Origin of the sequence: Methylobacter sp., assembly GCF_030680395.1 — a bacterium.
Classification (GTDB): Bacteria; Pseudomonadota; Gammaproteobacteria; order Methylococcales; family Methylomonadaceae; genus Methylobacter_A.
In genome coordinates, this window is the sequence record NZ_JAUXVR010000037.1 from 1 (window position 1) to 46,006 (window position 46,006).

At 47.8% G+C, this 46,006-nt stretch carries 44 protein-coding genes; 11 read left to right on the forward strand and 33 right to left on the reverse strand.

Translation table 11 applies throughout. The annotated features are described in order from the left end of the window. The 8 genes from Q8L79_RS15050 to Q8L79_RS15085 all read left to right on the forward strand — a co-directional run. A partial coding sequence (locus Q8L79_RS15050; RefSeq protein ID WP_305272737.1) for a hypothetical protein occupies positions 1 to 339 on the forward strand: 339 nt, incomplete at its 5' end. Further along, entirely contained in the window at positions 340 to 1,299 is a 960-nt protein-coding gene (gene cobS / locus Q8L79_RS15055) for an adenosylcobinamide-GDP ribazoletransferase (RefSeq protein WP_305272740.1), read from the forward strand. Then, on the forward strand, positions 1,284 to 1,847 hold the full coding sequence (cobC, locus tag Q8L79_RS15060; RefSeq protein ID WP_305272742.1) for an alpha-ribazole phosphatase: 564 nt from the start codon (positions 1,284 to 1,286) through the stop codon (positions 1,845 to 1,847). The genes cobS and cobC overlap by 16 nt, the downstream gene beginning before the upstream one ends. 55 nt (positions 1,848 to 1,902) lie before the next feature. Continuing rightward, positions 1,903 to 2,922 (forward strand): aminotransferase class I/II-fold pyridoxal phosphate-dependent enzyme, encoded by a 1,020-nt coding sequence (locus Q8L79_RS15065; protein WP_305272745.1) that lies wholly within the window; start codon positions 1,903 to 1,905, stop codon positions 2,920 to 2,922. A 105-nt stretch (positions 2,923 to 3,027) separates the two neighbouring features. Next, a complete protein-coding gene (locus Q8L79_RS15070) occupies positions 3,028 to 4,428 on the forward strand; it encodes a cobyric acid synthase (protein WP_305272748.1) in 1,401 nt (466 codons plus the stop codon). Beyond that, positions 4,428 to 5,324, forward strand: a complete 897-nt coding sequence (gene cbiB / locus Q8L79_RS15075) for an adenosylcobinamide-phosphate synthase CbiB (RefSeq protein WP_305272752.1) — start codon at positions 4,428 to 4,430, stop codon at positions 5,322 to 5,324. The genes Q8L79_RS15070 and cbiB overlap by 1 nt, the downstream gene beginning before the upstream one ends. Then, positions 5,321 to 5,818 carry a bifunctional adenosylcobinamide kinase/adenosylcobinamide-phosphate guanylyltransferase gene (locus Q8L79_RS15080; RefSeq protein ID WP_305272754.1) on the forward strand — a complete coding sequence of 166 codons (498 nt, stop codon included), beginning with the start codon at positions 5,321 to 5,323 and terminating at the stop codon, positions 5,816 to 5,818. Before cbiB ends, Q8L79_RS15080 begins: the two co-directional genes overlap by 4 nt. 67 nt (positions 5,819 to 5,885) lie before the next feature. After that, entirely contained in the window at positions 5,886 to 6,875 is a 990-nt protein-coding gene (locus Q8L79_RS15085; protein ID WP_305272757.1) for a lytic murein transglycosylase, read from the forward strand. Positions 6,876 to 7,052: 177 nt separating this feature from the next. Here the strand turns inward: Q8L79_RS15085 and Q8L79_RS15090 are convergent, their stop codons facing one another. The 3 genes from Q8L79_RS15090 to Q8L79_RS15100 form a co-directional block, all read right to left on the reverse strand. Beyond that, on the reverse strand, positions 7,053 to 8,228 hold the full coding sequence (locus Q8L79_RS15090) for a YncE family protein (RefSeq protein WP_305272760.1): 1,176 nt from the start codon (positions 8,226 to 8,228) through the stop codon (positions 7,053 to 7,055). A 102-nt stretch (positions 8,229 to 8,330) separates the two neighbouring features. Beyond that, a complete protein-coding gene (locus Q8L79_RS15095) occupies positions 8,331 to 8,603 on the reverse strand; it encodes a DUF4242 domain-containing protein (RefSeq protein ID WP_305272762.1) in 273 nt (90 codons plus the stop codon). Between the two features lie 58 nt (positions 8,604 to 8,661). Next, the gene (locus tag Q8L79_RS15100; RefSeq protein WP_305272765.1) at positions 8,662 to 9,258 is read right to left on the reverse strand and encodes a TetR/AcrR family transcriptional regulator; all 597 of its coding nucleotides are present in this window, start codon (positions 9,256 to 9,258) and stop codon (positions 8,662 to 8,664) included. 235 nt (positions 9,259 to 9,493) lie between these two features. On the opposite strand from Q8L79_RS15100, the gene Q8L79_RS15105 reads away from it, so the two are divergent. Beyond that, complete coding sequence (locus tag Q8L79_RS15105) at positions 9,494 to 10,087, forward strand: hypothetical protein (RefSeq protein WP_305272767.1); 594 nt, start codon at positions 9,494 to 9,496, stop codon at positions 10,085 to 10,087. Continuing rightward, on the forward strand, positions 10,080 to 11,297 hold the full coding sequence (locus tag Q8L79_RS15110) for a (Fe-S)-binding protein (protein WP_305272770.1): 1,218 nt from the start codon (positions 10,080 to 10,082) through the stop codon (positions 11,295 to 11,297). The genes Q8L79_RS15105 and Q8L79_RS15110 overlap by 8 nt, the downstream gene beginning before the upstream one ends. A gap of 52 nt (positions 11,298 to 11,349) precedes the next feature. Here Q8L79_RS15110 and speD read toward each other — a convergent pair whose 3' ends face one another. After that, a complete protein-coding gene (speD, locus tag Q8L79_RS15115) occupies positions 11,350 to 12,156 on the reverse strand; it encodes an adenosylmethionine decarboxylase (RefSeq protein WP_305272773.1) in 807 nt (268 codons plus the stop codon). Between the two features lie 5 nt (positions 12,157 to 12,161). Then, positions 12,162 to 12,578 (reverse strand): OsmC family protein, encoded by a 417-nt coding sequence (locus tag Q8L79_RS15120; protein ID WP_305272775.1) that lies wholly within the window; start codon positions 12,576 to 12,578, stop codon positions 12,162 to 12,164. Between the two features lie 137 nt (positions 12,579 to 12,715). On the opposite strand from Q8L79_RS15120, the gene crp reads away from it, so the two are divergent. Then, the gene (crp, locus tag Q8L79_RS15125) at positions 12,716 to 13,372 is read left to right on the forward strand and encodes a cAMP-activated global transcriptional regulator CRP (RefSeq protein ID WP_305272778.1); all 657 of its coding nucleotides are present in this window, start codon (positions 12,716 to 12,718) and stop codon (positions 13,370 to 13,372) included. Between the two features lie 139 nt (positions 13,373 to 13,511). Here the strand turns inward: crp and Q8L79_RS15130 are convergent, their stop codons facing one another. The 28 genes from Q8L79_RS15130 to rfbC form a co-directional block, all read right to left on the reverse strand. Then, positions 13,512 to 14,393, reverse strand: a complete 882-nt coding sequence (locus Q8L79_RS15130; protein WP_305272781.1) for a DUF3014 domain-containing protein — start codon at positions 14,391 to 14,393, stop codon at positions 13,512 to 13,514. Between the two features lie 408 nt (positions 14,394 to 14,801). Continuing rightward, positions 14,802 to 16,613: a translational GTPase TypA gene (gene typA / locus Q8L79_RS15135; protein WP_305272784.1), complete on the reverse strand. Its 1,812-nt coding sequence runs from the start codon at positions 16,611 to 16,613 to the stop codon at positions 14,802 to 14,804. A gap of 183 nt (positions 16,614 to 16,796) precedes the next feature. Continuing rightward, a complete protein-coding gene (locus tag Q8L79_RS15140) occupies positions 16,797 to 17,189 on the reverse strand; it encodes a rhodanese-like domain-containing protein (RefSeq protein ID WP_305272788.1) in 393 nt (130 codons plus the stop codon). Between the two features lie 491 nt (positions 17,190 to 17,680). Continuing rightward, positions 17,681 to 18,595: a LysR family transcriptional regulator gene (locus Q8L79_RS15145; protein ID WP_305272791.1), complete on the reverse strand. Its 915-nt coding sequence runs from the start codon at positions 18,593 to 18,595 to the stop codon at positions 17,681 to 17,683. A 138-nt stretch (positions 18,596 to 18,733) separates the two neighbouring features. After that, positions 18,734 to 20,743, reverse strand: coding sequence for a nucleoside-diphosphate sugar epimerase/dehydratase (locus tag Q8L79_RS15150; RefSeq protein ID WP_305272794.1), 2,010 nt, complete (start codon positions 20,741 to 20,743; stop codon positions 18,734 to 18,736). A 105-nt stretch (positions 20,744 to 20,848) separates the two neighbouring features. Next, on the reverse strand, positions 20,849 to 21,868 hold the full coding sequence (locus tag Q8L79_RS15155; protein WP_305272797.1) for a glycosyltransferase family 4 protein: 1,020 nt from the start codon (positions 21,866 to 21,868) through the stop codon (positions 20,849 to 20,851). Between the two features lie 190 nt (positions 21,869 to 22,058). Then, positions 22,059 to 23,027 (reverse strand): SDR family oxidoreductase, encoded by a 969-nt coding sequence (locus Q8L79_RS15160; protein ID WP_305272799.1) that lies wholly within the window; start codon positions 23,025 to 23,027, stop codon positions 22,059 to 22,061. Between the two features lie 10 nt (positions 23,028 to 23,037). Beyond that, the gene (locus tag Q8L79_RS15165; protein WP_305272802.1) at positions 23,038 to 23,925 is read right to left on the reverse strand and encodes a glycosyltransferase family 2 protein; all 888 of its coding nucleotides are present in this window, start codon (positions 23,923 to 23,925) and stop codon (positions 23,038 to 23,040) included. Then, a complete protein-coding gene (locus tag Q8L79_RS15170) occupies positions 23,922 to 25,034 on the reverse strand; it encodes a glycosyltransferase (RefSeq protein WP_305272805.1) in 1,113 nt (370 codons plus the stop codon). The genes Q8L79_RS15165 and Q8L79_RS15170 overlap by 4 nt, the downstream gene beginning before the upstream one ends. Then, positions 25,027 to 26,181: a glycosyltransferase family 4 protein gene (locus Q8L79_RS15175; RefSeq protein ID WP_305272859.1), complete on the reverse strand. Its 1,155-nt coding sequence runs from the start codon at positions 26,179 to 26,181 to the stop codon at positions 25,027 to 25,029. The genes Q8L79_RS15170 and Q8L79_RS15175 overlap by 8 nt, the downstream gene beginning before the upstream one ends. Before the next feature lie 2 nt (positions 26,182 to 26,183). Further along, positions 26,184 to 27,374, reverse strand: a complete 1,191-nt coding sequence (locus Q8L79_RS15180) for a glycosyltransferase (protein WP_305272808.1) — start codon at positions 27,372 to 27,374, stop codon at positions 26,184 to 26,186. Positions 27,375 to 27,376: 2 nt separating this feature from the next. Then, positions 27,377 to 27,865 carry a transferase gene (locus tag Q8L79_RS15185; RefSeq protein WP_305272810.1) on the reverse strand — a complete coding sequence of 163 codons (489 nt, stop codon included), beginning with the start codon at positions 27,863 to 27,865 and terminating at the stop codon, positions 27,377 to 27,379. A gap of 532 nt (positions 27,866 to 28,397) precedes the next feature. Continuing rightward, on the reverse strand, positions 28,398 to 29,387 hold the full coding sequence (locus Q8L79_RS15190) for an NAD(P)-dependent oxidoreductase (RefSeq protein ID WP_305272814.1): 990 nt from the start codon (positions 29,385 to 29,387) through the stop codon (positions 28,398 to 28,400). After that, positions 29,377 to 30,273 (reverse strand): glycosyltransferase family 2 protein, encoded by an 897-nt coding sequence (locus Q8L79_RS15195; protein WP_305272817.1) that lies wholly within the window; start codon positions 30,271 to 30,273, stop codon positions 29,377 to 29,379. The genes Q8L79_RS15190 and Q8L79_RS15195 overlap by 11 nt, the downstream gene beginning before the upstream one ends. Positions 30,274 to 30,687: 414 nt before the next feature. Beyond that, positions 30,688 to 31,026 carry a sulfotransferase gene (locus Q8L79_RS15200; RefSeq protein WP_305272820.1) on the reverse strand — a complete coding sequence of 113 codons (339 nt, stop codon included), beginning with the start codon at positions 31,024 to 31,026 and terminating at the stop codon, positions 30,688 to 30,690. 128 nt (positions 31,027 to 31,154) lie between these two features. Next, a complete protein-coding gene (locus Q8L79_RS15205) occupies positions 31,155 to 32,093 on the reverse strand; it encodes a glycosyltransferase family 2 protein (RefSeq protein ID WP_305272823.1) in 939 nt (312 codons plus the stop codon). A 70-nt stretch (positions 32,094 to 32,163) separates the two neighbouring features. Then, positions 32,164 to 32,565 carry a GtrA family protein gene (locus Q8L79_RS15210; RefSeq protein WP_305272826.1) on the reverse strand — a complete coding sequence of 134 codons (402 nt, stop codon included), beginning with the start codon at positions 32,563 to 32,565 and terminating at the stop codon, positions 32,164 to 32,166. Further along, positions 32,562 to 33,851: an NAD(P)/FAD-dependent oxidoreductase gene (locus Q8L79_RS15215; RefSeq protein ID WP_305272829.1), complete on the reverse strand. Its 1,290-nt coding sequence runs from the start codon at positions 33,849 to 33,851 to the stop codon at positions 32,562 to 32,564. The genes Q8L79_RS15210 and Q8L79_RS15215 overlap by 4 nt, the downstream gene beginning before the upstream one ends. Positions 33,852 to 33,853: 2 nt before the next feature. Then, positions 33,854 to 34,792, reverse strand: coding sequence for an NAD(P)-dependent oxidoreductase (locus Q8L79_RS15220; protein WP_305272832.1), 939 nt, complete (start codon positions 34,790 to 34,792; stop codon positions 33,854 to 33,856). 10 nt (positions 34,793 to 34,802) lie between these two features. Next, complete coding sequence (locus Q8L79_RS15225) at positions 34,803 to 36,617, reverse strand: hypothetical protein (RefSeq protein WP_305272834.1); 1,815 nt, start codon at positions 36,615 to 36,617, stop codon at positions 34,803 to 34,805. Between the two features lie 60 nt (positions 36,618 to 36,677). Continuing rightward, positions 36,678 to 37,430: an SDR family NAD(P)-dependent oxidoreductase gene (locus tag Q8L79_RS15230; RefSeq protein ID WP_305272837.1), complete on the reverse strand. Its 753-nt coding sequence runs from the start codon at positions 37,428 to 37,430 to the stop codon at positions 36,678 to 36,680. Positions 37,431 to 37,433: 3 nt separating this feature from the next. Then, the gene (locus tag Q8L79_RS15235) at positions 37,434 to 38,678 is read right to left on the reverse strand and encodes an FAD-binding oxidoreductase (protein WP_305272840.1); all 1,245 of its coding nucleotides are present in this window, start codon (positions 38,676 to 38,678) and stop codon (positions 37,434 to 37,436) included. Between the two features lie 44 nt (positions 38,679 to 38,722). Further along, a complete protein-coding gene (locus tag Q8L79_RS15240; RefSeq protein ID WP_305272843.1) occupies positions 38,723 to 40,156 on the reverse strand; it encodes a UbiA family prenyltransferase in 1,434 nt (477 codons plus the stop codon). After that, positions 40,153 to 40,374 (reverse strand): hypothetical protein, encoded by a 222-nt coding sequence (locus Q8L79_RS15245; RefSeq protein ID WP_305272846.1) that lies wholly within the window; start codon positions 40,372 to 40,374, stop codon positions 40,153 to 40,155. The genes Q8L79_RS15240 and Q8L79_RS15245 overlap by 4 nt, the downstream gene beginning before the upstream one ends. Before the next feature lie 16 nt (positions 40,375 to 40,390). Further along, the gene (locus Q8L79_RS15250; protein ID WP_305272849.1) at positions 40,391 to 40,918 is read right to left on the reverse strand and encodes a hypothetical protein; all 528 of its coding nucleotides are present in this window, start codon (positions 40,916 to 40,918) and stop codon (positions 40,391 to 40,393) included. Positions 40,919 to 41,057: 139 nt separating this feature from the next. Next, on the reverse strand, positions 41,058 to 44,156 hold the full coding sequence (locus Q8L79_RS15255) for a glycosyltransferase (protein WP_305272852.1): 3,099 nt from the start codon (positions 44,154 to 44,156) through the stop codon (positions 41,058 to 41,060). A 585-nt stretch (positions 44,157 to 44,741) separates the two neighbouring features. Beyond that, a complete protein-coding gene (locus Q8L79_RS15260) occupies positions 44,742 to 45,596 on the reverse strand; it encodes an ABC transporter permease (RefSeq protein ID WP_305272855.1) in 855 nt (284 codons plus the stop codon). Continuing rightward, the gene (gene rfbC / locus Q8L79_RS15265) at positions 45,593 to 45,967 is read right to left on the reverse strand and encodes a dTDP-4-dehydrorhamnose 3,5-epimerase (RefSeq protein ID WP_370869996.1); all 375 of its coding nucleotides are present in this window, start codon (positions 45,965 to 45,967) and stop codon (positions 45,593 to 45,595) included. The genes Q8L79_RS15260 and rfbC overlap by 4 nt, the downstream gene beginning before the upstream one ends. Positions 45,968 to 46,006 lie beyond the last annotated feature (39 nt).

The window sequence follows — 46,006 nt, forward strand, 5'->3', positions numbered from 1 at the left end:
CTCGTCGTTATACACAAGTCTGTTCAAGACCGTCATTTAGGCATGAAAGCTGAAATGGCGGCCCTGGATGTAGGCCGGAATAAGTCCGCCCGGCGTCAGCAAGGGCGGATGTTTCCGGCAATCGGAGCGCCGGAAACACCAGTCCTGCGCTTAACGCGCGGACAGGCTTATTCCGGCCTACGTCGAGATGTGTATAACGACGAGCGCGCTGCGTGGGAACCCATGCAGGACGCGCTACGTCCTGAAATACTACAACCACAGTCCGAATCGCGCACTAAGGCTTTACGCGGCGTAGCGCGCCTTGACTGCATTCCCACACAGCGCATGGGAACGAGATAAATGAAAATACCATCGTTCCCACGCTCCCGCGTGAGAATGCAGTTAGCGACGCTCCGGCGTCGCGTTTGGCAACGCTGGAGCGTTGCCGGATGCGTTCCCACGCTGGAACGTGGGAACGCTAAGATGCTATTTTTTCTAGCCCTCAGCTTTTACACCCGCCTGCCAGGGACGGCGACCGCGACTGCTCCCGGCAGTCGGCGGCATTTTCTCCATCCATGGAGGTCAGAAGTGTCGCAATCGGTAGGGAACCGATGCGACCGCCTGCCCCATCCTCCAGCCTTGGATTACAAACGGCTGCCTCAGGCAGCGGTTTACTTGCCGTTGGTCGGTTGGCTGGTCGGCGGCATCTGCGCTTTGGTATTTTATCTGGCTGGTTTGCTTTGGCCTCAAGCTACGGCGGTGATCCTGGCGCTAACCGCCGGCATTTTGCTGACCGGCGCATTGCATGAAGACGGCTTTGCCGATGTCTGCGACGGTTTCGGCGGCGGCATGAATAAACAACGCATTCTGGAGATCATGAAAGATTCCCATATCGGGGTTTACGGATTTATCGGACTGCTGTTGATACTGTTGTTGAAGATCAGCGTGCTAATCGCAATGCCTACAACCATAGTGCCTTTAGCGTTGCTGGCCGGACACAGCATCAGCCGCTTGTCGCCGCTGTTGCTGATGCAGCGTTATACTTATGCGCGTGGCAATGACAGCAAAGCATCGGGCGCGGTTTATCAACCCAACTTCCGGGAATTGACTTTTGCCGCAGTTATCGCGTTGTTGCCGCTGGCGTTGCTGCCTGCAGTATGCGCGTTGGCAATCATTCCGGCACTGCTTGCGACCGTACTGCTGGGACATTATTTTTACCGCCGCATCGACGGCTACACCGGCGATTGCCTGGGCGCAAGCCAACAAGTTGCCGAGACTATTTTTTATTTAAGCATGAGTGCCTTATGGATATTTATTTAATTCGCCACACCCAAACCGCTACCGATCCGGGTCTATGTTACGGCCAAAGCGATATTGCCCTGGCGGACAGTTTTCCCGACGAGATGGCAAGCCTGCATGACAAACTGCCCGAGTTTGACGATGACTGCACCGTTTTCAGCAGCCCCTTAACTCGCTGCCTGCAACTGGCAGAAACATTTTCAGACACCGTAATCACCGATGCCCGCTTACAGGAGCTTGATTTCGGCGAATGGGAAGGCAAGCGTTTTAACGACATTGACGCCGCTGTGTTGCAGCATTGGACGAATAATTTTGTGACCGCCGCACCGCCCAAAGGCGAAAATTTTGAAGATTTGTATCAGCGTACGGGTAGCTTTTGGCAGGATTTGTTAACCACTGAAGCAAAACAGGTTTTGGTGATAACCCATGCGGGCGTCATCCGCGCTTTGCTGGCGCGCGCTTTAAACCTGCCCTTGGCCAATTCGTTTCAACTGCGGATCGATTCGGGTTCCGCGCATAAACTGCGGCAGGCTGACGATTACCTTTACATCGAGTACATCAATTTATAATGAACCGCATTGGTACTCGTTACAAAGTTCGCGTTGGCAAATACTTAAGTTATAAATGAACCACGGCGGCAATATTTATCAGTTCGCCCAGAAACTCGGCTGCCTGCCGGAACAGGTGCTGGATTTTTCGGCCAACATTAACCCGGTACAGGCGGTCGACTTAAGTTGTCTGCAAAATGTTCAGCTTACACCGTATGCCGATCCCGATTACGGCTTGTTAAAGCAGGCAATCGATCAGCGCTATCCTGTTCCTGTGGACGTTGATCTTGAACTGTTTAACGGTGCGAGTGCCGCCATCTTCGCCTTGCTGCGCGGCTTGCAGCCGAAAGACCTGGTTTTATATACGCCTTTGTATGGCGAATATGCGCATATTGCCGGGGAACTGGGTTGCAATGTGTATAACATCGACCGGTTCAGCCAACTGATGGCGGACATTCCCAAACACAGCACGGTGATTTTTGTTAATCCATCGACGCCGGACGGCCAACTTTACGACCTGCACGCGTTGTTGGACAAATGGCAGGCCGCAGATTGCACTATTATTATTGATGAGTCGTTTCTTGATTTTTGTCCAGCCGGTTCGGTGGCAAAACACATCACATATTACGATAAACTTTATGTGATCAAATCGTTAAGCAAGTTTTACGGCTGCGCCGGCATCCGCATCGGCTTTATTCTGGCGGCAACAGCGGCGATAAAGAAACTGCAACGCTTTGAACCTGCGTGGAAACTGTCCAGCCTGGACATGGCCTATATGCAGCAGGCGCTGGCGAATACCGCTTTTATTGAGCAGACCCGTCAACAGACCGCGCATTTACGCGATTTGCTGTATCAAACGCTGCAAGATTCCGGTTTGTTCGACAAGATTTATCCGGGACAGGCCAATTTTTTGCTGGCTCGCATGGCGAGCGGCGGTGATGGTTACCGGTTGCAGGCGCAATTGGAACCGTCGCGGATTTTAATTCGCGTCTGCGACAACTTCGAGGGGCTGGATAAAAGCCATGTGCGTTTTGCGGTCAAGGATGAGCAAGCAATTGCCCAACTTGCTCACAGTTTTAAAAATGTTAAAAAATAAAAAATTCACCACGAAGACACGAAGAGCACGAAGTTTTATATTTTTTTCTTCGTGTCCTTCGTGTCTTCGTGGTGCAAAGCTCTTCTCATTTAACAAAAACTATCAATGAAACCATTAGCCGTATTCGGCACCAGTTCGGACGCCGGAAAAACCACGCTAGTCATGGCCTTGTGCCGGATTTTTGCCGATCGTGGCTTAAAGGTCGCACCGTTCAAGGCGCAAAACGTCTCCAATAACTCTGCGGTCACTAAAGAGGGTCGGGAGATTTCCAGGGCTCAATGCCTGCAAGCCGAAGCCGCGCGGGTGGAGCCAAGTTACCTGTTCAACCCGGTGCTGCTTAAATCGCATGGCAACGGTTCGGTACAAGTGATTGTTAACGGCTTGGTTTATCAAAACCAGTCGATTGTTGCCTATTATGCTGAAATCGACAATTTGAAGCAGCAGGTCAAGCAGGCCTTTTCAGTGCTTAAGCAGAACTATGACTTGGTCGTTGCAGAAGGCGCCGGTTCCCCGGTCGAGTTGAATTTGCTGAACAAGGACTTGTCCAACACCTTTGTCGCCAACAGCTTCAATACCAAAAACATTCTGGTGGCGGACATCGAGCGCGGCGGCGTGTTTGCGTCGATTCACGGCACACTGGAACTGATGGACCCGGTCATGCGCAGCAATCTGATCGGGGTAGTGATCAACAAGTTTCGCGGCGACCGGCGTTTTTTCGATGAAGGCGAAAAGATTATCACCGAGCGCTTCGGCGTTCCCGTTTTAGGCGTGCTGCCGTTTAAGCCGCTGAATATCGACATGGAAGATTCCCAATCGTTGCGCAATTATCAGCAGCGCCTGGACGATGCCAAAATCCGCATCGCAGTTATCGCCTATCCGGGCCTGAGTAATTATAACGATCTCGATGTGCTGATGGGCGACACTGAACTTTATGTCGAACTGATCCACGCCTACCGCCCGCTGGAAGGTTTCGACATGGTGCTGTTGCCGGGCAGTAAAACCGTAATCCGCGATTTGCAATGGCTAAAAAATCAGGGCTTGTTCAAGGAGATTTTACAATTCAACAAGCCGGTGTTCGGCATCTGCGGCGGCTATCAAATGCTGTGTCAAAGTTTGCACGATCCTGATGCACTTGAGCATGAAGTCGCTTCAGTGGAAATAGGCTTTGGTTTTATTGACGAAACAGTGCTCTATCAAAATCCTAAAATACTTGCACGCGGACAGTATCAGCTATTTTCATATCCCGCGATCAGCGGCTATGAAATCCATTGCGGCCGCATAGACAAGTATCCGCTGTATTATCAGAGCGACCTGTTCTGTGGAACCCATGTGCATGGGATTTTTGATGACGATGCGTTTCGGACCGATTACTTTAACGCCATCAATCCGCAATATCAGGGCTATGTCTATTCGCATTATCGCGAGGCTGAAATTCAGGACTTTGCCGATATGGTCGCGGAAAACCTGGATATAGCCGCCATTTTGCAAGCGTTACAGGCGGACTGATGTTTTTTGAATTGGCGGCTTTGGCTTATCTTATTGATATGGTTTTTGGCGAACTTCCCTGCAAACACCCGGTGGTATTGATGGGTGATTTTATTAATGCGTTTGAGCGACGTTTTTACAGTGACCGGATTTTGCCCGGTGCGTTATTGGTGAGCGGATTAATATCACTGACCTTATTGATAAGCGTCACTCTGGTTTATTTGTGCGGCCTTTTGCCGGGCTGGTTGTCGCTGATGGTTTTGGCGGTGCTCGCCTCCACCGGCCTGGCCATGAACATGCTGCACGAAAGTGTCGCCGCACTGTTAACCGCCGAACAACCCAAACAGGCCTTAAGCTATCTGGTAAGCCGCGATACCAAGGATATGACCGAAACCGAAATCTATAAAGCCGGACTGGAAACCTGGGCGGAAAACCTCAGCGACGGCGTTATCGCACCGCTGTTCTACCTGTTGCTGTTCGGCGTGCCGGGGATTGCCGTATATAAAGCCATCAACACTATGGATTCGATGATTGCCTACAAAACCGAACGTTATTTTTATTTTGGAAAAACGGCGGCCATAGTCGATGATATTGCCAATTACATTCCTGCCCGACTGACCGCATTGCTAATCGTTTTATTGGCACAAGACAAACAACGCGCTTGGCGATGTTTATGGCGCGACGGCAATAAACTGGAAAGCCCCAATGCCGGCTACCCTATTGCGGCGATGGCCGGTGCCTTGGGCATTGCGTTGGGCGGCGATGCCAGTTATCACGGCCAAATCAAACACAAACCGATGCTGGGCTTGCCCGTCAATCCGGTCGATAAATCCGCATTAACCAAAGCATTGCAAATGAAAGCCGGCATTAATCTAATCGTTCTAAGCCTTTTAACCGCCGGAGCCCTGCTGTCATGAAAACACTGTTTACAGGCGGCATCAAAAGCGGCAAGTCCCGGCTGGCGGAAGCGTATATTTTGGAACAAGCTATAACAGGTAAACCGTATTATCTGGCGACTACCGAGTTTTTTGATGATGAGATGCAGGCACGAATACTCATTCATCAACAACGCCGCCAAGATTTATTTGTCACTATCGAAGAACCCGTTAAACTGTTTGAAGTATTACAAAAATGCCGGGGACCGGTATTGATCGAATGCGTGTCGATGTGGCTGAACAACCAGCTTTATCACCAAATCCCCGAAGCGGACATCTTGCAAGAACTCGAAGCAGTGCTACAGTTATCTTGCGACATGGTGCTGGTGCACAATGAAGTCGGACTGAGCGTCATTGCCGACAACCGCTTGGCCAGGCAGTTTGTTGACTTGTCAGGCAAAGCCGCTCAATTAATGGGACAGCATTGCGATCGGGTGTTTTTTTGCAGTGCCGGCTTAACGATGAAAATGAAATAGATGCTCGTGATGCAAAAGATAAATAAATTCCGTATCGATAATATATTTAACTACTAAAGAGACCACCGTGAACAACACAGGCTATAAACGCTTATTTAAACTGGCTTTAACACTGACTCTTACCGGATGTGCCAACAATCCGGCAATTAAAACCGACGTACCTTATCACAATACTGTCACCATCCCTGCTCATGTCACTGAACATCAAGCTCAGGGTTTAACCGGGACTTACGCCAACTCATTGGCTGTGCGGAACTTTATCCGGCACATGGTGCTTGAACACAGCTTTTCGGAAAGCTATTTAAACAACTTGTTTTCCAAGGCCCAACGCCTGGATTACGTTGTTCGTCTGGAAAATCCACCGCAATACCACGGCCCTAAACCTGCCCACCCCAAGACTGGGGGCTGGACACGCTACCGCCAGCAATTTATTACCGAGGCACATATCAATAATGGCGTAGCCTTTTGGAGTAACAATGCGGATTCTATCCAAAAAGCCAGCGTTACTTATGGTGTTGACCCCGAATATATTGTTGCGATTATCGGCGTGGAAACTTTTTTTGGCCGCAATATCGGCAAAACGCGTATTTTTGATGCCCTGACTACATTGGCATTCGACACCCAACGACGCGCCAAATTTTTTACCACGGAGCTGGAAAATTACTTGCTGATGACCCGCGAGGAAGGTTACGAGCCGTTTCAGCCGGTCGGTTCCTGGGCCGGAGCAATGGGGTTAGGTCAATTTATGCCCAGCAGTTTCCGTACTTTGGCGGTTGATTTCAACAACGATGGACACCGTAATCTTTGGGATCAGTGCGATGCAATCGGCAGCGTAGCGCATTATTTTTCGCGTAACGGTTGGCAAAACAACATGCCGGTAGCGGATCAAACCAAAAGCTATAACGGCGGATCGACCATTGAACTGGGTACAACTAACGGCAGTGAATACTGGCGCGTCCACCCCAATTTTAAGGTGATCAAGAAATACAATAACAGCGATAAGTATGCGATGGCGGTGCATCAATTGGCGCAGGCTATTAAGCAGCGGCGTTTGTAAGTTGCAAATGGTGAGTAAAAGCAGACCCTCTTCTCACGGTTAATATGCCGCCGCAGGCCGGAATAAACCTGTTCGAACGCCAGCAAGAGCTGGCGTTTCCGGCAATACACTGCTCAACAAGCCGGAAACGCGACCTCGCGCTACGCTTGGGTAGCCTTATTCCGGGCTACGCCGTTTTTAATGCGCAACATCATGATGCCATCTCGGCATCATGATAATACTGTTAGGGTTAAGCCCTTGTTTTTTCAGCGTATCGATAGTGGCCTTTACTTCCTGTTTATTCAGGTCGATTACGGTAATTGAGCCGTCACTCATATCAGGCAGGTTTAAAAAGCTGTTCTGTACGAAAGCATATTGTTCATCGGGCGAAAGTACCACATGGTGAGCGCCGCCCGCAGTGGGTATGGCCTTTATTAAGGTCGGTTTCAGCCCGGATTCGCTGATGTCGAAGATATTGAAATAGCCGGGATTTGCGGTGGTGATGTACATGCGGTCGTGCTTGTCATTGAAGTAGATTTCCAATGGTACGCTCTGTTTGACGGAATTAAAGTCGAATACTTGCTGGAAATCGAAGTTCTTGTTGCCCGCATCCCATGTGGCCGTCCAAAGCGCGCCGCCAAACATCGTATCTATATAAGCCATTGGCGGATTCGATTCGGGTAGGAAAACCGCCTCTACGGGCGACACGCCGGAAGGAGAGGGTTTATCGGACAGTTTATGGCTGGACAACACTTTGCCGCTGGAAGCCTCGATAACGGTCACGGTTTCGCCCGCATCGCCGAGATCCGACGGGCGCACAGTGCTGGTGACGATGATGCGGTCGATGTCGTCATTGATGCTGATGCCGTGCGGATAACGGATGAAAGCGTTTTCCGCATCGGCGGCAATCACCTTGATCTGCTTATCGGTTTGCGCATCGCCGACGATCACGTTGCTTGAACCCATGCAGGTCATGTACCAAGTCTTGTTGTCTTTTGAGAAGACCACGTCTTCAGCGACCTTACAGTCAGGCACATCGATTTTTTTGGGTCGATAAGGAACATGCGTCATATCCATTACATGAAGCGCGCCGTTGCCCAAAGAGGTGATGTAAGCTTTACTCAGGTCTTTGTTGTAGAAAATATGATGGGCGACTAAATCGGCAGGCAGCGGAATGTCATTGAGGACTTTTGCAAAGTTTTTCGATGCAGGATCAACATCGATAATCGCGATGCCTTCACGTCTTGGAGTTTGGCCCGGCTTGCTTTCATAATTCACCATCGCCAATATTTCCGCGTATCCCAGCGCAGGGCTAAGCAGTGCGGTACAAACAAACACGGAGCGAACAGCTCTTATTGCATTTTTTAATTTCATCGTAATTCCTCTGATTATTTGTTAGCTGACGGACCGAGGGCCTGTGAGCGACCCGATCCGGCCTTTTTCTTGTCGCCTCAAGTGCTTACGACAGGCGTCGGATCATTCTGCGGTGATGGGATCAATGATGGTTCTGATTTGCGAAATCCGATTAGCCGGGAATCCACCTTTTTCGGCATGCTCTCTAACCGTTTCTTCATCCGGCGCGATATAGACACAATAGACTTTATCGTCAGTCACATAGCTTTCCACCCATTGAATTTTTGGCCCCATTTCGCAAAGAACGCCGCATGATTTTTGCGAAATGTCTTGTAACTCGCGATAAGCTAATGAACCTGCGCCGGGAATTTCGCGTTCAATAATATATTTTGGCATGTGTGTCTCCTGGTTGATTGTTAAAGTGATGGGTCGGCTTTTTAAAACGCAATCAAAATTACGCTTTAAAAAAATCCCCTAATAAATCCTGACAACACTGTTTAAGCGGTGCGGAGGATTTTTCAATTTTCATTCTTAACAAGGCTCCCTGCCAAGTATTTACCAGCAGGTCGGCCATGTCTTCAGCCGATTTGTCGACTCTAACCGTACCTTGCTGCTGTGCCTTAGCCAAGCCTAATTGCAACAAATCCCGGTAACGGTTGACGGCGGATTGCAGCGATTTTTGACAAAGATCGCTGGTATCGCCGATTTCTCCCATTAAATTACCCAGCAGACAGCCGCCTTTGAAGTCCGCTTTCTCAAGCTCTGCAATTCCCTCATTAAAATAGCGCTGTAGCGCGCCAAGCGCGTCACCCTCAGACTGTTGCAAATGCGCGGTCAATTGCTTAATAAACGGCTCGATATAGTGCTGAATGACTTCCGCACCGAAATTTTCTTTGCTGCCGAAGTAATTATAAAAAGAGCCTTTTGGAATCTGCACCGCATCCAGAATCTCTTTCAGTCCGGTGCCGTGATAGCCCTGCTCCATAAGCAAGGTTACACCCTGATTTAACAAGTTTTCCCGGTTAATTTGTTTTTTTGTGATGATTAACATGGTGGAAATAATACGACCGGTTGTCTCATATTGTCAAAATATTTTATGTTTAAACCGGCAAAAGGCAATCAAGTCGCCGGAATTTAAAGTCTGTTTTTCGCCCTTCGCCGATATATTTTTGATAGATTTTCGTGCCCTTCCCGAGTCAGGCAATTTTTCAGGCCCAACAAATTCAAGCCCCATAGCAACAGGGTTTGGTATCATAGACCGTTATATCCACTTAACAGGAAACAACATGGGAAACCAGGTTGAACGCGAACATTTAAAGTCTGATCTTATCCTGCCTTGGGTCATTGTAGGCATGATGCTTGCGATGCTGGCAGCTTATATTATTATCTGTCATATCTTGAACGAACAGCTGAAACAGCCGTTGCCCGAAGCTCAGCGGGTGCTGCTCAGAACGATATTTTATGTTATTGCCATTGTTACTTTTCCGCTGACCAACCTGATCCGGCACATTCAGCTTCGGTTGAATCAGACCATGCCAAGTTCCTACGCATCCCATGGAACAGTTGCCGACGACTGCACGGATGCAGGAGGTACGACTCCATGGATGGGGGAGGTAGAGCAACGCATGGAGCAGTTGCCGAGAGCAATGCAGGGAGCAATTGCCGAGGCAAAAATCCGCTATCTGGTGACTATCATCGTCTCCATGTCGTTGATTGAAGTTATCGGCATTTTTGGCCTGGTCATGTTTGTACTGGGCGATGGTTTCAACACCCTACATATATTCACCGGCCTATCGGCGCTGGGGCTGTTTTTATATCGACCCAAAACCGACGAATATTCCGAAATAATTGACGCAATCTCCGCACAAAAACATGAATAATTTATTAGCCGACGCTGATCTTTGCGTTAAATGCGGCTTATGTCTGCCGCACTGCCCCACCTACAATAAAACCCAAAACGAGAACGAATCGCCTCGCGGCCGCATCGCGTTGATTCAAGCTTGGGCAGGCAGGCACCTGGAAACATCAAAAAATCTGGTTGAGCATATCGACAACTGTTTGTTATGCCGCTCCTGTGAGCGGGTTTGTCCTGCGGTAGTGCCTTATGGACGGCTGGTTAACGATTTTCGTGAACAAATAAAGGGCGAACGGGATACTACGCTGGCAGTGTCGCTGCTGAAAAGAGTATCCCATAATAAAACCGCCGGTCGTCTGGCACAGTCGGGTTTAAAGCTCTATCAAACCACGGCCTTGCAAAAAACGGCGCGATTCCTAAAATTACCTAAATTATTAAGACTCGACAAAATTGATCGCCTATTACCCGGGTATCATGAGCCGACACCTTTGGCGTCGCATTACCCGGCAACTACCGAAGCGAGGGGCAATGTAGGCTTGTTTATAGGCTGCATGGGGTCATTGCTGGACCATGAGACCGTCAATGCGGCAATCGAGGTGTTAACCGCGGCGGGATTTAATGTATCCATACCCAAACAGCAGACCTGTTGCGGCGCGCTGGATTTGCATGCCGGCGATAATGAAATGTCCGGGCAGTTGGCTGCAACCAATTGCAGCGCTTTTGCCGATAAAAACCTGGATGCGATAGTGACTATCGCCAGCGGTTGCGGCAGTCAGATGCAGGAATACCAGCAGGCTGAGTTTGCAGGAAAGGTAGTTGATATCAGTCAGTTTTTAATCAAATCAGGTTGCGATCTCAGCGACCGACTGATGCCATTAGCCGCCTCGGTGTGCCTGCATACGCCGTGCTCGTTAAAAAACGTCATGCGCGAGGAGCAAGGGGCCTTAAAGCTGCTGCAACAAATCCCTGGCATTAAAATAACCTCACTACCTGCGGCGATTCAATGCTGCGGTTCGGCGGGCAGTTATATGCTGGATCATCCGCAAATGGCGCAAGCGTTGTTAAGTGACTTATTGGGAGCAGCTTTAGAGCATCCCCCAGAGTATCTGGTTAGCTCCAACATAGGCTGCGCATTGCATATCTCGGCGGGATTAAGAGAACGGGGAGTAGCGTTGGAAGTACTTCATCCGATTACTTTAATTGCGCGGCAATTAAAATGTGAAGAATCTGACTAATAAACCACAAAACCAGAGGGCGACCAGAAAGTCGCCCTCGCTCGATCAAGAATTAAGCCTTAACTTCTTCATAACGCTGACGATAGTTGTGACCGTAAAAAATTTCAGTCACTTCCTTATGCAGCTTACTTTCTATTTCCGCTTTTTGATCGGCGGACAAGTCGCATTCCTTTTCGAATAAATAGTTTTCCAGCTCGGTTTCTTTCAGCATCATTTTGGTGTGGAAAATATTTTCCTGATACACATTCACATCAATCATTTGATAGCTTTCTTGCGTATCCAAGGCAATATAGTCTTGAATAGACGTGATTTTATGATCGATATAATGCTTTCTGCCTGAAATGTCACGGGTAAAACCACGCACTTTATAGTCCATGGTCACTACATCGGATTCAAAACTGTGAATCAAATAATTGAGCGCTTTCAACGGCGAAATCCGGCCGCAGGTTGAAACGTCAATATCGGCGCGAAAGGTACTGATACCGTTATCGGGATGACTTTCAGGATAAGTGTGGACAGTAATATGGCTCTTATCCAGATGCCCCAATACCGTTTCAGGCAATGGGCCCGGCGATTGGCTATTCATGCTGGGCGGCGGCGGCGCTTCGCCCTCGGAGATCAGCATGGTAACGCTGGCGCCTTGCGGCTCATAGTCCTGACGGGCGATATTAAGAACTTGTGCACCGATGATCTCGGCAACGTCTTTAAGGATTTGGGTCAGTTTATCGGCATTATAAGCTTCATCGATATACTCGATATAAGCCTGTTGCTGTTCAGCCGGTGCGTAACAGATGTCATAGATATTGAAACTGAGCGACTTTGTTAAATTGTTAAAGCCGTGTAATTGCAATTTATTCAAAATAGTTAAACCTCGATAACTTCAAAATCATGGGTGATTTCCACCGCTTTGCTTAGCATGATGGATGCAGAGCAGTATTTTTCTGCGGATAACTTTACCGCTCTTTCAACAGCCGATGCCTTTAAATTATGGCCGGTAACAATAAAATGCAGATGGATCTTGCTAAACACGCTCGGGATGGCATCAACCCGTTCGGCGGTGACCTCAGCCACACAGTTAACAATGTTATTCCTGCCTTTTTGTAAAATCTGCACCACATCAAAAGACGAACAACCACCGACGCCCAGCAAAAGCATTTCCATGGGACGCATACCGATATTACGACCGCCGTGGTCGGGAGGACCATCCATAACTACAGCATGCCCGCTGCCGGTTTCTCCGACGAACATCACACCATCGACCCATTTAACTGTTACTTGCATTTTTTTTCCCGGTTAAAAATGACGCATAGAGTAGCATAAAAACCCTTAGTATCAGAGTAAGAATGTTGATTTTTTTGTTAAAATCCTGCATTGTTAGATGATCTTACTACAGCACTGATAACAAATGAATTGTTGCTATGACACTTAAAGTCCAGGAAAACCACAATAAAGAAGCGCTGGAGCATTTCTTACGCTTTTGCCATATAAAAAAATATCCGGCCAAAACCACTATTATTCGGCCTGGCGATATAGGCGACCGCTTGTATTTTATCATAAACGGATCGGTCAGCGTTTGCGTGGACGACGCTGAAGGTGGGCATGAACTGATTCTCGCTTACTTAAATAAGAATGAATTTATCGGTGAAATTGGCGTTTTTAAAGCGACTGAAACGCGAAAAGTCAGCGTTAAAACACGTGGTGAGTGTCATTTGGCGGAAATAAGCTACGACCGACTTCGTCAAATCTTGAAAAAAGACCTCATGGAGCATGGACATGACATATTTTTCATGATTGGTGAGCAATTATCGACACGATTATTAAATACCAGCCGTAATTTACGTGACCTGGCGTTTATGGATGTAGAAGGGCGAATCGCCCGAACCTTGCTCGATTTGTGTAAAAGTCCCGAGGCAATAACACACCCTGATGGTATGCAACTGCATATCTCCAGACAAGAAATCGGTCGCATGGTCAGTTGTTCAAGAGAAATGGCCGGGCGCGTTTTAAAAGAACTGGAAAATAAAAAACTGATTACCGCGCACGGCAAAACCATTGTGGTGTTTGGTACAAGGTAACAACTGAAAACTCCCCTTACCCGGGAGCGCTAACTCCATAGTTAATGCTTGTCTCAGCAACTTGCTCCTGATCTAAAGCAACTGTTTTTTGCGCCTCCGGCGATCCGCCTTAGGTAGCGTAGCCACTCAAGCCATAAAATTACTCTTTTAGATTAACCAAGCCAGCAACAAACAATCGCAACTTATTTTGGATGATGCGGGTATTATCCGGCCCCATGCGTAGCATCTGTTTATGTACCGGGTTTAATGCCTCAAGTTGTTGATCGGCAAATTTATAGTGTACCGAATGCCTTTCCAATGCAATTTGCCCGTCTCTAACAGGTGCGGCAAGAATTACCGCCGCCGCTTTGGTAAAAATATCTTCCAGACTGTGTTCATCCGGATAACTAAACTCCCTAAAAACCTGTAACAATAACGGCCTGAACTTTTTATACACTGCCAACGTTGCCTGTATATCCAGCGCATTTATTCCCGCCGCCAATTGGTTATAGCGCCGATAACTTTTGATGGCGATAAATAGGTTCTCATTATCCTGATCGACTGCAAACGGCTGATCCGGTTTAAGAAAGCGCAAATGTTTTTCAAGCCGCAATCCCTGCGAAAAGTCGTTAAAAATAACAACGTATTTTCTGATCAGCTGGTCAGTATTCAGCCACCCGGCAAGCGCTGGAGAAAGACCGGTCATTTCCTCTCGCAACAATGAATCACTATGATCAAGATCGGGCAAAATAAATGAGGTGTCCTGATTTAGCTCTACAATATTATCAGTCGCTACTCCAGAAGCGGCTTCTGTCGTAGCCGGTCCATCTATCGCTTCACTGACAGCCAGAGGATCAATTGTCCTCGTCTCTCCTGAGCCGGAAGGAAGCGCTAAAATTCGTGTTTCAGGTTCTGTTACGGCATCGCTTTGCAGATGCTTAAAGTAAAACCATCCTGCGCTCGTCAAAACGATCAACATAATCGCCGCCAGGATCACGCCCCCGCCGATTTTTTTATCTTTAACCTGCTCGTATCGATTCATGTGCAAAACCTCATGCGTATAATTTCACGCGATTATATACCTATGTGAACGGGCTCGTTATGCGTGTAATAACAAAAAAATCGTTGAAAATCCTCTGCTTTGATGAATCTTTCGCATTAAAAGCTATTAAAATACTGTGCTTGCTGGATGAGAGAAAGGCGGAAATCGAAATTTTTTCGCGCTTATACTGAACATTTGTGACGGGATGAAGCTCAACTGAATTATTAGGCTTATGAGTTGAAGTCGCCCAAAGAATTCAGGCTGATTTGACATTCAAAGTTACCTTTACAATCCAAGGCGGACATAAAGGGTGCACCGGCAGGTTACCTGTGTTTACTGATATTTTTTAATTCAAAATTAAGTGTTGGCTTGCCCGGTCAGGCAAGCCAACACGACTAGACCTTTGCCTTATCCCTTGGACGCTCTTTTACGCTCATTTTCAGTTAAAAACTTTTTGCGCAAGCGTATTGATTTTGGCGTGACCTCAACCAATTCATCTTCAGCAATAAATTCCAGCGCTTGCTCCAGGGTCATTTTTTGAATTCTGGCCAGCACCAAACTTTCATCGGTACCCGATGCGCGAACGTTAGTCAGTGGTTTTGGTTTGCAGGGATTAACCGTTAAGTCATTGGTACGTGAATGCAGGCCAACTAACATGCCCTCATAAACTTCATCACCATTCACCAACAACAACTCGCCACGCTCCTGTAGCGGATGCAATGAATAAGTAACGGCTTTACCTGCAACCATTGAAATCAGCACGCCGCGCGAACGACTACCGACTTCGCCCGGTTTCATCGGACCGTAATGATCGAATACATGGTACAACAGACCGGAACCGGAAGTAGCGGTCATAAACTCGGTTTGGAAACCGATCAAACCACGTGACGGCATCATGTATTCCAAACGGATACGCCCCTTGCCGTCAGGAACCATATTGGTTAAATCACCTTTACGCTCACCCAGTTTTTCCATAATCGTACCCTGATGGATTTCTTCCACTTCAATGGTGACCATTTCAAACGGTTCGCACTTTTTACCATCAATTTCTTTAAGAATAACTTCAGGACGCGATACGCCCATTTCAAAGCCTTCGCGGCGCATGTTTTCAATCAATACCGACAAATGCAACTCACCACGGCCTGATACTTTGAATTTATCAGGGTCTCCAGTATCTTCAACTTTTAGCGCGACGTTATGTTGCAATTCTTTGTCTAATCTGTCGCGAATTTGGCGCGTAGTAACAAATTTACCTTCGCGTCCGGCAAACGGCGAGTTATTGACCTGAAAAGTCATGGTTACCGTCGGTTCATCAACCGACAGAGGTGTCATTGCTTCTACGCTATCGGGATGGCAGATGGTATCTGATATTTCGAGCTTCTCGATACCGGCAAAGGCAATAATATCGCCGGCGCGGGCCTCTTGAACTTCAACGCGATCCAAACCATGAAAGCCGTAAACCTGCAGCATACGACCTTTACGCTCGACACCTTCCCGATTGACAATAACCAGCGGCATGTTGGGCTTTATAGTGCCGCGCTGAATCCGACCGATACCGATAACGCCAGTGTAGGTGTTGTAATCCAGACTGGACACCTGCATTTGGAAAGGGCCGTCCATATCGACGGCAGGCGGACTGACTTTGGAAACAATCGTCTCAAATAGCGGAGTCATATCGCCGCCGGTGATAGTGTGCTCTAAACCGGCATAGCCATTGATTGCCGAGGCAAATACAATAGGAAAATCCAATTGTTCATCGGTTGCGCCCAAACGGTCGAATAAATCGAAAGTTTGATCGACAACCCAGTCCGGACGCGCGCCCGGACGGTCAATTTTATTAATAACTACAATCGGTTTCAAGCCCAAAGCAAACGCTTTTTGGGTCACAAATCGGGTTTGCGGCATAGGGCCGTCCACCGCATCGACCAGTAACAATACCGAATCAACCATCGATAATACCCGCTCCACTTCGCCGCCAAAGTCGGCATGGCCCGGGGTGTCGACGATATTGATATGATAGCCGTTCCAATCCAGTGCCGTATTTTTGGCCAGAATGGTAATGCCGCGCTCTTTTTCAATATCGTTAGAGTCCATAATGCGCTCAGTCACTTTAGTATGAGCGGCAAACGTGCCTGACTGTTGCAATAATTTATCGACCAGGGTCGTTTTACCATGGTCAACGTGCGCAATAATTGCAATATTTCTTAATTTTTCGATCACTTTTATGTACTCTAAAGGTTTAAATAAACAAATGTAGAATGCGTTGTGCGCATTCTTTTAAGCATGATGAGTGCGAAAGCACCCTAATGGGTTAATTGCGGGGAAAGAAAGGACGACATGCCGTCATGACTGCTGTTTAGATTTTGTTGGACGCACCCTGCTTGGTCCAATTTGAATATAAGATTAACTCTGCTCCCAAGGCAAACCCTGAAAGCGCCAACCGCCAAGATTGCCCCGATGTTTGTGTTCATCCAAGGCTCCTTCAAAACCGTCGACAATATTAATCAGCAATTGATAACCGGCTTCTTCCAGCGCTTTTGCCGCATCCAACGAACGTTGGCCGCTACGACAAAGCAATAAAACAGGCGCATTACGATCGATTACAATTTTTTTAACTTCGGCAACAAACTGTGAATTAACCTGCCAATCAGGCGCTTCCTTCCAGGGAATTGATATTGCTCCTGGAGGATGGCCTACAAAGGAATGTTCAACTTTTGTTCTTACATCCACTAATACGGCATCGGAATTATTTTGTAACAAATCCCATGCCTGTTGTGGATCCAAATTTTCTATCATTTTGTTTAATCTCTAGGTGCGTTTTGGCGCTCTCGGCAACTGCTCCCTGCGTTGCTCTACCTCCCCCATCCATGGAGTCGTACCTCCTGCGTCCATGCGTCAAGGCTATTAGGTTACGGGCACGAAGCGCATCACTGTGATAAAACTATCAGCATCACTCTACGTTCAGTTCATTCTACGCCTCTGCTTTTTCTCGCATAAAAGTCCGATAAACCAACAATCCATCCGGCTTGTATTTGCCTATTATCTCATCCCCTAGGCCACGGTCAAGAAACCGACTCATGACAATGACGTCAAAACTGATTTTATAAACCAACAATGGGTAAGTTTTTCTTGTCAGGTATTGATGCTTAGCCCTTATCTACAGGGATGCGAGTGGGACATGAGCAGAAACGGAAGCATTACCTAAGCCGCATAAGCCGTTATATAACTCATCACAATAAATAAAATATCAGGCAATCACCGCCAAAATGCTCTGCCAATCGACTCTGTCATTCCATTACCGGCGGCACAACACTAACCCGATGCTCCAGCCATTCCTGCAAAAAATCCATAAAGCTCCTCACTTTAGCGGACAAATACTTTCGATGCGGATATACCGCATGAACGTCCAAAGGCGGCGACGTATAATCTTCCAAAACAACTTGCAGCCTGCCCTTTTCAATATCCCGGCCCACGATATAAGTGGGTAACATCACCAGCCCTAAGCCGCTAATTGCCGCGATTCGTATCGGGTCCGCAACATTGGCCTGCATCCTTCCGGAAACATTTATCCCTGTGTATCCGGCTTCGCCTTTGAAAAGCCATTTATTTCTCGGCGCAATGGCCCAATTAACCAGGCAGCTGTGATTTTCCAAATCTTCCGGGGTCTCGGGAATACCGTATTTGGCAAAATATTCCGGCGATCCGCAAACAACCAACGACGAACTGGCTAATTTCCGGGCAAACATACTGGTATCGTCCAAAGCCCCCAGAAAAATAGCAACATCAATCCCCTCATCGACCAAATCGCCGGGGCTGCTTTGTATAATCATCTCTATGGTTAAATCGGAATGTATTTTCAGAAATTCAGACACTGCATGAGCGATATGAGTCGAGCCGATTACCGGCGGTGCGCTGATTCTTAAAATTCCTCTGGGCTCAGTCTGCAGATGCGTTACCGCGGCTTCCATTTCATCAACCTCAAGCAATACTTGCTGACATCGCTCCAGATAGGATGCACCCACGTCTGTCAGGCTTAAGCTGCGCGTAGTTCGGTTGAATAATCGCGTACCCAGCACACCCTCAAGATGCATGATATGTTTGGTTGCCATGGCTCTGGAAATATCCAGGTCACGCGCACCGCCAGCAAAGCTTCCGGCCTTTGCGACGCGAACGAAAACGTTCATGCTGGTTAATTTATCCATTGGGTTTTCTCTTTAAATCCTGAAAAGGATGACCGCTTTAACAAAGCCGATTGTTTCTTACAATTAAAATAATAAATTGATTATACGTCATATTGTATCCAACAAATATCCTTGCATAGTTGACTACATAAATCGCTTTTATCCATTCACAAGCCGTCTATCTTCTTTCCACAACACGTCTTCAATTTCACACTGCGGTATAAAACCTGTAACAGCATCGGCCAAAATACCCCTGACCCGCTCAAAATCATCGTCTTCTGTTGCTTGTTCCAGTATTGCCAGCATTTTCTCCAACTCGGCCCAGGGAATAACGTGCTCTTGTGCGCGCATAATTCTTGCATGATCGGTCTTTGAAACATTATCGCCAATCAATAGCTCTTCATACAGCTTTTCTCCAGGCCTTAAACCTGTAAAGCTAATCTCGATATCGCCGTCGGGATGCTCTGCATCTTTGATTTCCAAGCCGCTCAAATGGATCATTCTCTTGGCTAAATCAACAATACGAATAGCCTCACCCATATCCAGCACAAACACATCGCCGCCATGGCCCATTGCCCCCGCCTGAATAACCAACTGCGACGCTTCAGGTATGGTCATAAAATAGCGGATGATTCTTTCGTCGGTAACCGTTACCGGCCCGCCTCTTGCTATCTGCTCTTTAAACAACGGCACAACGGATCCGGAGGATCCTAGCACATTACCAAACCGCACCATAGTAAAACGGGTTTTAGGATTATTAACAGCATTTAAACTGAGTGCCTGCAAAATCAGTTCAGCAAAGCGCTTGGTCGCGCCCATGGTATTGGTTGGTCTGACGGCCTTATCCGTTGAAATCAGCACAAAGGTTTCAACTTCAGCCTTTATCGCTGCTTGTGCCGCATACAAAGTTCCAAAGATATTGTTCCAGATCGCTTCGCCCGGGTTTCTTTCGACCATCGGCACATGTTTATAAGCCGCCGCATGATAGATTGTTTGCACCTTGAAAGTATTGCATATTTTTTCGCAACGCTTAGCGTTCGTGACCGAACCTAATACAGGAATAAGCTTTATTTCCTCAGCAATGTTTATATCGCCGGCGATGGTGTGCATGCCGTCAGCCAGTCGGGAACCGGCGCGGCGTTTGGTTAACAGATGCTGCAACTCCTTTTCTATCGCATAAAGCGCAAACTCGCTTATTTCAAAAAGAATCAGCGAATTCGGCTGCAAGCGGATAATTTGCCGACAAAGCTCGGAGCCGATAGACCCTCCTGCGCCGGTTACCATCACCACTTTTCCGGCAATATTGGCATGCAGCAGCGATTGATCGGGCGCCACAGCGTCGCGCCCCAACAGGTCGGCAATATCAACCTCCTGTAATGCATCAACGGTGACTTTACCTTGGGCAATATCAGACAAACCGGGCATAGACATCACGTGAATGGCAAAAGGCTCTAATAACCGAATAATTTCACTTTTACGCGCCCGATTAGCCGATGGCATGGCCAGCAGAACATCAGAAACCTGATGCCTTTCTATCAAGTACCTCAACGAGCCAAGGGGATAAATCCGAAGGCCGTTGACCTTTTGTTTTTGCAGCAATACGTCATCATCAATGAAAGCAATCGGCCTGAATTCACGCCCGTAGCTTAGGGCGGAAGCTAATTGTACGCCGGCGTTTCCCGCCCCATAAATCACCACATTTCTTTTGCTGTGGCTTTTTACACCCCGGCCTCCTCCCAGGTTTAAATAAACCTCTCCCAACCACCATCGCGCAAAAAAACGACTGCTGCCAACCAGTAGCATTATATTCAACCAGTTTAGCGGCAACACCGTCCGGGGAACGCCTTTGATACCGGATTCATATAAGACAAACGCAAAAACCAGCGCATAAAGCGTAGTCGCCTGAATTATGGTCCATAACGCCCTGACCTCTATGTAACGAATAATCGCGCGATACAAACCCAGCTTAACAAAAATCGGTACTGCGATGGCAGGTGCCGCAGCAAACAGATACCATTCGTCGTCTTTAGGGATATACAGCTCTCCCCAGCGCAAAGAAAAAGCGGCCCAAAGGGCAAATATGGCAAAAAATACATCCGCACTAATAAGGATAAAGGCCTTCTTTTGTCGCGGAAGGAGGATAAACCAAGTGCGCGTGTGTGATCTCATGAAACAATCCTGTCGTTTATCGCAATAATCAATTTTATTATACTCGATTGTGTAAGGACTGATTTACCTGCACTCTGTGGATACTCGTCCTACATTTCAATAAGTTTATTGAGCCTGCCGATCACCCGCTTTATAACGATATGCCAACAACAATAATGGAAAATACGCCACCATGAGACCCACAATGCCGTCCACTTTAGCCAATGCAACCAAGATGGCGACCGGCATCAACCAAAAAACATTAATAGCGCATACTGCCAATGTAACAGGACGATGAGCACCCAGGATGCGAGACGCATATTGGTAGGCATGGCTACGATGCGCCTCATAAAACTTCTCTCCCCGTAATACGCGGCGGCACAAGGTAACGGTTGCATCAACAATGAATACGCCCAGTAAAATCAACCACACCCACAATAACCGGGGCTCAATCCATGCCGCTTGCACAGAAAGCAGCGCCAGCATAATGCCCAAAAAACCGCTACCTGCATCTCCCATAAAAATACGGGCAGGCGGAAGATTCCAAAAAAGGAAGCCCAAAACGGCTACAGCCAGAAAAACCGGCGGCATCCAAGCGGTTGAATCCGGCGCAACCAGCCAGACCGCCAAAGCGCCGCTGCAACACACCGTAATCGCCTCAATACCGGCAAGGCCATCAATGCCATCCATGAAATTGTACAGATTGAGCAACCAAACTATATAAACCGCCGCACACACATACCCAAGCCATCCCAAATCCAGCAAATACCCAAAAGCAGTGAGCGGAGGAAAGCCACCCAGCCAATAAAGCCCCCAAACCGCAGCACCAAAATGTACCAATAAGCGCCGGCGCGCGGCAATATGTCCATGATCATCCAGAAAACCGGTTACCGCAACGGCGAATCCGGCGCCCCACAAGGCCAAACACGCCGGGGTAAAAAGCAAATCAAACTTGTTTAACAGGGGCAGAACAGCCAGAAGTGACACCACAATAGCGACACCGCCGCCGCGAGGCGTTGGCACCGAGTGTGAGCTGCGCTCATTAGGAATATCGATTAAGTTCTTCGCCAAGGCGTACCGGCGCAAAAAACCGGTGAGCGCCCAAGACGCTACACTCGTTAGCAAAAGAAACCACCAAAAAATCATTTGTACCTCGTTTAGTAATTGACGACTGTATGAGTATTGATGCTGGAGCTATCGCCGAGACGACTCAGGATTAGTCGTCAAAACCGAAAATCCGATAATGCAGATTATTTCCGTGCGTTTACTGAGAATGGATCCCGCAGGAAAGCATCGGAGTGAGAAACTGAATGCCTTAACTTGAATATTACAAAAATTAAACAGCCTTTAATTTTTGTAAAAAATCTGCTGCCGTTCTCTTCAATGCATCATCGACACTCACAGGAGGCTGCCAACCCAACAGATCGCAGGTCTTGCTAATATCAACTTGAAGCGAATTACACAAACGTTGCGCCATATCACGCCTACCCAACAATATAGCGGCGGCTTTTAGCACCCCGATAGGCATAGGAAACAGTTTGGCGGGCTTGCCCAATGCTTTACTCATACGTTGCAACAGTTCGGTAGTAGACAGATCCTCACCGTCCCCTGCCAAAAATGTCCGGTTAGCCGCTGCCGGATGCTCAATGCAGGTTACAATCAAATCGACCAAATTATCCAATGCAACAAAACTGCGCTTATTGTAAATCGCACCCAAAGGCAACGGGACACCTTTCTCAAGCCAACGCATCATGTCGTAAAAATTGGCTTTCACACCCGGCCCGTAGACCAGAGGGGGACGAATGATCACCACCTCCATGCCGGTTTCATCGGCCAATTGCCGTAACGACTCTTCGGCTTCGAGCTTTGAAATGCCGTAAGGATCAACCGGTACGGGTTGATCCTCAGTGGTATAAGGCCGCCCCAACGACGTACTTTCTCCATTTACCTTGATCGAACTGATAAAAATGAAGCGCTGCACACCTGCTTCAGCTGCTTGCCGGGCAAGATTCCAAGTACCTTCAACATTTACCTTATGCATCTCATCCAGCGGATCAACTGCATTATGTTTTGTTAAATGCACACGTGCAGCAAGATGAACAACCACGTTTATATCGAGCAATGCATGGGTCCAGTCCGTTTCGCCATCTATAACGCCGATTGATGTGGTCTCAACATTTTCGATTGGTAAATTATCAAAGCGCATCAATCGCACCGCCGCGCGAACGAATTGTCCTTGCCGAAGCAGCTCAGCGCAGAGCGATTTGCCAATAAAACCGTTAGCTCCCGATATCAAAACATTCATACGCCCGAACTCACCGTATTAACTCTAACAATCGGATAGGGAGTTTCAACGCCAGAAATAACAAGTTGGTATACAATCCATTCTCTTTGCAGGCCCTGACAATTTCACAATTCAGCTTTACACCCGTTATAAATCCGCTATTACTCAGCCCACCGGAACGCATAGTCACCATGACCTTATCAATAAATGACCACGATATTTTTTGTTTGATTAGCAACCTGACCAGCATCTCAAAATCGGCAGCAATTTTATAGTTCGTTTTATACATCCCACCTTCTTCATAACAAGACTTTTTACAATAAAAAGTAGGATGGGGAGGCATTACACCGATCCGCAGTAATACAGAATTAAGCTTGGCAACCCGATATTTCCTTAGTATTTTTTTAATATTTTTTTTGTCGACGATATTCAGGCCGGAAAAAACCGCATCTACTTTCGCCATACAAAACCTGTCTGCTATGACCTGCAAGGCATTTTCATCGGAGAACATATCATCTGAATTTAGCATACCGACATACTCTCCCGAACAAAGCGATATGCCTTTGTTCATCGCATCGTAGATTCCGCCATCTTTCTCGCTAACCCAATAATCAATAATATGATCATGCTGCTTCAAAATATCAACCGTTGCATCACTGGAGCCACCATCAATAACGATATGTTCAATATTGTTATAGCTCTGCTTCATGACGCTTTCTATTGTGTCCCGCAGCGTTTCCGCACCATTAAACACGACGGTAATCACCGTGATTAACGGCTTACCCGGCAATGAATGTTTATAGATGCCTTGGGATCGTAACCCGCCCTCTTCCTTATGCGGTTGAGATGGACAGTTAAGTTTGCAGTCAGGATCATTGTTTATCGCAGAGTGTACTGAAGCTGCAATTATCGTTTTCAAGCCGTCTCTCCTTCAGCCGTCGCAAGACTCAACATCGCAGCAGCAACTTCCGTCCAGTTTCGCGGTATTGCCTTAAGGTTTTCTGACCACTCCGGCCACCATCCTGAATCAAGACGCTTGCTTAAATCCACCATAGCGACATATAGCGAATTCACATCCTCAGGATTAAAGTAAATTGCCTGATTCCCGCAAAGCGTTCGGGCGTAAGGCAGGTCAGGGCAAATAATCGGCAGGCCTATCCACATTGCTTCGACAAGCGGAAATCCGAAACTCTCGGAAAGAGAAAGAAATAACAGTGCATCTGCATTTTCATACGCCTTTATAACTTTATTTGGGGCGAGCCTGTCAACACAATGTATCCATGCTATTGCAGGGCTTGGATTCAAGTTTTCCGGAATGGTAAGCAACAATTCGGATACAGGCCATGTATTTGCCTGATCAGCTCGAATTGCACCCAATAGCTGATGATTTTTGTGCGGGTAAACTGCAGCCGGATAAAAAAGCCGCAAACCGGAGTCCGTACGAATATTTTTTTGAGTGCGTTTAAGCTGAGACTCAAGTAGCCAGCTTGGAGCAGGCTGTGCAATGACATGTACCCGCTCTCTGATTTTGGGATAAGTTTCAATAAGAGCCGCTTTCATGGCCTCCGTTTGAACAATGAACACCGAAACATAGTCTATATTAAGTCGGAACAACCAACGCGCTATCCAATACTTGATAGCGCCAAGTTGCCTGCCTGTACTTGCACCGTCCGTCAGCAGGGTGGTTTGAACAAAAACCGTCTGTTTCGTTTTAGTCCTGACCGGTATATCGCCCAGCACCAGCAACGGCGTAGCGCCGTCAAACTTGCTGCCGAATAGCGTGCATTCCAGCAATCTTGAAATTGAATTGGGTAAATAGCGTTTGTAGCATATCAATTTGGTTTCATGACAAGCGGTTTCATAATTGGAAAGCTCGCCCCGAGACGGCAGGTGAACCGCTTCCAATTTGTAACCCGGCAGCCGCTCAAAATTCGGCAGCAAAGACTGGAGAAGTTGCACGGCGCCAAGCCCGGCAATATTGGTAAGATGAAGACGAACCGCCTTTCTTTCCCTGACGTGCTCAGTCATAATCATACCAAGGACAAGAAGGCTTCGGTTGCATTGCGTTAGACAAATCATCTCTGAGCACATCGAACATATAACGACCGGCCACGTCAGGCTCAAGCGCCGCACCAGCATTCCGGGCCGCAAGACGCATTTTTGCCCAATATTCCGGCGCATTGATCACATCATTCAATTTACACGCCAGATCAGACACATCTTCACTGGTAAAAATCACGCCGCATCGCCACTTTTCAATGACTGCTCCCGCGCCCACCCGGTCGCTGCAAATAACCGGAACTCCCGCCATCAGTGCCTCATTAACGACGACTCCCCAACCATCATATCGGCTCGGCAGCACTAGAGCGTCATAATCGGCAATAACGGCTTGCGATTCTCCGAAAGGAATCAAGCCGCAATACCGAACGGTAGACTGGTCGAAATCGAATTGATGGGAATCGCCATAACCGTAAGCATCAACTGTGACCGCGGCTCCATTTCCATTCAGGTTTCTAACCGCCTCGATCAATACATCCAACCCCTTGGTTGTAATCAATGTCCCGATAAAAATCAGTCTTAAACCGGTCTTTTTCGAATCGGTCGCCGGCGGTTCTGAACGAAGGCGTTCAGAACGCGGCACAAAGTACCCAAAGGGAAAGATTTTTTCCTTGGCTATGCCGATACTTCGATATTGCGATGCCGCAAGTGGTGAAATAGCGAAGACGCCGGCGATACGGCGGCTCAGCATCGCACCATAAAAACGGTATAAAATCGGGCGCAGTAATGCTTTAGCCCGATTAATGAGTTTATGCTTATCGGTTAGATAACCGGCAGAAATTGGAGAATAAGACTCCGAGATTAGAAACACTCTTAGCCCCATTGCTATGGCCAGCAATAACGTAACAATCAACCTCGGTTGTTCAAATGGACTGCCAAAAAGATGGACAGCATCTCGATGCGCCCGAAGCTGCTGAATAATATACTTGACCCACCCTTTTTGCGGAATCAGCTGGGGGGAAAGCGATGCCGCATGTCGATTCACCCAGCCTTGTAATTGCCGCGATGGATGTTCAGTCTTGGCGACATACACTGTTAGAGGGCATTTTGCCGCCTGTTGCAGCGCTTCCAACGTATATGACTGATGATCCGTTAAAATAGGATGCCAACTGACCACTTTCAATGTTGCGCTCCAGTTGAAGACTCAAACAGGAACTCGCTCAGCATTTGACCCACTCTTTCCGGTGCGCAGATTGCCGATACGGCTTGCACGCCATTTAACGACAACGCCCTTGCTGCATCACGATTTTCTACAATCCAACGCAGCTTCTCGATCAACAGAGTTGAATCATTCATTTCCAGGTAGATGGCGCCCTCAGCAAGCACTTCTCGAACATCGCTAATGTCCGTCGTGACGACGAGTATGCCTTGACTGGCGAATTCAATAACCTTGGACGGAAATGTCGTGTCTGCCTGTACACCTGAAATTGGCTTAAGGGATAGACCAATATGTGTATCCGTGAGTATCTGCCTGTATTCTTCGTCTGTTGTGCGGCCATACACAATGACTTCAGGGCTTCCAGTGTCATCAGCCAACGCTTTAAACTGCTCAATACAATCGCCCTTGCCGGTAATCGTAAACCTTATATTTTTTGCCCAAGATGGGGATTTCTTACGTAATATACGGATTGCGTCAATTAGCAACTGTGCACCGGTATCGTATGAAACCGTTCCACCAAGAAGAACGGTGATTGGCAATAAACCCCAGTTCGGCATTGTAGACGGTGCTTCCGAAGTTCCGTAACAACATAGAGTCGGCCGCAGTTTAGTCGCGCTTTCAAGCGCCTGACATGCAAGCAGTGCGCCTCCCGAGCACAGCGTATCGTAAAGCCCGCTTAAGATGCGTGACTTGATGCCTGATAAAGACCAATGGGTTAAATCTGTCTCACCATCCTCTAAATCCAATGCAGTCTCAATCCGAAGGATTTTTGTAAAAACCAGGACGAACAAATAGGCCGGTATACGATTATAAAAAAGGACTGTTTTCGTGTTTATTTTTTTATGTAAGCGCCATAGCAGAGGAACGGAAGAAAATAATGTCAGCAACTCGGAAAGAACGGGTAAGTGAAAAAAAGGCAAATAAATAACAGGCACCCCATCTAATCGACACACCTTGCTGCGAAAATACCGACCAGAGCCATCCTGCTTGCCGCGCCCCAAGCTGATCACTAATACACGGACTCCGGCTTTACGAGTAGCCTTAGATATATTAAAGACTTTGCGAGATGCAGCAGGGCTATCTGTCACGATGCCTCTTTCGAGGCGCGTTATATCATCAAGAGCATTACACATAAAAAAAAGATTATGCATGTTTAAGTGAACTTCTTTTTGAATACGGCAGACACACCAGCTATGAGTACGTTGGCCTGTACATCATGTTTGACCACCGAACCTACTGCGACAGATCCCGCCTCAGTATTGACGTCACTCAATATTCGGGAACCCGCGCCAATCACACAATCATCATTAATCATTATAGGTTTTATTGTTCCAGTACCGACTCGACGCGATGCCTTACCGATGCTATGCCCGTACTTAATAAACTCAATGGCCGGACCTATGTCACAGCATTCACCGATCAAAATAGGAACTTCCGTATGTGTGTAAAAAATCACACCAGGACTCAGCCAGGTATCGCGGCCAATACGAAGTTGGCCGCGACCATATATCCAGCCTCGGCCACATACCGAGACATTCTCGCCAATCTCAACATCACTTAATTTAAGGCATAGCCGCCTAAACCAGAAACACCGAGATGGCGGCAATATAAGCAGCAGAAAGTTTAATAAATGTCTAAGCATTTTTTATAGCCATAACAAACTGAAAAGCCACAGATGGATTCGACCATGCTTTAATGCTTTTCCCTTGTTGAAAGCCCAACCGTCGACTATCTGTAGAAAATTTTCGTCCATTTAACACTATGATTTAAAATCGATTTGGATATTCGAAGAATGTTCATTTCTCAACTTCATCATATAATTTAAGATTTTTATATTAAATATTGCCGATTTTAACCAATACCTTCCGTACCATACCGCCATGCGGCACTACCAATACGTTCTTATACTATTTAGTGCTTTTGAAAACGGGGGGCAACGATAATGGAAATAAAGAGGCGGACTTATGACTCATGGTTATTAACCATAAAGAATCTATTTACATATTTTATCATTTTACGCACACCATGACGCATTTTAAACTTGTCTGCCAGCCTGATTTACTGAATGCCTTGAACGCATTTGCTCCCAAACCAAGTTGATCGGACGAAGCATTACGGGGGTTGAGCTCGCATAATCACACCAATCGGGCACTACATTCCTATACATAAATGTATTATGCAGCCACATCCTCCGCCGACAGCACGAACGCCCTAGGCTTAAATTCCAAGTCTCGCGTCGCCTCAGCGTGATCAAACACCAAATCATGGTTCATACGCTCGGCCATGGCAGCCGACCACTGCCGATAGCGCTGCAAGCGGCGTAACATAGCCACCGCCAGACGGAAAGTCCAAAGCGGGACAGTCAGCAAGCGCCGACGGCGGCAGAGGGCGGAAAAAACACGAGCGACCATATTGCGATAAGTGAGCGTCTCGCCACCGGAAATGTTATACGCTCTGTTCGCCGCGCAAGGCGCCTGCAAAGCGGCCAGACATGCACCTGCTACATCCGCGACATGAATAGGCTGACGCAGGCCGTTTGCCTGACCAAATAAGGGAAAGAAGCCAAACCGCCGGATGAAGCGCGCAATCTCGGCGATATTTTTGTCCCTCCCCAAACCATAAATCAGCGTAGGACGCAGAATCACCCACTCCACTCCGCGGTTTTCCGCCCACTCCCGCACACGTGTTTCCGCATCAGCAAGCCGACGTGCTATGGCCTGCTCCTCCTGATCGGTAGAATCATCCTTGGTGAACCGACTGGTAGAAGACAATACCACCACACGCTTCGCACCCTGCGCATCGAGCCAGGCAAAATAGTCCGGCAGCACCCAAATAGGTGCGGCACAAATCCAAAACGAAACACTCGCCTCGCCTGCACGAGGTAGATCCAGCGACGCAGTGGTTGCCATTTGATGGCTTGGCTGAATGGCTACCGGTTTTGTCAGAGGAGATGATAAAGAGGCGGCAAGCTGTCGCCACTCCACCTTATCATCAAGCAGTCCAACCGCGTTCCGCGAGAACGCCGCCACCCGCCATCCTGCTTGCGTCAGCATCGGCAGCAAACAGACTCCCACCGAACTGGTTGCACCAAGAACTCCTACGAGGTTTAGTTGTAACTCATCACCCTCTGGGTGAGAGGCAATGGAAATCGCATTATTCGTCACAGCCAAACCCCAACGCCCGACCGGCACGCCTGGCCGAGTAGTAAGTAGCCATAAGGCCAAACCGCAGCCACACGCCGACTACAACCAACCCCATCAGCACCCCCGGATACTGGTGCCGAAAGAATTTCTTGTAAAACCGTATCATTCCCTTATGCTTGTGCCACTCAACAAACACCGGACGGCTTCTTCCGCAAACGCCTAATGCATGGATGATTTGCGCCGACGGAACGAACAGAATCTTCCATCCTTTTTGTCGAAAGCGCATGCACCAGTCCAGATCTTCGCAATGTAAAAAATAACCTTCGTCCCATTCGCCAACATCCTGCATCGCCTCACGCTTGACCATCATGCAAGCACCGGAGATTGCCTCCACCTCAATGGGACAATCCGGCAGCGGTTGACTGTGCAAGTGAAAATCAAAGAATAGGCGCGGCCACCGATCCGAAAAACGCCCCAACCCAAATACTCGCACAAAAGAACGCCAAGGCGTGGGGACGGCCCTGCGACTACCCGCTTGTTCGGTTCCATCCAAATTGGTAATAAAGCCTCCTGTCATACCCACGCTCTGATCTTCATTCATCGCGTCCAATAGTCCGGCCAAGGCGCCCGGTTTGAAAGAACAGTCAGGATTAAGGAACAATAAAAATTGTGCAGAAGCAACACGCGCGCCAATATTACAAGCCGTAGCGAAACCAACGTTGGTTGTATTTCTAATAATCCGTACGCACGGCAAGCCCTGCAAGGCATCCAAACTACCATCCCTTGATGCATTATCAATCACGATAATTTCGATTTCCAAGGGGCAATTGAGCAAAGAATCGACACAGCTACGCAATAACTCCCCTGCGTTATAATTGACAATGATTGTTGAGATGACGACTCTCATATTTATTTTCTACCAAGTTTTGTTTTAATCATCAACTTCTCCAACTGCCGCCAAACTTCATTAATTGAAGCGGCGGACACATAACAGTATTCCTGAATAATAATACAGATACACAAACTATAATCACTTTCTCAAGCAGTGTATCCATTGTCAATACAAAAAATGAACAACAACTTCGTACGGACAAGTCAGCAGCGAATCAACACAGATAGAGTGGATAACACATTCGGCGAGATTCTGGCTTTTCCTCAGTTTGTGTAAACGCATCCCAACAGATTAAATGGTCTTTACCTCAGCCACTTTCTAAGTTTCCGGCAGCCGGAAAACGCTTTCCAAGTTCGGGAAGCTCTTAAAGCGGGTTTTTCCGGCAACAGCTCATGTATTGCCGCGATGTGAAAGCAATAATTCGGCGTTTTACGCCATAGCGCAATTTGTTGAATCGGTTGGCATAGGCTCGATAAAAGCTTCTGCTGCCTGTGGCGGTATCGAAACATCCATCCCGATCCAGCATCCGGATAAACTACCTTTATCGATTCCAAAATCGGGCCATGTGGGCGCATCCGGTGGGAAATCTGAAGTTGCATCGACGAATCTCTCGGGGAAAATTTCCGAAGATTCTAACCCTCTGCCGTATAGCGCTAAAAATTCAGTTTCCGGAGGAATCGCAAGCCCGGGATGGGCGTCCGGCATAAGACGCAATAATGTGGTACCTGATCGAGGGGCGCCGACAATGACAGGCATGGGAAATAACATCTAAATACTCATTAATAAAAACGGGGCATTCAGATGTCCGGAATGCATATAATTTTTCTACGCTACGCCTGCCTAAGAGGCCAATCCGTCATCCGGAACCGCAAGCCCAGATTTAATATTTGTGTAATTCACAAGCCATTGCGTTTACCGTTTATGCCCCTCAAGCCATCAATCACACCTAGAGACATCATTTTTAGGCATGTCAAACGATTTTCTGCTGTCCAGCTAAAGAAAACCGCCATTTTTAAACATCTGGCAATATCGGCAATTTTCCAGTTCAACGGCATATACCTCCGACGGTACAGTAATACGCTGTTGCGAAACATATAGTAATACCGAAAAGGTTTGTGAAAAGGCACCGTCCGCTTACGCAAAAACCAAACTTCCCTTCGCTGCTCTCCAAGCGCATGTGTCATCACCGCGCCACATAGCCCGAATATTTGCAATCCTTTGGATTTTGCACGAAAGCACCATTCCGTATCCACATGATCAATAAACAGGCTTTCATCCATTAGCCCAACAGTTTCCAGTACTGCAATTGGCAGTAATGACCCGGAAGAAACCAAAAAATCCGCATCCACAATGGATGTATTATTCTCGCATCCACAATGAATAAAACGAAACATCCCGACTTTTACAAATCGGGATAACACACCATTCTCTGCATCGCGGTATTGAGGACCAATTGCCGCGACCTGAATACCTTTTTCATTCAATGCGGCACAGGCGGATCGCAATCGAATCACCATATCCACCCCTACCTGACTGTCCTGGTCCAGCAACAATACAAATTTTGAGCTTTGCTCAATTGCGCGCCTAATCCCGATATTATGGGCAGCACCGATCCCCAAATTTTCTTCCTGCTGGAGCAGGTGCAATTTTGCATTTGCCTGATCTTCAAGTTTATCGAACCAGCTAGGTGAAAAATTTGACGAAGCATTATCTACAATAAAAATATCAGATACTTGATCAGAAACGGCTTGAATTGCAGCACGAAGAGCTTCGGTGTCGGGATTGTAGGTAACCAACACTGCAGACACATCGTGACAATAATTTTCATTTACCATGATTCGTTCGAAATTTAAAAGAGACGAAATAGTTCTTGTCTAAGAACACCTGACGTCTTTTGGTAACCTATCATCGAAATGACCAACGCTTATGGCCGATATAACTGGTGAACACGGGCACAGCCACACCGGTTGCATGGGCTATTTCCCGCACGTACAATCTTACCCCCAGCGATGGCAAGAGGTAATGCGCCAAGCCCATACTAATGCCCCAGGTTTGTAATATGGCAACCAGATTCACAAGAACAAAGAACAAAGCAGAACGACGTATTGATTGCTGACTCTTTTTGAATACAAAGAGCTTGGCTAGCACAAAAGCCGTAATCATCCCTGTAAGATAGGCAAAAATCACGGCTGAAGAAAAATCAAAATGCTGACTGTAAAGAATTCTGGAGCTAAAGTTTACGGCGGCAGCAGTCCCTCCAGTCAACAAAAAAATCATGAACTGTTTTGAGAAGAAGTGCTTAATCACACCATCGCGTCCTTGGCCATTTTCCGCCCGAAACCAATACTTTCGGATATCCCTCTGTCTTCCGGATAATAATAAGACGTATCGGCAACCCATAAACCTTTAACCGGCAGTGCAACTGGAGGCAGCTTATCAAGATAACCGGGATCACAGATAGGTTGCGCATAACGGTAACGACTCGACCGCAGCTCAATAAAGTCTTCGTCGGACAGCTCTGGATTAATCTTTTTCAAGTAGCTGCGCACTTTGTCGAGGAAGACTTGATCCGATTCAGCAAATTTCGGGTGCTCACCGGGCATATAAAAAGGGACATAAACGATGTGCTGATCCAACGGCCGCAAATTGCTGTATTCCACCAAGCCTGGGATGTCCATTTCAGGGTCATTGGTGTTTAACCAGAAGTTCCCGGTCAATGCTTTACGCAGCTTGACGATCACGCAGACCACTGCGATATTATTAATCAACCGGAAGCTATCCAGGATGTCGGCCGGCAAATCGGGCATCAGTCTTGGCACATAGGGCAGCGGAATGGTACTGATCACCTTGTCGAACATTTCGATGTGTCCTGCCACCTCAACGCCCCGCACTTGCCCTTCTTCGATGACAACTTTGCTAATCGCTGATTTAAGTCGAATCTCGCCGCCGTGCGCTTCAATATCAGCGCGCATTGCTTGAAGCAGTGTTTCCGATCCGCCTTCCAAGTAGCCCAGCTTTTCGCGGAACAGACTGTAGCGCGACCTACCGATACGCCGAATCCGGCTCCAGATCCATGCTGCCGACAGGTTATCGGTGTAATCGTAGAACTTGTAGTCAAACAGCCTGCGCCACAAGACTTCATAAGCTTCCGCGCCCACCCAGCGTTTGATCCAACCACTCGCTTCGACATGATCCAGCGGCTTCCAGTCGTTGCGTTTGGTGCACAGGAAAGCGTGGAGACCATAGCGGAATTTAGCAGCCAGACTTAAACCTTTAAACTTTAAAAGTGCAACCGGATTGCCCCACGGCTGCAAGCGCCCCTGATACCAGTAGCCCATTTTTGTTTCTACCCAGTGCATCTTGTCGGCCAAAGCCAGTTCGTCCAACATCATCAGGAAAGCATGGTCGGAGATGCAATGAAAATGGTAGTAACGTTCAATGGACAGGCCGGAGAAATCGAACGCAGCGGTCATCCCGCCTATTCTGTCATCCGCTTCAAAAACCGTCGGATGATAGCCGTCACGCGCCAATTGATAAGCCACAGCCAAACCCATCGGCCCTGCACCTAAAACCGCAATACGTTGCTTATTCATACTTAAAATTCCAGAACCACTTTGCTGTACGCCGGGTCGTTAAAGGTTTCATTAATCGCTTTGGCAAAAGGCGTATAAGGCACGCCAAAAATACCCGGCCAGTCGATTACCTCAAACTCATCTTTGGCACTCAGTGCAGCAAGCTGTTGGGTGGTGAACGGAGGATTTTTGTCAAAAAGTCCCCAGACCCAAATCAACGAATAAAATAAGCCATATGGAATTTTGATGATTAGCGCTCTTGCACCGGTCGCATTTTTTATCTCTCTAATCATATCAATGTAATCAACTTTCTCGTGACCGGAGATGTTGTAAACGCCCTCGGTAATTTTGTTTTCAATGCAACTGATAATAATGTTGCAAAAATCGCCAACATAAAGAGGCTGGCGCATATAGCGGCCGTGCCCGGGTATGGGGAAAACCGGCACCTTCTTCATGAAGCGCGATAGCCAGCCCAGATGCTTGCGATCAAACCAGCCGAACATCAAAGTCGGGCGCAATACGGGGCAAGGAATACCGCTCTCCAACACCATGAGTTCCTGATCTATCTTGGTTTTGGTGTAGAAGTCATCCGCCACCGATTCCACGACCGAAGAACTGATGTGAACGAGATAGGGCACATTGTTGGCTTTAACAGCATCCAGAATCAGACGTGTGGCGTCCACATTATTGCGGACAAACTCCTGATAATCATTGCCGCCGATCTGGGCCTGTAACATCACAACCACTTCAGCATCTTGAAAATATCGCTGCCAATCGCCAGGTTCTGCCAGATCTGCATACTCGACCGTAATATCGGGCTGAACCTCTTTGAGGACGGCCAAATTGGCGCGATGCTTATCCAGGACAACGATATTGCTATATCCTTTGGCTTTCAGGCGAGCGACGAGGTTTTGACCAACAAGACCAGCACCGCCGGGGAGAATAATTCGTTTTTCTTTCATCTCACTTCCATCAATTAACTTTAAGAGCGATTGCAGACCATTCGCCCCACTTAGTACCCGCATCAATCAGCGTGACATCGAACTCATCGGGTAATTGAGTATTGGAAAATTCCAATACAGACCACTCCAGAGCAAGCGGGAGTATAGTGTGAAATTTTCCCGCCCCGCCGTTATTCACAAGTACGAATTGCTCCGCCACCCTCGGCCCGGAACGATAAAGAATCCGATCATCTCGCCGTAGATGAAGTGTAACCATTCCAGTATCGTTTTCCGACTTGATCAACGATCCAATAACCCGAAACCCTGGAATACTGCTCTTGAAATAATCGGTACCCTGCCACCCATTATTGCTGATCGAAGCGACCGCTACGAGACCCGTTGTATTGTCGATATTCTTCCACTCCCGGACTTCAAAAGCCCGAACCAAAGAGCCTGGATCACAAAACGGTTCGCCATCGGGTCCGATGGGATAACGAGAATTTAGCTCGTAGATATTACCGGGAAGGATGCTGCGAATTAAGCGGTTGTCGAGCAAATGTTTGAGACGTTCCGGATTGGGATAAGGTGTGAACAGGAAGGGTTTATTCTGTAAATGTGCAATATCTCCACTGCACAGGTAGGCGCGCACATTTTTTTCTTGCTCCAACCCCTCCCGAGCTTTGATTTGCAAATCTGCTGACAATTTTCCGGCGGACATGTTAAATCCAATAGCAACAGTCGCCAGCCAAACCGCAATACCCAACCCATAACGGAGCTTATGTTGTGTTTTGGCGTGGTTTAACAGAACTATCAGCACCGAAAAATTAAGCACAAGACCAATTGCAAAGAGATCCAGATAGCGCGACGACGTTATTCCTGCCGCTCGACCATAGGCAATGCTTACAAACTGCCCGAATAACCACAGCGTCATCACCACAATAAAGAAACAGGGGGGTGTTTGATATTCCCTGTTACGCAAAACTCGCAGCCCGAGCAGCAATAGCGGCATTTGGACAATCACAACCCCTATACCCGTTTTATTAGCGGGCCACGAAACCACCGTAGCCAGGGCAAATAAAAACTGAGTCGGGGATTGAGCCTTCAATACAGCGTGCCCGGGAATACTTGGAGTTAAGCCGATCGCTAACACAACCATTGCTATCAACAGCAGAATGGCCGAACTGGCAACACCCTCTTTATCTTTTGCAACCACTCTTCTAATCACTAAAATCAAGCTGCCTGCCAGTATGGTAAGTGCGCCCGATGCCAAGGTGACCAGGCACAATCCTCCTGCCGCGACTCCCATCCACCACTTCATGCTATAGGTCTTGTAAGCAGACATAGCCCACAAGTAAAAAAAGCTGAACAGCAATAAAAAGTAAAACTGTGATTGAAAGCCGGCCAAGGTGTTTTCCCAGCCGAACGGAATAGAAAACAACACCGCGGAGAAGACAAACAAAGCAGTTTTACTGCCGGGGGAGAGGAGCGTCTTGCTCAAATAGAACAGCAGTACAGATAAGCTCGCAACGTGCAGGACGGCATTGACCCGCATCTGCAAAATGGGATCCCATATTTTGCCGTTCAACTCCAGCAGGCCTAGTGCCAGCAAACGTGTAGTCAGGATGCGATGCTCATTATGGGCCGCGAACAAATCCATCCAATGCAACGATCCTTCAAGCCAGGGACGATATAGATGATCCGCCTCGGCGTCCCATTGATCCCAGTAGGGCGTTGCATTGCCGTAAATCGCGATTAGCGCAAATTTTATACCAAGCACAAATGCCGCAAAACTGAGATAAGGTAGTATTTCTATAGTTTGGAGGCGTTTCAAAAGATCGTTTTTCATAACTTCATTGTGTTTGATTTTTCTATTTTTATTGGAAATAGTAGTCGCTCTTTCCCCTGGTTAGATGTCTAGCTTGTTAAAAATAAAACGTGGCAAATGCCGAATTATCATCATGATCAATGCCCATTTAGCCGGCGCATACGTAACTGGCGTGCCTTGATTTATTGCTTTAACGATTAATTGTGCAACGTCTTCTACATTAGCAAGACCACCTTGTTGTTTCAGATGTGCCGTCATAGGGGTGTCTGTTGGACCCGGTTTGATCAGAACCACTTTGACGCCGGTATTTGCCAAGCGATGTTGAAGACCCTGCGCATATCGCGTAACCAGCCCCTTGGCTGCACCATACACATAATTTGACTTGCGCCCCCTGTCCCCAGCGACAGAGCCAATGATTGCCAGAGTGCCCTGGTTGGCTTTTTGCATGTGAGAGACAAAAGCCTCTGCAAATAGCACGGGAGAGATTCCATTCACTGTTAGCGCCTCATGGCATGTAGTCAAATCCTGCTGGCAGGCGGCTTGATCCGGCAAAGAACCGTGGGCAATCAGTACGGTGTGGACCGGAGCTTCAGCAACAATTTTATCAACCAGTTGCTGAATCGCGAGCGGATCAATAAAGTCTGCCTCGAGTACACATACGGCAGACTGTGGACTGCGTACGCGCAAGTCGGCTGCCACACGCTCTGTTTTTTCCGAATCACGACCGACCAGCGTCAAATCGATTACGTCATCCTTGACCCACAGGCGTGCGCAATGTTCAGCGATAGCCGAGGTTGCACCGATGATGACGATTTTTTTTTTGTTGTTTGACATTATTTAATAGCCTATTAAGCGACGCGACATTGCCGAGCTAATGCCCGGATCACGGTATTGCAGAAATTCGGCAAGGCGTGGGTAGCCTGCCTTGAATAAATCGCGCGGCATACGCGCATCTTTGGCGAGATAAATTCGCCCACCCGCTCCGCGCACAATAGAGTCCAGCCGTTCCAAGAGCTTCAGCGTCCGATCACCCTTGTTCGGAAAATCCAGCGCCAAGGTCACGCCGGGTTGGGGAAAGCTCATCATGCCTACGGCTTGGCGGTTGCCAAAGGTTTTCAGTACTGCCAGGAATGATCCCTCCCCGGAACGGGCGATTTCAGCCAACATCGCCTGCACCGCGTCACGTCCGACTTCACGCGGCACCACACTCTGATATTGAAAAAAGCCCTTGGGGCCATACATCCGGTTCCATTCCATCAGGTTGTCGAGCGGGTAAAAGAAAGACTCATAATGAGCCGGGCTTCTACCTGCTTGCCATTTTTTGAGATTGAAATAGGCCATGTTGAACGGCTTCAGCGACAGGCTGTTAACTAGGGATATAGGCGGCACGAAAGGCATAGTTAGCTTTCGATTTTTTGGTTCGGGACATAAACCGGTATTTGCCGGATTTCCTCGCATGAATATTCCACGTCCCCCACCGGAAATACAATCGATCCATGAAACGGTATGCTCCCAGTCCGCTTCTGAAGTATCAGCCAGATGGAAAAACTCGTCCAGATTGTTATAAGGCACAGTCTCGGCGTCGAGCCATGGGCCAGCCACCCGGCGCAGCTGAATTTCGGCTTCGGTGATTACACCGGTCAAGCCAAGTCCGCCCACTGTGGCAGCAAACCAATCGGGCTTAACCTGTGGATCGCACTCAATAATCTCGCCGTCGGTTCGCACCAGCCTGATCCGGTGAATGTGATCGCCAAAGGAACCTAAAACGTGGTGGTTTTTACCGTGCACATCGTTAGCAATGGCGCCGCCCACCGTCACCAGTTGTGTACCCGGCGTAACTGGCAAAATCCAGCCACGCGGGATCATCAATCGCTGGATGTCACGCAACCGCATACCGGCTTCACACACCAGTCGACCGGTAATCTCATCAAAGCTAATGAAGCGATCCAGGCTCGTCGTCTGCCACAACACACCATCCGGGTTTAGGCAAACATCACCGTAACTACGCCCCATGCCGTGAGCAATACCTGACCGACTGCTTTTCAGCTGCTGGATGACTTGATTCCGATCGGACAGAACCATAACTTCATGCTCCGAGTTCCCCAGCCTTCCCCACGATGACACGGCTACCATGGCCAACCCACCGTACCAATTACCAAAATAGCCGCAAATGCTCCCCCTGCCAGCAGACTCGCTTTATCTTTTACTGCAAAGACCAGTGGGTCATCATGCATTTCACCACGATGTGCTTTCATCCACATCCAACTGATCCAAAACAACATAACCGGCACCGTGCCCCATATAAATTCCGGGGTTTGATACAGATGAATGACTACGTCGCTATTGAGATAAAACGCCAATACCAGAACCGCAGCGTAGCCGGACGTTATGCCCATCGTCTGCAACAATGGCGCATCTGAAGTGTAATACCCGCGCCCATGCGCCTTTTGCTTTCCATTTAATAACTGTACCTCTAATTCCGCATAGCGTTTGACAAAAGCAAGCGACAAAAACAAGAAAACAGAAAATGCAAGCAGCCAGAAAGACAACTCCATACTCATAGCGGCAGCACCAGCAACGATGCGCAAGGTGTAAAGCATCGCCAAAGTCAGACAATCCAACAGCATTAGACGCTTGAGACTCCAGGAGTAAGCGCAAGTCAACACAAAATAAAACAGTAGCCATGGCAGAAAACTGCCGCCTACATGCTGAGCTAAGGCTAAACTACCGAGCAATAATAATGGGGCCAGCACAACGCCCATTGCTGCAGGGACAAGGCCCGAGGCAAAGGGTCGGTTACACTTACGCGGATGCTGTCGGTCGCTCTCCAAATCCAGCAGATCATTGACAATATAAACTGATGAGGCGCATAGGCTAAACGAAAAAAAAGCCAGAATGAGGTATAGCCAGGCATCCATATTGGTGATCTGATGCGCAGCTAACAAGGGGATAAACAGCAGTAAATTTTTCATCCACTGGTGCACACGTAGAACCCGACTCCAGCCTGCAAAGTCTAAAGAGGCTGAAGGAAAAACTCTTTCCACTTCACAAAAAGCCCCCGCTTTTTTGACCAAGTCCGCAGAGGCATTGACAACTATCCCCCGACGAGCGGATTGCCATACTTCCAGATCGGCGCGCGAATTACCCGCGTAATCAAAACCGGCATGACCAAAACGCTGTTCAAGCGCCTCAGCCTTGTGCTTTCCAGCCAGGTTTGTCTCGCCATCACTCGCCATTACCTCGTCAAAAATACCTAAGTACTCAGATATAGAGATTGCGATGGAGTGATCAGAAGCAGTGCACAAGATCAGCTTTCGACCTTGAGTTTGTTGTTGTTTTAACCACGCCAATAAATCGCGGTTATAAGGCAGAGAATTTGGATCGAAGTCGGTACGATTGGACAAATTCCGCTTGAGTACAGCCTTTCCTTGCGATAACCAATAGGGGATAAATAATATATCGAAGGGGTTATCGCGCAAGACTCTCAATGCAGATTCGTGGAGCATATCCGTGCGAATCAGCGTTCCATCGAGGTCAACCACAAGGGGATGCAAGTTCAAAATCGCCCCATGCCAAAGCCACGTTCCAGCGCCAACGCATTGAGCTTCTTAGCCGCCGGCAAACCATCGTAATTCACTAGACGATCATTACAACCGATTTCCATGCCGAACAAGCTCAATACCTTGTTCACGGCCTCATAGCGCCATTTTTTCACGTTAATTAATACATCGTCTATATCTAACAGGATTGCCGATACAGGCAATAGTTGTCGTTTCATTCGGATCACCGCAGCTTCAGGCATTACCAAGCCCACTCGCTTGCAGAGCGGTAAGACGATTAACTTCCATGGAAGCATCACTATTCTTACCTGGCGACACATAAAATTCGCAGCCCATCGTATCAAACTCTGCCTTGATTTCCAAACTGATCAAGCCGAGATTCAGTAAATCTGATACCAGAAGACCAAACGATGCTGCTGTGGACCGCCGGCAATGCCCATTAATATAATCTGTCGTAGATATTGATCTCGCCCAATACGCTTGTGCCTCAGCAAATGTATACGCTAGCTGACCCACCCCGTCCAGTCTCTCAGATGACCGCGCAATGCTGCATTTTCTCTTGCATACGTCGGCGATGCGATCCAGGTTGTCATCACGCCCATGATATTTGTTTCGCAATTCTGCCGCACTAACACGATCAAGGGCATGCTCGTCAAATCCTTTCTTTTTAGGCGTAATCGGGTTGTGGCCAAGGTCTTTTTCTTCAAGACGATGGAATACCTTCTGCTCACGCGAAGATTTGCCAAATAATCGTCCTAGCATGCGTCCCTCTTTTTGTCATACTTTTCATAATACTCATATCCACTGCAAAACTTCCTTTCTTTGCCCGCAGCCGCAACATCCGGATTTGAGGCCGGATATTCGGTCTCATTAAATATTAAATTACTCATAAAAACTCTTGTCAGACCCGGTTAATACGTGGCGGCCACGCATAAGAAAAATCTTCATGCTCCAATGTCAAATTAGGATTGTAGGCAGGATCATTCTTGAGTAAATGCCCCCAACGCTTTTGCATGTATAGCACCTCCGCTTTAAACCGCGCTTTCTTTTCCGGGGTGTCTTCATACCCGCGCGTCGCAGATTCGTGATGATAAAGCTCGGCATAAGGAGTCCAAATATTACGATAACCTGCTTCTCGAACACGCAAACAAAAATCCACATCGTTAAAAGCTACCTTAAGATTGGTTTCATCCAGCCCTCTAACTTCTTCGTAGATACTTTTCTTAATAACTAAACAGGCAGCCGTAACGACAGATACAGTTTGGATAAGTTGCGCTCTCGCAAAATAGCCAAACTGGCCTCGTGGCAGGTGTTTATGGGAATGCCCTGCCACGCCCCCGACCCCGGTAATGCAGCCTCCATGCTGCAAAGTATCATTTGGATACCAAAGCCGAGCGCCCACAGCCCCAACGCCAAACTGGATAGCCAGGCCTATCATTTCATCCAACCACTCGGGTGAAATCACCTCGATATCATTATTGATCAACCCAAGATATTCCCCCCGCGCTTGCTGAACAGCTGCGTTGTTCAAGGCTGAGTAATTGAACGGGCGTTCATCGCGGAGAACTCGAATCTTTTCATTATCAGCAAAGCTCGCGAAATAATCCAAGGTCTCGGGATCATCTGAATTGTTATCAACTATAAGAATTTCAAAATTCTTATAGGTCGTTTTGGCGAACAGACTTTCGATGCACTGCTTAATCAGACTAAGTCCATTGCGCGTTGGAATAATCAGACTGACTAAAGGAGCTGACTTTGGAATGGCATATTGTGCGCGATACATACCAAAATCCAGCAACTCAGCCTGTGCAGGAATTTGAATCCGCGCAAAATGATCGTTCAAAGCGCGTTCGCCAGCCAACAACGCATAGTTCTTTTCGCTTCCTGCTTGCGCAGTGCTCCCAGGATGGCTACGCCAGTGGTAAAGTACCCGGGGGATATGCACGATTTGCGCTGGCGCAAGTTGTTCGCTGCAACGCAAAGCCAAGTCGTAATCCTGCGCGCCTTCGTAACCTTCTCTAAAGCCGCCAATCTCTTTGACCAATTCAGTACGATATGCACCCAAATGGCAAATCATATTATGGGAAAGAAACAGATCGGGGTTCCAGTCCGGCTTGAAATACGGATCGTAGCGCAGCCCTGCTTGATCTATCTTATCTTCATCGGAGTAAATCAGCCCGGCATCAGGATGACTAACAATCGCATCTGCAATCCAAAACAAAGCGTGTTCACGCAACAAGTCATCATTGTCAAGCAGCGCAACATATTCGCCATTGACCAGATCCAATGCAGAGTTTGATGCCGCAGATATATGGCCATTTTTTTCTCTGAACACTACTTTAATACGCGAATCATTATCCATGTAGCGCTGAAGTAACTTGTGCACTTCCACATCGGTCGATGCGTCGTCGGCAATGCATAACTCCCAGTTCGGGTAAAGTTGGCCTTGAACGGAAAGAATTGCATCCTCAAGCATATTCAGGGGCGGGTTATACACAGGCATCACCACCGAAATGAGCGGGGGTTTGTGTAACTGACGTATTTGAGTTTTAATTTTCTTCCGATCTTGATCTGTCAGTAAGTCGTAACGACGCACCCACTCTCTATAATCGTTGTGTTTAGGTTGCGCATAGTCAATTACGGGGGATGCTGCGCCAGGCGAAGCTGAGAAAAGTATACGTCGTTTGATACCGTTGATGCCTTCGCTTTTGTAGGTACGCCACGCATGCTTAACTAATCCTCGATACCCACCGCACGTCGACAACGCATAAGGCGAGGCTCTTAGAACTATCTTGATTCGTAATAACTGACTGCCAACGAATCTAATGGGACTCGTCAATCGCCAACGGCTTGATCCCCGAATCTCGGTAGCCTGAATATGACCGCCAATCTGCTCTTCGTGCTCAACTAAAACACGCTTGAGGTTACCGATATAGGCCTCTCTATCATCCCCGGCTTGAACCAATCCAGTAATCGGCCCATCGCGCTCGACCTTAGTTTGGATCCATACATCAACTTCACTCGTTTGCCGCTGAAACCAGGCGTCATCTATCCCGTACTGACTAATCATTAAATCTTGGTAAATCGGGCTATGTAATAACTCATACATTTTTAACAAGCCGACAATTTTATAGGGCGCTCCCAGATACTGATTCTCAACAAAAAAAAGTCTGGCTTTTTCAATATCAAGATGCTGCTCGCTCGGTATCTCTTTAATCTCCAGCAAATCTGAAAAACCTTCAATAAGTTGCTCACGAGTGACGTTCTCAAAGAAGCTTTCTGCAATTAGAAAGTGCTCGTTAATAGTTTTTATCCAGCTTGCTCTTGTTTCCCTGCTTGTATTTTCGCTGGGTATAAATCTGAGACCGATCAACTCGCGATCGGAAATAAAGATTTCGTAATGCTTAACGAAGCGAATCCACATATCAAAGTCAGCTAATTGCCTAAGCCGATTGTTATACCCACCTAGCTCCACATAGCAAGATTTACGAATCAGCGCTGCGGGATAACGAGTACAATGACCTAAATCAAAAAATCGTCTTAACCACTGCCCCTGTGAACAGTTTTCCTGGTTAAAATCGGGGGCGAAAGAGAGCAATTCCTTATCAATATCCAGTCCGTCTTTATCGACCAGCCTTGCTCTGCCGAAGCAGGCGCCAACACTAGGCTTTTCTCGCATAACCTGAACCTGACAGGCTAGTTTGCCCTGGTCGATCCAATAGTCGTTCGGGTTAATTAATGCAATAAATTCGCCCAAAGCATGCTCAATTAACTCGTTTACGACAACGCAGGCTCTCCGATTATTCATATCCGGAAAGAACCGGATCCTTTCGTCCTTAATTGAAGAAACAATCTCTCTCGTTCGATCAGTAGATCCATCATCCGCAATCAAAAACTCAAAATCTACCTCCTTTTGCGCCAGCACGCTCTCCATTGCTTGCTTGACGAAATCAGCATGATTGTAAGTTGTCATAATGACGGAAACTGTTGGCAATTTCATGCAGCATCTCGGTAAAGAACTCTGACGATAAAACGCTTGAGTTTAAGTGGAATTAAGGCGCTAGCTATCCCCAATAATATTGGAAATAAGCAATCAGCAATGTGAGTAAGGTTGGACATAAAGATCACTTGCCCAAAAAGAGCATCAAGAGTTTGACGAATATAACTTTCATGGTTGTAAGTCAACAGAAAGATACTGATCTGGCTTGAGCTTTGATTGTCATTTTTTAACCTTAGATATTTAGTATTGTGGTGCGATATTTTTTGATGAAAAAGCAGCAATGTCCTTGGATAGATATATTTCAGCCCAATTCGAGAAAGGCTCACTCGCCCATTGATCCCGACCGTTCCCCTGGTGAGGCCAAGGTACCGCAGAAAATTTTTGCACAAATAATTTGCCTACGCCATTGCACCCAATGAAGCCAGCATTCTGTCCCTTTTTGACGTCAAACGAAAACATCTTTGAGTGCCGCAAATTCGCTGAGACATTGTTTCTGGGCTTTATACCCTACGGTTTAAGCCGGCGTGGGGAGTGTCGTAGATTTCCTAATGTTTGTTGCGATTGTTGACGCAGATAGCGATATCGTTAGAGAACATCGGCAAACCCTTTTCTGGTTTTTTGGAACCAGGCATAGCCTACCCACGCGATCACAGTGGCAGCTAGAGTGTAAATGCCCAATCCGGCCCAATCTGGCTGGGATCCCCAGATCAGCACTTCACGCGCCTGTTCGATGATGAAAGTGAGCGGGTTGGCCATGATAAACGGACGAAACCTTTCCGGCACTGCGGTCACAGGGTAAAAGACAGGAGAAAGGAACATCAGCACAGTGGTAATGATACCGATGGTTTGCCCGACGTCCCGCAGAAATACGCCTAGAGATGAAAGCATCCAAGCCAAGCCAAGCGTGAGAATGACGAGCGGCAGCAATACCAGTGGGATAAAAACCGCCGTCCAGTTCAAGTAGCCGTTAAAAAGAGCAAAGGCGGACAATAGTACCCCTAGACTGATGAGGCTGTGAAAGAGCGCCGCACCCAAGGCAGTAACCGGCAGTATTTCAATCGGAAACACCACTTTCTTAACGTAATTGACGTTGGAAACGATTAATCCTGGGGCACGATTGAGCACTTCGCTAAACAGGTTTAGCACGATCATGCCCACAAAAAGAACTACCGCAAATTGCGTTTTGCTATCATCACCACCAACCCCACCCCAGCGGGATTTGAAAATCTCGGAAAATACGAAAGTGTATACCACCAGCATGAACACCGGATTGAAAAACGACCACGCCAAACCCATGACAGAGCCTTTATAGCGCCCGACCACTTCGCGCTTGGTCATTTGCACGATGAGTTGGCGGTTGCGCCAGAAGCTTTTGCCCAGCACCACAAGGGATACGGACTGGGCGGCGTGGGGGTTGACCGCGGTTGCCGGATGGGTCATGCGAAGTGCTCCGCGTCAACCAATGAGGTGCCCAGTTGGTCTTTTGCGGACAACGCGGGCTCGCCTTCAATCGGCCAGTGGATGCCGATGGCCGGATCGTTCCAGGCAATGCTGCGCTCGAACTCGGGAGCCCAGTAGTCGGTGGTTTTGTACAGAAACTCTGCGGTATCCGACAGCACTACAAAGCCATGCGCGAAGCCTTCGGGTATCCACAACATGCGTTTGTTTTCGGCCGACAGTTCCAGCCCAACATGCCGCCCAAAGGTGGGCGAACTGCGCCGTATGTCCACGGCCACGTCAAAGACCGCGCCTTGCACCACGCGCACCAGCTTGCCTTGCGGCTGCCGGATTTGGTAATTCAGTCTGCGGATTTATTTTTTTGCCGATAGGGTGTTGTTGTACTGCAATAT

What these genes read in the sequence shown, in the direction of transcription:
- cobS (WP_305272740.1), top strand. Translation starts at nt 340, where the DNA reads ATGAAAATACCATCGTTCCCACGCTCCCGCGTGAGAATGCAGTTAGCG.
- cobC (WP_305272742.1), top strand. Translation starts at nt 1,284, where the DNA reads ATGGATATTTATTTAATTCGCCACACCCAAACCGCTACCGATCCGGGT.
- Q8L79_RS15065 (WP_305272745.1), top strand. Translation starts at nt 1,903, where the DNA reads ATGAACCACGGCGGCAATATTTATCAGTTCGCCCAGAAACTCGGCTGC.
- Q8L79_RS15070 (WP_305272748.1), top strand. Translation starts at nt 3,028, where the DNA reads ATGAAACCATTAGCCGTATTCGGCACCAGTTCGGACGCCGGAAAAACC.
- cbiB (WP_305272752.1), top strand. Translation starts at nt 4,428, where the DNA reads ATGTTTTTTGAATTGGCGGCTTTGGCTTATCTTATTGATATGGTTTTT.
- Q8L79_RS15080 (WP_305272754.1), top strand. Translation starts at nt 5,321, where the DNA reads ATGAAAACACTGTTTACAGGCGGCATCAAAAGCGGCAAGTCCCGGCTG.
- Q8L79_RS15090 (WP_305272760.1), bottom strand. Translation starts at nt 8,228, where the DNA reads ATGAAATTAAAAAATGCAATAAGAGCTGTTCGCTCCGTGTTTGTTTGT.
- Q8L79_RS15095 (WP_305272762.1), bottom strand. Translation starts at nt 8,603, where the DNA reads ATGCCAAAATATATTATTGAACGCGAAATTCCCGGCGCAGGTTCATTA.
- Q8L79_RS15100 (WP_305272765.1), bottom strand. Translation starts at nt 9,258, where the DNA reads ATGTTAATCATCACAAAAAAACAAATTAACCGGGAAAACTTGTTAAAT.
- Q8L79_RS15105 (WP_305272767.1), top strand. Translation starts at nt 9,494, where the DNA reads ATGGGAAACCAGGTTGAACGCGAACATTTAAAGTCTGATCTTATCCTG.
- Q8L79_RS15110 (WP_305272770.1), top strand. Translation starts at nt 10,080, where the DNA reads ATGAATAATTTATTAGCCGACGCTGATCTTTGCGTTAAATGCGGCTTA.
- Q8L79_RS15120 (WP_305272775.1), bottom strand. Translation starts at nt 12,578, where the DNA reads ATGCAAGTAACAGTTAAATGGGTCGATGGTGTGATGTTCGTCGGAGAA.
- crp (WP_305272778.1), top strand. Translation starts at nt 12,716, where the DNA reads ATGACACTTAAAGTCCAGGAAAACCACAATAAAGAAGCGCTGGAGCAT.
- Q8L79_RS15130 (WP_305272781.1), bottom strand. Translation starts at nt 14,393, where the DNA reads ATGAATCGATACGAGCAGGTTAAAGATAAAAAAATCGGCGGGGGCGTG.
- Q8L79_RS15140 (WP_305272788.1), bottom strand. Translation starts at nt 17,189, where the DNA reads ATGATAGAAAATTTGGATCCACAACAGGCATGGGATTTGTTACAAAAT.
- Q8L79_RS15145 (WP_305272791.1), bottom strand. Translation starts at nt 18,595, where the DNA reads ATGGATAAATTAACCAGCATGAACGTTTTCGTTCGCGTCGCAAAGGCC.
- Q8L79_RS15150 (WP_305272794.1), bottom strand. Translation starts at nt 20,743, where the DNA reads ATGAGATCACACACGCGCACTTGGTTTATCCTCCTTCCGCGACAAAAG.
- Q8L79_RS15155 (WP_305272797.1), bottom strand. Translation starts at nt 21,868, where the DNA reads ATGATTTTTTGGTGGTTTCTTTTGCTAACGAGTGTAGCGTCTTGGGCG.
- Q8L79_RS15160 (WP_305272799.1), bottom strand. Translation starts at nt 23,027, where the DNA reads ATGAATGTTTTGATATCGGGAGCTAACGGTTTTATTGGCAAATCGCTC.
- Q8L79_RS15170 (WP_305272805.1), bottom strand. Translation starts at nt 25,034, where the DNA reads ATGACTGAGCACGTCAGGGAAAGAAAGGCGGTTCGTCTTCATCTTACC.
- Q8L79_RS15180 (WP_305272808.1), bottom strand. Translation starts at nt 27,374, where the DNA reads ATGCATAATCTTTTTTTTATGTGTAATGCTCTTGATGATATAACGCGC.
- Q8L79_RS15185 (WP_305272810.1), bottom strand. Translation starts at nt 27,865, where the DNA reads ATGCTTAGACATTTATTAAACTTTCTGCTGCTTATATTGCCGCCATCT.
- Q8L79_RS15195 (WP_305272817.1), bottom strand. Translation starts at nt 30,273, where the DNA reads ATGAGAGTCGTCATCTCAACAATCATTGTCAATTATAACGCAGGGGAG.
- Q8L79_RS15200 (WP_305272820.1), bottom strand. Translation starts at nt 31,026, where the DNA reads ATGTTATTTCCCATGCCTGTCATTGTCGGCGCCCCTCGATCAGGTACC.
- Q8L79_RS15205 (WP_305272823.1), bottom strand. Translation starts at nt 32,093, where the DNA reads ATGGTAAATGAAAATTATTGTCACGATGTGTCTGCAGTGTTGGTTACC.
- Q8L79_RS15215 (WP_305272829.1), bottom strand. Translation starts at nt 33,851, where the DNA reads ATGAATAAGCAACGTATTGCGGTTTTAGGTGCAGGGCCGATGGGTTTG.
- Q8L79_RS15220 (WP_305272832.1), bottom strand. Translation starts at nt 34,792, where the DNA reads ATGAAAGAAAAACGAATTATTCTCCCCGGCGGTGCTGGTCTTGTTGGT.
- Q8L79_RS15225 (WP_305272834.1), bottom strand. Translation starts at nt 36,617, where the DNA reads ATGAAAAACGATCTTTTGAAACGCCTCCAAACTATAGAAATACTACCT.
- Q8L79_RS15230 (WP_305272837.1), bottom strand. Translation starts at nt 37,430, where the DNA reads ATGTCAAACAACAAAAAAAAAATCGTCATCATCGGTGCAACCTCGGCT.
- Q8L79_RS15235 (WP_305272840.1), bottom strand. Translation starts at nt 38,678, where the DNA reads ATGGTTCTGTCCGATCGGAATCAAGTCATCCAGCAGCTGAAAAGCAGT.
- Q8L79_RS15245 (WP_305272846.1), bottom strand. Translation starts at nt 40,374, where the DNA reads ATGAAACGACAACTATTGCCTGTATCGGCAATCCTGTTAGATATAGAC.
- Q8L79_RS15250 (WP_305272849.1), bottom strand. Translation starts at nt 40,918, where the DNA reads ATGCTAGGACGATTATTTGGCAAATCTTCGCGTGAGCAGAAGGTATTC.
- Q8L79_RS15255 (WP_305272852.1), bottom strand. Translation starts at nt 44,156, where the DNA reads ATGAAATTGCCAACAGTTTCCGTCATTATGACAACTTACAATCATGCT.
- Q8L79_RS15260 (WP_305272855.1), bottom strand. Translation starts at nt 45,596, where the DNA reads ATGACCCATCCGGCAACCGCGGTCAACCCCCACGCCGCCCAGTCCGTA.